We start from the raw sequence: 57,671 nt of genomic DNA, 5'->3' as shown, positions 1-57,671 counted from the left end.
TTGGTCCAGCATGTGGCGGAAGAATGCCGCGAACTGCTCGCTGCTCGTATCCTGCGCCTCCTCATAGTTGGTGACCGGATGGTCGCAGAAATGAGTGGAGAACGAGCCGCGTATGCGGTTGATCGTCAGCGGGATGCCGTACTTGTCAGCGCCCGCTTGGATGCCGTCCGTCAAGCGGATCGCCAGCTCTTCCATGCGCTCATAGGCGCCTTCGGCCTGCAGCACCTCGAGGCAAGCGATGCCCGCCGCGATCGAGGCCGGGTTGCCTGCCATCGTACCTGCCTGATAGGCAGGGCCGAGCGGCGCAACCTGCTCCATGACCTCCTTGCGGCCGCCGTAAGCGCCGATCGGCAGTCCGCCGCCGATGATCTTGCCGAGCGCGGTCAAGTCCGGCTCGATAGCGGCATGGTCCTTGAAGGCGCGGTACGTCTGGCTGGAGCCGTAATGGAAGCGGAAGGCGCTGATAACCTCGTCATAGATGACGAGGGCGCCATGCTCGCGTGCCAGACGGCACAGCCCTTCAAGGTAGCCTTCATGCGGCATAACCATGCCGAAGTTGCCGACGATCGGCTCCACCATCACAGCGGCGACATCGTCGCCCCAGCGCACGAGCGCTTCCTTCAGGCTGTCGAGGTCATTGAACGGAACCGTGATGACCTCGTGCGCGATGCTGGTCGGAATGCCGGCGCTGTCCGGAATGCCGAGCGTGGACGGGCCGGAGCCTGCGGCCACGAGCACCAGGTCCGAGTGGCCGTGATAACAGCCGGCGAACTTAATGATCTTGTTGCGCTTCGTATAGGCGCGAGCTACGCGAATCGTCGTCATGACCGCTTCCGTGCCGGAATTGACGAAGCGAACCTTATCCAGGGAAGGGATCGCTTCCTTGAGCATACGAGCAAGCTTGATCTCAAGCTCAGTCGGCGTTCCGTACAGCGTGCCTGTCTCGGCAGCATGGGTGATTGCTTTTGTAATATGAGGATGCGCATGTCCCGTAATGATTGGACCATATGCAGCTAAGTAGTCGATATATGTATTGCCGTCCACATCCCAGAAATGCGCTCCTTGCGCGCGCTCCATAAATACTGGCGCTCCGCCGCCCACAGCCTTAAAAGAACGGGAGGGGCTGTTCACGCCTCCTACGATGTGTTCCAGCGCTTCTTCATAGAGCTGAGCGGAACGTGTCCGTGGTTGCATAGTCATTGGTATTCCATCTCCTTCATGTTGTTTACAATGTGATCGGATCACGGTGTCGGAGCAGAGTCTGCCATGCTGGCAGGCGCTTGCTTCGCTTCCAGCGCATCGCGAATATAGGCTTGCATCGCATCCAGATCGCTTACCTTCAGAACATCAGCGTTATGAACCCGAGTTTCCTGCAGCAGATTGGAAGGCGGGAGCTGCAAGTTCTCCCCCATGCTGACACCTAAACCTAATGCGCCAAGCTTAATCATATCATCAACTGTGAGGTTCGTGTCCACATATGGAGATATTTGATTAATTAAATACGGCAGCTGAATAATGGACCATGTCGATTTCATCTCTTGCGCGACAGCGGTCAGCAGCTCTCGCTGCCGCTTCGTCCGACTGAAGTCTGACAGCGCGTCATACCGAAAACGAACATACTGAAGCGCGCTTTCACCGTTTAACTTTTGAAGGCCTTTCTTCAGATTAATATCATACTCCTTGCCGTCCGCCTTCGAGGTGTAATGCATATCCTTCTCGACTTCAAATTCAATGCCGCCGAGCGCGTCGATCAGCTTGATAAAGCCTTGAAAGTCGGTGTAAATATAATATTGAATGTCGAGTCCCGTCCAATTGCTAAGAGTTTGCATCGCAAGCTTGTGTCCACCATAAGAATACGCCGCATTGGCGCGATCATTACCGTACTCCGGAATCGTTAGATAGGTATCTCGAAGAATCGACATCAGCGTCGCTTTCTTCGTCTTCGGATCGATGGAGGCGATCATCATCGTATCGGTCCTCGGTGATTCATTCGACTTCAGTCCACGTACATCGGCACCCAGCAGCAAGATGTTGACGCGCTCCGTACCATCCCATTTTGGCGGCTCGGGGGGTTCAGGTACAGCAGGTGCAGTCGCAGAAACATTTTCACGTTCATACTCTTTGGTGATCACGGGTGTTTTATCGCCTTTGTTCAAGCTGTTCAGACTGTCATACAGCCACCAAGTATAGGCGCCTGCTCCACCTACGACGAGAAGTGTGAGAGTTAGCACGATTACCTTCCATTTTTTCCTCATCCACATGAACCATTTCATTTATGATTTCCGTCCTTTCGGCAGTCGGAGAGCAGAGGGGAGTGGTCTTGGTGTGTTTCGTTCCGACTCACTTGTGCCTGAGTATGCTTAAGCATGTCCGTGCAATATCCAAGTTGTCTCACTATATTATAAAATTTACAGTTTGTTGAAGCAATTCATGACTACAAACTTACGAATGAAGCAGATGTGACAAAATAAGTTATGGTCTGTTGTTGATAAACGGGGGTCACTTAGTTAAAAAATGTGATACTATCTTATTTGTTCCCATTATGAGCTATCCTACAAAAGGATCAGCGCATCAATGGAACTTGACTGATAGGAAGAGGGGAAGTAACAAGATCATGAATGCAATAGAAGTAGATAAGCTGCGCAAGACGTTTCGCGTACAGCGCAATCGCGAAGGTCTGAGCGGCGCGCTGAAGGATCTGTTCAAGCGTGAATATAACGAAGTAACGGCAGTTAAGGATATCTCGTTCACGATTCCAGAAGGCGAGATATGCGGCTATATCGGTGAAAATGGCGCAGGCAAATCGACGACGATCAAGATGCTGACGGGCATACTCGTTCCGACTGCAGGCAAGCTGCAGGTTCAAGGATATGTGCCGTTCCAAGAGCGCGAGGCGTTCGTGAAGCATATCGGAGTCGTATTCGGACAACGCAGCCAATTGTGGTGGGATATCGGTGTGATTGAATCATTTCGACTGCTGCGCAAAGTATATCGTGTTCCGGAAAATGACTTCAAGCGCAGACTGGATGAGCTGGTTGAGCGCTTGCAGCTGCAGGAGCTGTTGAATCGACCCGTGAGGAAGCTGAGCTTGGGTCAGCGGATGCGCTGCGAGCTCGTGGCATCTCTGCTGCATCAGCCGAAGGTGCTGTTTCTCGACGAACCGACGATTGGGCTCGATATTGTCGTGAAGACGGAGATTCGGGAATTTCTCCATCATCTGAATCGGGAGCACGGAACGACGATTCTGCTGACTACGCACGATCTGCAGGATATTGAAGCGCTCTGCTCACGAGTTATTATGCTGGATGACGGCAACATCATTTATGACGGCGGACTAGATCATCTGAAGTCGACCTGGGGCAAGGGGCGCGAGATTCGCTTCCAGTTCGCGGAGCAGGTCCAGATCGCGAGGCTGAAGGCGATGACCGCAGGACTGCCTGTCCAGTGGGAGCAAGCCTCAGCGCTAGAGGCCAGCGCGTTCGTAACCAATGGCGGCAACGTATCCGACATCATTGGGCTAGTCGTAGGTCAAACCGCGATTCGTGACCTTAGTCTGCATGAGACGAATACGGACGAGATCGTGCGGGAGATCTACAAGACGGGATCAGCGGATGCCAAGGCAGTACCGCTCGTGAATACGGCCGAGAAAGAAGAGGCGCTTGTTCGATGAGCGCTTATATGGAATTGATCCGCATTCGCTTCCTGATGATGCTGGCTTATCGCATCAATTATTATTCAGGCATCTTAATCTATACCCTGAATATCGGCGTCTACTACTTCACGTGGCAGGCGATATACGGCGGGCAAGGGGAGATTGCAGGATTCACTGCTGATCAGATGACCACCTACATCGCGGTATCGTGGATGGCGCGCGCCTTTTATTTTAACAACTTGGATCGTGAGATTGCGAATGAGATTCGCGACGGCAGTGTTGCGATTCAGTTTATTCGGCCTTATAACTATTTGATCGTTAAGCTGATGCAGGGCTTCGGCGAAGGTGCGTTCCGGTTGATCCTATTCATGACACCGGGGCTTATTATCGCCTGCCTTCTGTTTCCAGTGCAGCTGCCGACGGATCCGAAGCTGTGGCTCATATTTGCATGGATGCTGTTTATGAGCTTTCTCATTAACACGCAGATCAACATTATTACGGGATTGAGCGCCTTTTTCATGGAGAACAACGAGGGCATGATGCGGATGAAGCGGGTGATCGTGGATCTATTTTCCGGAGTCATCATTCCGATCTCCTTCTTCCCAGGCTGGCTCATTACGTTGAATGAATGGCTGCCGTTTCAAGCGATCACCTACCTGCCGAGCTCCGTATTTACTGGACGTGTAGCAGATAGTGATATTCCGGGTGTTCTAGCTGTGCAGCTTGTATGGTTCGCGATCCTTATTATCCCGATTCTGCTGCTGTGGCGTGCTGCGCGTCAGCGGCTGTTCGTACAAGGAGGGTGAGAAGGATGTATTATGCGGGCTTAGTGACTGAATATTTGAAAAATTACGCGAAGACGAGACTGACCTACCGTGCTGATTTCTGGGTGGAGGTATTGTCGGATCTGTTATTTCAAGTGACGAATCTGATCTTCATCTTCGTGGTATTTATGCATACACCAACCTTGGCGGGTTGGACTCTTGATGAAATGGTGTTCGTATACGGCTTCTTCATGATTCCATACGGGATCTTCAGCTGCTTCTTCAATCTGTGGAATTTCAGCGAGCGCTACATCGTGAAGGGGGAGATGGACCGCATCCTCACCCGACCGGCGCATAACTTATTTCAGATTCTATTAGAAAATGTAGACCCGCCCTCCCTCATCGGTTCATTTGTAGGGGGGCTCCTGATGGTCATTAGCGGTATGCAAATGGGGATTGATTTCGGTGCATTAGAGCTGCTGATGCTGTTCGTATTTGTGGTGGGAGCAGTCATGATTTATTTTGGCATATACACGGCCTTGACTTCGATCTCCTTCTACTCGGATGCACCGACAGGCATCCTGCCGTTGGTGTGGAACATTCAGAGCTACGGTCGTTATCCGTTGACGATCTACAATCGCTTTATTCAAGTGCTCTTAACGTGGATCTTGCCGTTTGCTTTTGTCGGCATTATTCCGGCGGCGTACTTTATCGAGGATAAGGGGATGCGGGATATGGCGCTGCTGACCCCAGTTGTAGGAACTGTTTTCTTTACGATCGGCTTGACGCTGTGGAATATCGGAGTGAAGAAGTATCGGGGAGCGGGATCGTAGTTCCAGCAGCTAGAACGGACGTACACCGGGTGGAAATAGGGTATAATCAGTAAATACGCAACATTGTTGAAGGAGGACAAGGGGATGACAGAATCATTGCATATTGGACAAGCCGTTCCGAACTTCACGCTTCCTGGCTCTAACGGGCAGGATGTAAGCCTAAACAATTACCGCGGCAAGAAGGTGGTCATCTACTTCTATCCGAAGGACATGACACCGAGCTGCACGCAGGAGTCCTGCAATTTTCGCGATTATCATGGCGATTTCGAGAAGCATAATGCAGTTGTGATCGGGATAAGTCCCGATCCGTTGAAGAGACATGCCAAGTTCATAGAGAAGCATCAATTGCCGTTCCTATTGCTGGCTGATGAGGAGCATCAAGTGGCTGACTTGTTTGGCGTATGGCAATTGAAGAAGAATTTCGGCAAAGAGTATTACGGCATCGTGCGCTCCACCTTCTTGATCGATGAGGAAGGCAAGCTGGTTCAAGAGTGGCGAGCTGTAAAGGTGAAGGGTCATACAGAAGCAGTGCTCCAAGCAGTCAAAAGCTGAATCAATCAGCTGGCAGGCTGGATGAGGGTCAAGCCTTCCAGATGTAAGATAGCAGGTTGCGACTTTTGCAGCCTGCTATTTTTGTATATTGGGGAATACTACGCTTGCTGACACCATCGAATCTTAAAAATAATTTAACAATCGTATTATTGACCGAGTGGTCTATTCGTGTTTTACTAATTATAGACCACTCGGTCAATAATGTGTTTGGGAGCAAGATCAGATGAAAAGAGAAGAGAAAAATCTGCAAAGCAGACTAAAAATAGTGGAAGGCGCATTAGCGGAATTCGGCGAGAAAAGCTATGTCGAAGCATCTCTAAATAACATCTGTTCCACAAACGGAATATCCAAAGGGATTATTTATCATTACTTCAAGGATAAAGACGAGTTATACCTTGTTTGCGTTCAGAAGTGCTTTGATGCACTGACGGCGGATCTGTCTAATTTAGAACTTCCAGAAGGCAATGACATCGAAACAACAATGCAATGCTACTTTGATGCGAGATTGAGCTTTTTCGGCCAGCATCCTTTGCTGTTTAACATATTTCGCGATGCCGTTGCTGTACCGCCGCTGCATCTTAGAGAAGCCATCGGTGAAATTAAGAGTAGATTCGATGCGTTTAATATTGAGATCCTGACTAAGCTGCTTGAACAAGCTAAGCTGAGAAAAAACATCAACATAGAGGAAGCGGTATCGAACTTCTGCCACTTCCAGGATTATTTTAATTTCCAATATCACAAGGTGTATAAGAACTGTTTGCGTGACGAGCCCCTTCCGAAGCACCATGAAGAAAGCTGTAAGAGGTTTTTAGACATTTTACTTTATGGAATGGTTGAGAGAGAAACCGAAGATGAAGCTTAATCAGCATGATTGACGAATGAAAGGGAGAGATTAAAGAAATATGGAGAGAATTGAAGAGAAGGAATTGGTTAAATTTTTCTTGCCGGACAATTCGGAGGAAATCTTTGATTATGTCGTACAGTTCAATGAACTGATGTTGAAATACAACTCAGCAATCCGAGAGGTAAAAACCAAGCTTGAAATACTAAACGATGAACTTTCTATAAATAATCAAACAAGTCCGATTGAATCGATCCATGCCCGCACGAAAAAACCGATTAGCATAGCTCAAAAGCTTAAAAGAATGCATAAGGACGCTACTCTTGATGCTATAGTAGATAACCTTAACGATGTTGCGGGTATCCGAGTCATCTGTCCATTTGTGGACGATATTTATAAGGTGGCCGAAATGCTGGTGAAGCAGGACGACATCCAGGTGATTGAGATTAAGGATTACATCAAAGACCCAAAACCGAACGGGTATCGGAGCTATCATATGATTGTGGAGGTGCCTGTATTCTTCTCTGATTACAAACAGATGATGCGGGTTGAGCTGCAAATCCGTACGGTAGCGATGGATTTCTGGGCAAGTCTTGAGCATCGGTTGAAATATAAGAAAGATATTGCGGATGCGGGGCAAATTGCCGCTGAGTTAAGTGAATGTGCGGAGGTTATTGCACGCACGGATCAGAAGATGTTAGAAATCCGGCAAAGAATTGACCAAGACTAACAGAAATCAGGTGAATGAATATCAATGGATAAGGAATCATTGAATTTTCCGAAGCATAAATTTATAAGTCTGCTTACTTTTGTGGTATACGTCTTGTTGTGCGGTGCCGTTATCGGTGCGGTCACGACGATCTTCTTACAGTTTATGCACCATGCCATCCATTTCTTGTGGACCACGGTGCCGAATGCAATTCCATCTTCCCTGTCCATTGGCGGAATGACGTTAAGTCTATATCCAATTGTGATATGCGTGATCGGCGGTGTTCTGATTGGCTTGTGGCAGAAGAAATATGGCGACTATCCAAGAACACTCGAAGAAATCATAGGGACCTATAAAAAAGAAAAACACTTGCGTTACGATAATCTGCTGATCGTCTGCGTGGCGGCACTTCTTCCTCTTATTTTTGGCGGAAGCATCGGTCCTGAAGCGGGACTTGCCGGCATTATTGCTGCACTTTTAAGCTGGATCAGGGATAGATATAAATCAGGCATGACCATGGTATTGGAAGACCGCTCTCAACAGAAGCGTACAACGCTGAGAGCATTGATGCAAAGACCGGTTCAAGCCTACATCGGAACAGAGATCGAGGTAAACAGTCAAAGCTATACCATATCGAAGCAGTATCGATGGATCATCTATATCATTGCAACTATCGGCGCTATTGCATCGTTCCGAGTGGTTGGAAATCTGCTTGCAAAGGAAGGTATACAGTTAGCTTCGTTTACAAGCATCGAATTCAGTATGAATGAATTGCTTGCCTTTATCCCTCTAGTTTTGGCCGGAATATTATGCGGAGCATTGTTCTTAGTATGCCAATGGATTTCAAAAGTGGTTTTTGCGCCGCTGGAGAATAAAAAAGTACTGCGCGCGGTCATTGCGGGATTTATTCTCGGAGCTGTCGGCATGTTCTTGCCTGATACAATGTTTGCCGGCGAGGCGCAAATGTTTGAACTGTCTAATGACTGGAAGTCATGGGCGATACCGATGCTGCTCTTAACAGGCTTCATTAAAATATTCATGATTAATATCTGCATCTCGGGCGGCTGGCGCGGGGGGAACTTCTTCCCGATCCTGTTTAGCGCAACCGCGATCGGGTTTGCGCTTTCTACCTTTTTACCAGTAGACGTTACCTTCGTTGTTCTTACATTTATGGCAGCCTTTACGGCAACAGCGCTTGGACAGCCGCTGATCGTCGCCATCTTATGTTTGCTGTTCGCGCCGCTTAATGCCATTATAGCCATTGTGGTCTCAGCATTTATCGGTGGGAAGTTCCACACGGTATTGAAAAAGGGAGCCGTATAAGCATGAGCAAGATTACTTATCGTAACATCGCCGAACGTGATTACGAAGAAGTAAAGAGCATGATCAATCAAAGCTTTAGTTTATATAAAGTGATACCTAATCCAAATGTGTTGAAAAAAGTGCTCGCATTCTACCTGCATTCTTGCCTTGCCGAGAGTACATATAGCCTTGTCGCCGAAAAGGGTGGCAAGGTTATTGGCGTTATATTAGGACAGGCCGATAATGATGGAACGCATTGGTCCAATATCCGTCATCTACTTGCTATGATGTACCAATACATGATGATGACACTGATGTCCATAAAGGATAAGACCGGAGTAAACGATTATAAAAAAGTCTTGAATGCCTACAATCAATTGATTAAGGGCAGAAAGCAGGACTATGACGGTACTATTACGCTCTTTATCGTCACAGAAGAAAGTCGTGGCTTAGGGATCGGCAAGACACTTGTGTCACTGCTTATAGATTATATGAAACAGCAAGGTGTCCAACATTTCTACCTGTTTACGGACTCAAACTGCAATTACGGTTTCTATGATCATATGGGGTTTGTACGCCAAGGAGAAACCAAGATCAGCATTGATGCAATGGATATGGCTGATACCTTGGATATATATTTGTACGGATATGAAATATAAGCAGTATGGGACTAGAAGTGTGCCGAAACCACTTGATTTTCCGTTAGCTCATCATGTGTAACTTCCTAATAAAGTTTGATAATTAAGATATTAAAAGCCCTTGATTTTTAGTAAATCGAGGGCTTTTGTAATAATGTTCGATAAGAATTTCGATATATACCCATTATTGGTGGTACTCATCACAATTAAACTAACGTGTCCCGTTAGCTTAACAGGCTGCCGAGCGGCAGCCTCCAAATTCTTAATAACTATAAAGTCATAAAATACATTTTCTATGCAAATAGGGAGTTAGCTTTGTAACGTGAAATATTTATTAAAAGGCAGGAGCAGGTGGTTCGTCTATTTTCATACGGAGTAAACTGTAAGGCTTCTGCCGCAGGTCATTTCCATAATGAAATCTTGCCTGCCGATGTAATTGGTTCACGATGAAATATAAGTATTGATCTGGACCAATAGAAAAAGTATCTGGCCATAAAATTCTCGGATCATGTGCGATGGTTTCCATCATTCCATTCGGCAATATCTTCCGAATACTATTGTTTTCATAGTCTCCAGCGTAAACGTTTCCTTTTGCATCGGTGATCATTCCATCTGAAGCACCTTTTTCTCCCCCATACTTTACGTGATACTGTAAATTCATATCCGGTATAGTCCGGTCTCTTAGGGCTTCCGTTGAAATCGAGTACAGTTGACGACTGGAGAGAGGACAAAAATACAACATCTTGCCGTCCGGGGAAATCGCTATACCATCGGATGCCAATCTAAAGGGTGAAGTAGATCCGTCTTTGTTTCGATTCATCAGGATTTTACCTTCAACTTTCGGTAAGAGAAAGAGATCGGGCGAAGTTGAATTTGCTCCGTTTAACCGTCTCCAGGCATAGCCCGTTTCTAAATCAACGACAATAATGGCTCCTGGTCCTCGGGAAGACGAATCCGTTATATAAGCATAACCTGCTTTACCAACACGAAAATCAAATCGGACATCATTCAGATAAGTGGTTGGCAGGACAACATCTTCCGTAAATGTATATACACTTCTTATGGTATTTGAATTTAAATCTACAGCGACTAACTTCGCCCCCCCTTTGATGGGTTCTGAGAAATTAGGAGCCCCCGTATCCAGTACCCAAAGTGTTCCCTTTCCATCAGCAACGACACTTTGGACACTAATGAAGGACGTTGTGATATTCGATTGGCTTACCAAATTAGCGTCTAAACTAGGATAAGGCTGCAATGTACCGCGAACGATTTCAGCCACCGTAAATTTAACATCGTCTCCCCATCTTGGAAAGCAAATAAAAATGCGCCCAGTTTCAGAAACAGTAACGCCTGTAGGCATGGCCTCGTGAAATAAAAAAACCGCCTCAAACTTACCGAAATACTTTTCACTCGGTAACATCACTTGTATAAAATCCTCCTCAACAGGTTCGAACTGCTATCACCTATTTATATGACTGTACGTGGTTCAATTGCCTGGATAATAAAATATTTTTACGGAACCCCGCAAGTTCGTGTCAATGAAGGACAACGAGTAAACGGTGTTGAGTTTTTGCCTAAGTATCACCGCCCACGAAAGTATGAATAAAAAGAAGTACACTATACATAGGAGCCTCCTTCCTTGTACAAGCTAAGGCCATGGACATCGAACGAAATTTATTGCTGCTAGTCTGGTTTGTGTGTATAACCACCATCTATTTTCTTGTTCCAAGAGCAAAAGCTCATGAATTTGTGTTGTGCTTTCTTGCGTGTCAGGCTGTGGTATGGACGGTAGAAATGCTGCTCGTACAATATACCGATCTGATTCGGTATGTTCGTTGGAACTGGTTTTGGTCGTGGGCTACGATTTTCCTCACATTCCTGATGACTCGAGCGTTCTGCGTGATCTACTTCGGAACCATGACACGAGTGGAAACGGCAAAACAAAAGAACGCAGCCAGTACGACACGTTCCTAGATGTGGGGTTATACCCCGAAGACGTCGCCCAGCTTACGCTAGCCGCGCTCCTGCTGCCGCCGCGCGTGATGCTGAAGAACGTCGGCATTTTAACGACCAACCCATAATAATAGGAAGAAGAAGAAGAAAAAGGGAGGCCCCTTAAGGGCCTCCCTTTCGCTTGTCATGATTCGCTGCGCTGGTCCGGCAAATCAAGCGTGTTCGCCGACTTGCAAAAATGTCTCATTGAAAGGGGGCAATTTCGTAGTCTGCTTATATCCACTTACAATTATGGTCTTCAACAAAGGTTATTGACGGTGACTCTCCGTGTCTATGGCAAATACGTTCCTCCGAGCGTCAACGCAGGTCATTTGCCCATGCGGAGAGTATCGGCGTAAATTCGGAAAATATCATACTCAGCGTCTACATAGACAGACGAGCATACCTCGACATTAGTGAGCTTGATTCCACTTGTATCCGAAAAAGAAGGAGAATCTCTGCCACTACCAAAGCTACCGTTTTATTGTTGGTCCGGCAGACGTAATGCGTTTGCTGAAGTTTGCGCTTGATCTAAGAATTCCTCTGCTTGGGTCATTTGCTGCCGGGCGGTCTCCAAAGCTTGTGAATTTGTTGCCGCATTAGATTCACTTATCAAGTTTATCGCCTGATTTAAAGCTGTTTGCGCCTCAGAAACCGCGTTAGATGCATGCTGCTCCAGCGTATTGCCGCTCGAGTGAAGTGTACCTTCTGCCGGTTTTCTTGCATTTTCGGTGGCTAGATCAATTTTGTTTTCATTGGGCAAGGTGAGTCCTCCTTCCTCAAGCAAAGATCAATAACTTAAACAGAAATAAGTATGCGGTTGAGATTTTGTTTATATTCTTACGACTGCATGGGAATATTCGGACCCCACATTTCCGGCAATCCATTTTAGTATAGGATCCAATGCGTAGGAAAATCTAACTTTGATGAAGGAAAAGGAGGGGATAATTACTCAATGAATACGCCAACGCTAGCACCACACGAATCGATGGAACTGCATGAAGCGTTAAACTTCAAAACGCTCTGCCTCGCTAAGTCAAAACTTATGCAAGGCTTGGTCTTTGACCAAGAGCTGAAAGCTTTAATGCAGAAGGACGTCATTCTATCCACGCAACAGATCGCCGAGCTCCAGGCCATCTACGCAAGAGCTCCATTCCAAGCGCCTGTTCCGAATAGCCCGACAACTATCACACATTAAAGGGGAGCGCCAATGAACACCGATTATTTAGACCCGATTAATTCGTTAAATATGCCGGAGATGGCAGATATGACATTTGCAATGGACTCCCTTATTCGTGCCAAGGAGGGTGTGCGAAATTTGTCCATCGCCCTGACGGAAACGGCTTCTCCCGATCTAAGAGCGCTGCTGCGCAATCATCTTATGCAAGGGATTGCACTGCACCAAGAAATCACGGAGCTTATGATTCGCAAAAAATGGTTCCATCCTTACGAGCTGAACGAACAGTACCAACTCGACCAGCTTTCAGCGAAAAATACGGTGATGATCGGGCAGATGAATTTGTTCCCGGATGATACGTCGCGTAAAGGGATGTTTGATCGGACCCCGGATGAACATATTGGAGGACATAAAGCATGAAGGCGGTAACTTATCAAGGGATTAAAAATGTCGTGGTCAAAGAGGTGCCGGATCCGAAGATTGAGAAACCAGACGATATGATCGTAAGAGTCACCAGTTCCGCCATTTGCGGTTCGGACCTTCACCTGATTCACGGGATGATCCCTAACCTTCAGGAGAACTATGTCATCGGGCATGAACCGATGGGGATCGTTGAAGAAGTAGGCCCCGGAGTGACCAAGGTAAAGAAAGGCGACCGGGTGATCATCCCTTTTAACATCGCATGCGGGGAGTGCTTTTATTGTAAGAATCAGCTGGAAAGCCAATGCGACAATTCAAACGAACACGGGGATATGGGCGCATATTTCGGCTACTCCGGAACGACCGGTGGTTACCCTGGCGGGCAAGCCGAGTATTTACGAGTTCCGTTTGCTAATTTCACCCACTTCAAGATTCCTGAAAACTGCGAGCAACCGGACGAGAAGCTAAGCTTGATCGCCGATGCCATGACGACGGCATTCTGGAGCGTAGATAACGCCGGCGTCAAGAATGGAGATACGGTCATCGTGCTCGGCTGCGGTCCGGTCGGACTTCTGGCCCAGAAATTCTGCTGGCTGAAGGGAGCAAAGCGGGTCATCGCCGTTGACTATGTGGATTACCGCTTACAGCATGCGAAGCGAACAAACAATGTGGAAATCGTAAACTTTGAACAGGATAAGAATATCGGCAACAATCTCAAGGAAATGACCAAAGGCGGTGCCGATGTCGTGATTGATGCGGTAGGAATGGACGGCAAGATGAGCGATCTCGAATTTCTAGCCAGCGGTTTGAAACTGCAAGGCGGCACCATGAGCGCATTTATCATTGCGTCTCAGGCTGTCCGCAAAGGCGGGACCATCCAAGTCACTGGGGTATACGGCGGACGCTATAACGGATTCCCGCTCGGCGACATCATGCAACGCAACGTGAATATCCGTTCCGGACAAGCCCCGGTCATTCACTACATGCCGTATATGTACGAGCTGGTAACGTCGGGCAAAGTAGACCCTGGAGATATTGTTACGCATGTCATTCCGCTTAACGAGGCCAAGCACGGCTATGAAATGTTCGATACGAAAACGGACAATTGCATCAAAGTCATCTTAAAGCCCTGAATATGGGTAAATACAGGGGAGGACAATCCGAATGAATTTTAATTACGCTTTGCATGAGATGCTGGAGGTTCATGAAATGGCTGCGTTCAAGACCGTTTGCATGACCAAATCCAAAACCATGCAAGCTCTGGTAACCGACCCGGAGCTCAGGCAAATTTTGCAGCAAGATGTGCAATTATCACAGCAGCAGCTTCAGGAGCTCGGTGGAGTGCTGTCTAAAGCGACCCTAACCTAAAGGAGATAGAAGCATGAACACCCTATTAGAACACTTGACGGGGCTTCATCAGCTGACCGACGACGTGATCGCAATGGATTTTTTGATGAACGCCAAGAGCGGAGTCAGAAACTATGCCATGGCCGTAACCGAATGTGCCACCCCCGAAATCAAGCAAATTTTGATGAAACAGCTAGACGAAGCTATAGACTCCCATGAAAAGATAACAAACTACATGATGCAGCGGGGCCTATACCATCCCTACCATATTCCGGAGCAAATTCAGCTCGATCTGAAAAATATTCAGACCGCTATGAACATCCCGTCCTGACATCGTATTTCGTCCCAACAAAACGCGCAAAACCACCATGGTTCAGGCGCGTTTTTTGAATTCAGCCGAAGACTTTAGAGAATCAAATGTTCCCCGTGTCAAGAATCCAACAATACAACAAGGGCAGACACGCTCCGCACTTTTTTTGGCTTCGTCACAAACACATTGAACAAGCGTTCCTTCGTTTGTTTTGCTTCAGATTGTCATCGCCACGCACTCTGTGGATCTCTGCTCTCACGTCTACCCTTCTCTATAGGCATTCTTATGTTGCCAATCTTTGCAGATATCGTCGTCTGATTTGTGATTTTTAAAATTACTCAATCCTCCCGGCATTCTGTAGAATTAATTGAACTATCTTGCCCGTTAGCGCAACGAGACTACCGTAATTTCTCGGTAGTCTCGTTGTATTACTTTATTGAGATCTAGTTCACAGTTAGCGTAGTGAGCTCCATTCATCTGAAAACATTTAATTAATAACGTCCAATCTTAGATTTGACCTCTTCAAGTAAAGGTGCAGCTATGGCTCTCGCTTTTTTAGCTCCTTCGAAAAGTATATGGTCAATTTTATCTGGGTCCACTATCAATTCGTTGTATTTATTACGTGGTTCCTCCAAATAAGCATTCATGATCTGAAACAGTTCCTGCTTTGCTTCTCCCCAACTAATACCATTTAGGAATTTATTTCGAAACTCTTCGATTTGACCCGGATTTGCAAATTCTTTATACAATAAGAAGATATTTGATGTGTCAGGGTCTTTGGGTTCATTTGTAGGGGTAGAGTCTGTTCTGATTTTGCTTATCGTCTTCTTTAGGTCTTCAGCTGTTTCAAAAAGAGGTATGGTATTGTTATAACTTTTACTCATTTTTCTACCGTCAAGTCCAGGAATTACAGCTGTGTTATCATCGACAATATAATTAGGTAACTTGAAGGTATCTCCATAATTTCTGTTAAATGCTTCTGCAATATCTCTGGCTATCTCAACATGTTGAATTTGGTCTTTACCTACCGGTACTTTATCAGATTGAAATAGCAAAATATCCGCTGCCATTAAAATCGGGTATGTGAATAGCCCCATATTAACACCTGTATCCATATCCACTCCCAATTGTTCGTTCTTATCGAGAATTGCTTTATAAGCATGGGCACGATTCATAAGTCCTTTGGGTGTCAGACATGATAGTATCCAGCTAAGCTCGAATATTTCCGGTACATCAGATTGCCTATAAAAAACAACCCTGTCCGGATCAAGTCCTAATGCCAGCCACGTTGCCGCAATACCATAAGAACGTTCGTTAAACTCATTCTTGTCTTGAGTGAATGTTAATCCATGATAATCAGCAATAAAATATAGTGCGGTACAATCACTATCTTTTGCGATTTGGAGTGCAGGTTTTATTGCTCCGATGTAATTTCCTACATGGACTTTACCCGTTGGTTTAATACCCGTTAATACGTTCTCATTGCTCATGATATCCCTCCTCTAGATAAATAAAAAAGGGGCTCTCATCCTTAAAAGGACGAGAAGACCCCGTGGTACCACCTTAATTAGCCCGATTTTTATCGAACTCGCTTTAACGTATCGAAACATGCAGAATGTTTGAATACGCGTCTCTTGTAACGATGAGACCTTCGCCAAAGCCTACTCAAGAAATTTTCGGTTTGGATGCTCAAAAGCCCACTTCAGCATAATCCCTACACTGATTCACACCAACCATCAGTTCTCTGGGGTATTCGTTATGCTTACTCTCTTCATCATTGCATAATTGTATTTTATTGTATTAGTACATTTTTACAATACAAATGGATTAATGTCAATTACACTATTGCCTGACATGCCGGGAGCTTCTACAGAGATTATTCCAGAATACTTTGACAAGCACCGCATTAGATAATATAAGATCCCGACACTTAGCTTGTATAGCTGGCTATTAATATTTCGAAAGGATGGTTTATATGTCAGCCTCAACGAAAAGACGTCCGAACATCTTATTTATCATGTCAGATGACCATGCTTCCCATGCTATAAGCGCCTACGGCAGTAAGGTCAATACAACTCCCCATCTGGATCGGATCGCGAATGAGGGCATTCGATTTGATCATTGCTTCTGCACGAATTCAATCTGTGCTCCCAGCCGTGCGACGATTCTTACCGGTGTCTATAACCATATCAATGGTGTGAAGACTCTCGGCGATGATCTGGATGGCAGACAGGTTACCTTTCCTAAGCTTCTGCAGGAATCCGGCTATCAGACAGCGATTGTTGGCAAGTGGCATCTTGGCCACGGAGGCATATATGATCCAACCGGCTTTGATTATTGGAATGTGCTTCCCCATCAAGGGAGTTACCTTAACCCCGAATTTATCGAAATGGGTGCAAAGAGACAATATGAAGGCTACGTGACAGACCTGATCACGGATATTTCATTGGGCTGGATAGCGAACTGCGATCCCGAGCGTCCGTTCATGCTGATGTGCCATCATAAAGCCCCGCATCGCCATTGGGTGCCGGATGATAAGCATATGCACCTGTATGAGAACGATGACATACCTGAACCGGAAACGTTTAACGATGACTATGCAACCCGTTCCCAAGCAGCAGTACAAGCTAAGATGCGCATAGATGATCTAACTGATCATGACACAAAGGGAAAACCTCCGGAACATTTAACACCTGAGCAAGTTCGCAAGTGGAAATATCAACGCTATATGAAGGACTATTTGCGCTGCATTGCATCCATTGATGACAATGTTGGCAGAATGCTTGATTATTTGGATGAGGCAAGATTGACTGAGGATACGATTGTCATTTATACGTCAGATCAGGGATTCTTCCTTGGCGACCACGGCTGGTTCGATAAACGCTTTATGTACGAAGAGTCTTTGCGAATGCCGCTGTTGATTCGTTATCCCTCTGAGATTAAGCCAGGCAGTGTGAATAAGGATATCGTGCTAAATACAGACTTTGCCCCTACTTTCCTCGATTATGCTAGATTGCCGGTTCATGAGCGAATGCAGGGCGAGAGCGTCCGTCCCTTGTTGAACGGTGTAACGCCCGAAGGCTGGAGAACCTCCATGTATTATCGATATTGGATGCATCTAGATGCGGATCATGAGGTGTATTCACATTATGGTATTCGCACACATGATTACAAGCTAATCTATTATTATGCCGAGGCGCTTGGAACGACAGATTCACGCGATGAATCACTTCCGCCAGAATGGGAGCTGTTTGATCTAAGAGAGGACCCTTATGAACTTAACAACATATATGGAAACCCGGCATATGAAGAACGTACGGCTGCGTTAAAAAAAGAGCTGGAGCAATTGATGATAGAAGTAGAAGATGAGCGCATGCATTGGGCTTGATTGAATAGCGATTTGAGGTCTCAGCTTTTTTGACAGAAGAGATAGTTGTTTATATAATTTGTTATTAGCCATCAATTGCTAGTTTGATAAGCAAGAGGAATGAAAACATTCTTTTTATGATGGGAGAGTAAGCATTGTGAGCCAAGAGAAATCGCATAAGAAACCGAACATTCTGCTTATTACAGTTGATCAGATGCGCTATGACTGCTTGAGTGTTGCAGGTCATCCGATTGTTGAAACACCCAATCTGGATGAGCTGGCTCTACGCGGTGTTCGCTTCGATCAGGCTTATTCAGCCACACCAAGCTGTGTGCCTGCTCGAGCTGCATTGCTGACAGGACAAAGTCAGCGTAAAACAGGACGTGTTGGTTATCAGGATCGGGTGCCGTGGAACTATGAAACGACGCTTCCAGGAGAGTTGGCTAAAGCAGGCTATCATACGCAATGCGTCGGCAAGATGCATACCTATCCTGTGCGTAACTTGCTTGGTTTTCATAACGTGGTGCTTCATGACGGATACCTTCATCACAACCGCAACAAACACAGTATTTCTGTGCAGGAGCATTATGATGAGGTTGACGATTATGTACAGTGGCTGCGCGAGCGTGTGCCGGATGCGGATATGCTGGATCTTGGTCTCGATTGCAATGCGTCTACCGTTGCTCGTCCTTGGCATCTTCCAGAGAAGCTGCATCCGACGAACTGGACCGTTACCCAATCGATTGATTTCTTGCGTAGACGCGACCCAAGCAAGCCTTTCTTTCTGATGATGTCCTTTGTGCGACCGCATCCGCCGTTTGATCCGCCGCAGGCTTATTTGGATCTATACGAGGACGCTGATATACCAGACCCTGTTGTAGGCGATTGGGCAAAGACCGACTATACAGGAAATGAAGGACTGGTATCAACAACCGCGGAAGGCATCGTACCGAAGCGCCGTCTGAAGAAGGCAATGGCTGCTTATTATGCGCTGATCACCCATATCGATCACCAGATTGGAAGGTTCTTGCAGGTTCTGAGCGAGTACGGCGAACGCGAGAACACGATTATTCTATTTGCATCCGATCATGGTGAATTGCTGGGCGACCATCATCTGTTCCGCAAGGTACTTCCTTACAACGGCAGCGCTCGAGTGCCGTTTATCGTCAATGATCCAGGAAATCACCTTGGACTGGACAATGGAACTGTGCGAAGTGAAGTGGTAGAGATGCGCGACATCATGCCGTCTTTGCTGGATGCGGCAGGCGTGGCCATCCCAGATACAGTTGATGGCGATAGTATATGGAAGCTTGCGCGGAAGAGCAAGCCGAACACAGATACACCAAGCAGCCCTGAATGGCGTGCTTATCTGCACGGTGAGCATTCGTATGGAAACGCTTCAAATCACTGGATTACGAATGGCAAGGAAAAGTACATCTGGTTCTCACAAACCGGAGAGGAGCAGTATTTCGATCTGATCCTTGACCCGAATGAGCTTCATAATGCCGTCAATGATGAAGATAAGCAGGAGCGTATTGGCTATTGGCGCTCTATTCTGATCCATGAATTAGATGGGCGTGAGGAAGGCTATTCGGACGGTGAGCGACTAATAGTAGGTTGCAAGCCGGTTTCGGTATTGTCGCATGTTTACTCTAATTAAGCTAGTAGCACAGCATATGAGCTATTAGTGAGTGCTCAGCTGGACACCATGGGCAGTATCGGTGTAACGCTGAAGCATTTCACAGGTTCAGTCAGATCAGAAAGCGATTGCAAGGGAGCGCCTGTTCATATGGGGCTAAGAGAGCTGCAAGGGGCAGACTTGCTGTTCAGAGATGTGAATCCTACGTCAGGCAAGTTGTTATGAAACGCCGACAATGAGCGTGTGATTGAACCTGGGGGTTGGTCATCATAGTAGGAAATAGTTCGGAACAGGTGCAGTATACATCTCTATATGTAGGAGTTGAGCATGAGTATGATTCGGATTAATCGATGGATAGAAGAGCTAGCTGCTCAGTGCTGGCTGGAATGCAGAAGTTATGATGATTGGAACCTCTCGCGCGGTACGTATATACTACCAGGTGAGTACACTGTTGATGTTGAAGGACTGGTAGGCAGTCCAAATGATATTATCATCGATACCTACGGCACAACGTATTGGCTGCGGAAGCAGTTGAACATTCCAACCGAGTGGAACGGTTCGCAGGTCGGTCTTATTGTGCGTGGCGGAGGTGAAGGCTTGCTTCGAATTGACGGTGTCTCCTATCATGGCGTCGACCGCAATCACTGGTTTGTTCCTTTGCCTGTAGATAAGGTAGGTTATACGCCGAATGTTGAGATCGAGCTGTATGATCCAATACCGGAACCGATCGACCCATTGAACAATCAGCAGGTAAGGAATCCTTCCGTTCGCAGCTTGGAAATTCAACTAGTCCATGTGAATGCGGCTGTGCAAAGTCTGCTGTATACCGTAACCGTGGTTCGAGATACCGCTAGGCTGCTGCCACAGCAGGAGTTAAAGCGGCAGCGCTTGTTAGATATACTGCGCTCAGCTATGGATGCCATGCGAGCAGAGCAAGATCGCGGTGCGGTGGACCCTAATTGGGTTCATGAGCTGGATCTCAAGCTTCGCGAGCAGGTGCGCGCTGATGTCAATCTTCGTCCAGGTGCGGGATACATGCACCTTGTTGGACAATCACATATTGATATAGCGTGGCTATGGCCTGTACGTGAGACAGTACGCAAGAGCAGTCGAACCTTCTCAACGGTAAATACGCTGATGGAGCAATATCCTGAGTACCGCTACAGCCAGAGTCAGCCGCAGCTCTATGCGTTCGTGAAAGAGCATGATCCCGAGCTCTTCGAGAAGATCAAACAACGCGTAGCAGAAGGACGCTGGGAATTGGTCGGCGGCATGTGGTTAGAGCCGGATCTGAATATTCCGAGCGGGGAGTCGCTGGCGCGCCAACTTCTGTATGGTCAGCTCTTCTACCAGCGTGAATTCGGCAAGCGGTCCCATATCGAATGGCTGCCGGACACATTTGGATATTGCGCTTCGTTGCCGCAGATGTTGAAGCTAGCAGGTATGAATGCTTTTATGACGACCAAGCTAGGCTGGAACGATACCAATCAGTTCCCATACGATCTGTTCCAATGGGTAGGGATCGATGGTACAGCGATGCTGTCGTATCAGAATCATGGCGTCAACGAAAACACAACGCCGAAGGACATCTCGGAGCATTGGCAATCCTTTAAGGAGAAGTCGAAACACCCTGAACAAATGCTGTTGTATGGTCATGGCGATGGAGGCGGCGGCGTTACGCGAGAAATGATTGAATATGCGCAGCGTGCAGAGCTTATGACAGACCTGCCTAACTGTCAGTTCAGTACAGCGGAGCAATTCTTTGAAGGCATTCTGGCTTCAGAAGTTGAGCTGCCGAAATGGCATGGCGACTTGTATCTGGAACTGCATCGCGGCACCTATACGACACATGCGCGCAATAAGCGCAGCAATCGCATGGCAGAGGTGCTCTATCGCGAAGCGGAAATCTGGAACTATGCGGCGCCGTTGCTTGCGAACCGCTCGTCTTCGATCAAGGATCAACTTGTTCAAGGCTGGAAGCTTATCCTGTTGAATCAGTTCCATGATATTATTCCAGGAACTTCAATTACCGAGACATATGAGACGTCAGCGAAAGAGTATAATCAGGTATTCGATATCGGCAATCAAGTGCTGGCAGCAGGTATGGGCCAGCTAGCGGAACATATTGCTGCTCAAGGCGAGGGTGAGCCGTACATCGTGTTCAACAGTCTCAGCTGGAGTCGAAGCGGCATCATTCGCATAGAAGGCGGGGAAGAGCTGCGCCATGTAGCAGTTTATGATGATCAAGGTAACCGACTGGAGAGCGATTGGTCGGAATGCGATTCAAACGGAGAAGACAGAGTTGCGTTGGATGTTTGGGTTAGCGATATCCCTTCCTTCGGGTACAGAACGATTTGGCTGCGACAAGCCTCAATTCCAGCTGTATCAGCTGAATTAGCTGCGTCAGAACGACTTGTCGAATGGGAAACGGAGAATTATAAGCTTCGATTCAATTCGAATGGCGCGATAACAAGTTGGTTCGACAAGAATGCGGGACGAGAGCTGATTAAAGCGGGTGGAGCAGCGAATGAGCTGCAGCTATTCCATGACCGCCCAACCTATTGGGATGCGTGGGATATTGATTCCCGGTATGAGCAGCAAGCGGTTGACGGTTTAGAATTAGTAGACAGCAAGGTCGTGCTTCGCGGTAAGACAATGGATGTGCTTCGATTCAGCTGGAAGCTTGGCGAGTCCGCAGCATCCACGATTCAGCAGGATATGATCTTCTACCATCAACAGAAGCGGGTCGATTTCAAGACAAAGGTCGATTGGCAAGAGACTCATAAGCTGCTCAAGGTTGCCTTCCCAATCGATGTTGCAACGGTGAAAGCGACTTATGAGATTCCATTTGGAGCCTTGGAGCGTCCTACTCATCGCAACACGAGCTGGGAGCAAGCTCAATATGAAGTATGCGGACATCGCTGGGTGGATGTGTCGGAAAGCGGTTATGGCGTAAGCTTGCTGAATGACTGCAAGTACGGATACGATGTGCAGGACAGTACGATTCGACTCTCGCTGCTGCGTGCGCCGAGATGGCCTGACAACACTGCGGATCTAGGCGAGCATCAATTTACGTATTCGTTGTATCCGCACGAGCAGGATTGGCGTCAAGCCCACACCGTCCGTGAAGCGATGGAGTTGAATCATCCGCTGCAATCCGTCAAACACCAAGTTGGTAAAGGCTCGCTGCCTAGTGAACATTCCTTGCTGCCATACGAGAGCAAGCATGTCATCTTGGATTCGATCAAGGATGCGGAAGATGGAACAGGGCTTGTCATTCGCCTATACGAATCGAGCGGCGGACGCGATCAAGCGTGCTTGAGCATGCCGGATGGCATCGATAAAGTATATCTGGCCAATCTGTTGGAGGATACCATTGAGGAAATCGAGACAGTGGAAGGTCAAGTCAAGCTAGCATTTAAGCCGTATGAGATCAAGACGTTGAAGCTTATGTACAAAGCATGAGAAGCTTAAAATCAGTAAATAGACTTTGATATAGCAAAAGGCTGCTAGGAAGGCCGTGCAATAAGATGCACTTGCCGACCTGAGCAGCCTTTATCATTTATTAGAGAAGATGGAGTTAGATAATTATCGTGTCTTACTTCGCAACCTGTTGACCTGCGATGCGGCCGAAAGTGATAACGTCAGCAATCGCGTTACCGCCGAGGCGGTTAGAACCGTGGATAACACCTGTTACTTCGCCGGCTGCATACAGACCTTCAATAGCTTTGCCTTCTGTATCCAGGACGCGTGTTTCTTTATCGATAACCAATCCGCCCATTGTATGGTGAACAGATGGCACTGCCTTCATAATATAGTAAGGACCTTTTTCCAAGGAAGCTAGACCGCCGCGATGTTTGAAATCAAGATCCTTGCCTGTTTTAGCGTACTCATTTACCTTATCAACTGTAGCTTGAAGCTTAGCTGGATCGATGTTGAAGTGCTTCGCTGCATCTTCAATTGTATCCGCTTTGTAGAGCAAACCGTCTTTCACAAGCTGCTCGTACTCGTCTGGATGAGCGGCAATTGTCTTGCTGATCTCTTCAAGATCTTGGTTCCACAATTGGTATGCATATCCGCCTTCTTGCGCCAAGATCGCCTTAGAGATGACGTCACGGCGTTCAAGCTCTTCTACGAAGCGATTACCGCCCTGGTTAATTAGAATGGCACCGTCGAAGCGAGAATCTGCTACGAGGGAGATTACGCCAGTCTTAGGATTACATACAGGGTATGTTTGGATGCTTTCCATATTCGTGATGTCTGCGTTAATCGCTTGTGCCATGATAATACCGTCACCAGTGGTTCCTGGAGTGTCTGTGGACATATAGCTTTCATCATAGACAGGGTTATACTGCTTGCGCATATCAATGTTGGAGCCGAAGCCGCCGGACGCAATGACTACGCCTTTGCTAGCGTTAAATGTAATCTTCTGACCGGAGCCGCTCGTTGCTTCTACGCCTGTTACTCTGCCGTTAGCATCTGTAAGCAGCTTCTCAGCTTTCATTTCCGTCTTCACTGGAATTTGCAGCTCGTCAGTCTTTGCCTTGAGCTTCTTGATTGGTTCAGCGCCAGTGTGGCCAACTGGAATAAGCGCGCGCTTGCGAGAGTGACCGCCGAATTGGAACAATTGATCCGGGAGGAATTCGACTTTAATCTCATCACGCAGCCATTCAGCGGAGCCTGTGGCCTGTTCAGCTAGAATTCGAACCATTTCAGGGTTACCGAGATTGTCGCCGCCCTTCATCGTATCTTCGTAGAAGAGTTCAACGGAATCATCTGTGATGCCGACAGCTTGCTGTACCCAGTTGCCAGGAGCGTTCATCTCGCCGCCGGAGATCAATGTGTTACCGCCTACTGTAGGCATTTTCTCCAGGATAACTACGTTAGCGCCCGCTTTCTTCGCTTCGATCGCAGCACTGAAGCCAGCGCCGCCAGCACCGATAACGACAACGTCAAAGTTCTGTACCGCTTCTTCTGTTTGAGCGGTGCTGCCAGCTGCGGAACCAGCCGCAAGCGTTAAGCCTGATTTCGCAATCGCATCCGCGATCGCAGCCAAGTAACCTTTACTTGTTTCCGTTGAACCGCTGATCGCGTCAACTTCCGCGCTGTTCGCGCTCATAACGCTGTCTTTCAATTTGGTATAAACCGGTTCAGACAATACTTCATTCTCTTTTTGTTCCAATACTTCGATGTTCGTAATCTTATCGTCCTGGAACGTAACTTCAACTTTGATGTCTCCATGCTTACCATTGCCGACGCCTGTTACTTTGATAGCGCCGTCAGTACCAGCTGCAGTGTCTTCCTTAGAACCGCAGGCTGTCATAGAGAATACAAGACAGAGAGCCAAGATCAGTGATAATACTTTCGTAGTTCGTGTACGCATAGTTCCTCCTTGAAATGTATGAAATGTTTGAAATGATATTGCTCCACCAATACATTCAGCTCTTTGCCAGCTCCTTGCAGCGTAAGCAGCGCAGTAAAAGGGCGTTATAAGACGATGCAATAAACTGTGCAATAAACTGTGCAATAAAGCTGTGTAATAGAGCTGTAGCAGAGCGATTAAGTGAAATCATTCACTTACCAGCGTGAGAATAACACGATTAGGCATACAGACCAGAATCTCATCAAGCTTGCTGATCGGGTGGTTGAGCTCGCATAAGTGATCGGGGCAATCGGCCTCCAGCATTTTGACAGCGCCATTCTTGATCTGAATCGTATTGATGCCTCGTTCAGTGGCTACGCTGTATGTCTGGGTATAAAGCTCGTCTGGAATCGGAATTCGCTTGTGCAGTTCATCTGCTATATAGATTTCAAGCACCTTGCTTCCCGAATCAGAATCAGAATTAGCGGCCGATACCGAGTAGAAGCCAAATAGACCGACAGCGAACACCGCGATAATGCCGATGACAATAACATCCCACTTTTTGATTACTCAACACCACCTTTTTATGAAGCCTGTAATCGTTGTACCTGCAGATGAGCGACTCATCGAGACTGCGGCCTTCTATTTGAATAGCAATGTCTCCTTTTATAGCCACTTTGCAGCAGATACGATAAAACTACGTGAAAAAAAGTACAATATAAATTATAGTAGGGATAGACCCAAATGTATTTGCACAAACCGTCCTTTTTTTATCTATTTCGGGCTAGTGACTCACTTCATTTGAGAGCTGACAAATAACGTGCTGTAATTAGGGGATGAGTTCCATACAACGAAAGATCACACTATATGCAGGCAGTTGTTTTCTTTTCTTATTTTTAGCGCTGCTGGGCGCGATATATCTGGAGATGGAGAGAAACGTAGTTCCGCTTAACCGGAGCTTGACACAGCAGATTGTGAACGCTCGCAGCGATCAAATCTCCTACTGGTTCGAGCAGCGAATCAGGGAGATCGAGCTTATGGCTGCATTGGGAGCGGAGCATAGTTGGAATCGCGGCGAGATGCTTGCTGAGGTAGAGAGGCTCGAGCATATGCGTCCGGACGAATACGAATCTATTCGTGTCGTGGATTGCGACGGCTGGTCCTGGTCCTCCAGAGACAAGCCCTTCAACATTCTTAACCGTGAATATTACAAACGGCTGCAAGTGTCGGATTCAGAGTACGTCGTGAGCAACGTAATTCAATCGCGAGAGCCTAATCAAGCGGAGATCGTGGTCATCCTGTATCGGGTGCAGCCGTGTGTTGATGAAGAAGTCGCGTATATTGCGGCAGCTGTACCGATCAGCAAGATGAGGGAGATCGCAGACGATATTAACGTATATGATGGGACTGGAAAATTGCTTGTCGGTCAGCAGCCGTCTGGAGATGGTGAGATACAGAGCGATAAGAGTTCAGAAGGCATGGCTACGTTTACGGCAGAAATTGCTCAAGTGCCGGACTGGAAGCTCATGTTCCAAGTGCCGGAATCCCAGCTGTCGCTAGGGATGAAGCGGACCCAGCGTTCAACCATAATAGTAGGCACTGTTGTGGGGCTATTCTTCCTTATGCTGCTGCTATTGCTGGCTAAGTCCATCGTCAAGCCGATTCGATCGCTGCAGCAATTAATGAGCAAGGTGGAGGCGGGAGATTGGGGCATTCGTGCTGATGAAGCGAGCAAGGACGAGATCGGCGATCTGGGCAGAAGCTTTAATCAGATGATGGTGAAGCTGTACCTTTATGAGCAAGAGAAGAAGGAGATGGAGCTTCGTCTGATTCAAGAGCAGATCAAGCCGCATTTTCTGTACAATACATTAGATACGATTCAATGGCAGGCAGAAGCGCATGGTGCGGATGATGTGGTTGAGATTGTGGAGGCGTTAAGCACCTATTTCCGGCTAGGCTTGGGCAATGAAAGTCAATATGTCACGCTGGAGCAGGAGTTTCACCATGTCGAGAGCTACATGCATATCCAATGCGTTCGTTATTCGGACATATTATCATATGAGCTGATGTATGATGAGCATCTTGGAAAGCATCGTGTCGTTCATTTCCTGTTGCAGCCGCTCGTCGAGAACGCGATCTATCATGGTATCAAGCCATTAATAGATCGTATGAGCAAGATATGGATCCGCGCTTATGAAGAGAATCAGGAGATGTACATCGTAGTGGAAAATGACGGCGCGGATATTCCGGAAGCGCGTATGAAGGTCATAGAGAAAGCTTTACTTAGCAGTACCTGGAAAGACGGCACGATCGGCTTCGGGTTGTACAGCGTGAACCATCGATTGAAGCTGGCGTATGGCGAGCCGTACGGATTAACGGTGAAGAGCGGAAACGGATTGACAAGTATGACGCTGAAATTACCAGTGGAGGTAGATGAAGAGGATGTGGCAAGTCATAATTGTGGACGATGAGAGCACGATCCGGCAAGGGTTGAAGCAATACATAGCGGACAGCCAGCTGCCTTATGCGATAGCTGGTGAGGCGCGCAATGCGGCTGAAGCGCTAGCGCTGATCGAGCAGGCGCCGCCGCATGTGCTGTTCTTGGACATCAATATGCCTGATATGAACGGCCTGGATCTGCTGCGGCTCGTGAAGAGCCGGCATGAGCAGATCGTCACCGTATTGATTAGCGGCTATGATTATTTTGATTACGTGCGGCAGGCGCTGCAGCTGAAGGCTTACGATTACCTGCTTAAGCCGGTGCCGAAGAGCGATCTGAAGCGTCTGCTCATGAAGCTGGATCAGCTGCTGCGCGAGGAGCACGGAGATCCTGAGGTATCCGATGAGACGCCGCAATCCACGGATGCCGCTCATCGGAAAGGCGATGGTTCCGTCATGCTGAGCAAGGTAACGGATTACATCGATGACCATTATTACGATCCAGATATGACGGTATCCCGTGTCGCTGACTTATTCCACATGAACCAGACGTATCTGAGCAAACGAATGAAGCAGGAGCTAGGTTCATCGTTCCTCGAGTACCTGACGGAGCTTCGCATCTCGAAGGCGAAGGAGATACTCGATCACTCGCTGCATAACATCAAGATCGGCGACCTCGCGGTCAAGGTGGGCTACACGAACCAGTATTACTTCAGCCGATTGTTCAAGAATCGGGTGGGCATCTGCCCGATCGAATACAAGAACCGGGAGCCCGGCTCCGCGATATAAATGCTAGGAATGCCCTGCTGCTAAGTCATGTTCGACTTGCAGCAGGGCATTTACGTTGCGTGAGCAAGTGCTACGTGCATGCGATATGGAGAAAGACTAGGGTAACTAGGGGCAGAATGAGTAGCTGGGGTTATAGAGAAGTAACTAGAGGCGGTATGAGTAGCTGGGATCAGACGGAAGTGGCTAGGGAGGGTATGAGTAGCTGGGGTTATAGAGAAGTAACTAGAGGCAGTATGAGTAACTAGGGTTAGCAAGTGGTAGCTAGATGCAGTAAAGGGACTGGCATTAGTAGGTGGTGACAAGAGGGAGGAAGTTACTTGGAAAAGCGCCCCTGCTAGATGAAACGGACACAGGAGACGCTATTTTGGGAAATTGGAGCATATTTTGAGTTTGGCGGACACAGAGGCCGTTATTTGCTGTATTTCTATCGAAAACAGGCTGATTTGTCACAAATAAAGGAACCACGGTCCGCATGTATAGCAAAAAAGCGGTTTATGCTGCAAATAAGGGCTCGTGTGTCCGTTGCCGATCATGACGCTGCCGCGGGTATCCTGAGATGTCCGAGCCTTCGACTTCGAAACGGCATGAATTTACATTCGAGCAGGAATATGGACGTAAATTGCCGAATAAGATGCTGTATCCCTAATAGACCATGATTCGATAAATATTCGGATATGTTCCATGAGATTCATTTCGAAATATAGTAATAGTGTCATGTTTTGAATGGCCTGTCCATATACTCTATTAGCTTGAGCTTTAATAGCTTGTATGCTGAATAGGGTTCATAGGCATGCGGTCAGTCAAGCGGCAGGCTGCAAGTGTCGTTCATGATACAAATGTACGGATGGTATAGAGGAGGGCGTCGATGATGAAGGATCGGAAGAAGCGGTTGGAGATACGGTTGTTGGCTGTCATTGGTATGCTTGCGCTGTGTATGGGAACTGGGGCGCTATTCGGAACGATAGCGGAGTGGGACCAGGTTGCTTATGCGTCCTCGCAGCAGATGTGGAATCAGGTCAATACGGTGACGGCATCACCTTACGCGGTCAGAACCGCTGCAACATCAGTCGGTAAGCCGAACGGGCAAGCTGTGCAGTTGGCGAGTGCAAATTCTGATCAGGTGAAGGCAATCTCTGCTGATGTAGGCGAGGTTGAGGTACTTGCGGCAGCGGCGAAGCCTAAGACGAAAACGGTATATCTCACCTTCGATGACGGTCCGAGTGAGCATACAGGCGACGTATTGGATATTTTGAAAAAGGAACAGGTCAAGGGAACCTTCTTCGTGCTTGGCACGCAGGTAAAGCAGCATAACAAGCTGATGAAGCGAATTGCAGATGAGGGACACGCTATAGGCAATCATTCCTATGATCATAACTATAAGAAGCTGTACAGTGACTTTCGTGAATTCTGGAGTCAGATTCGGAAAACGGGTCAAGTCATCAAGGATGCTGTAGGCTACGAGCCTGCACTCGTTCGCGCTCCTGGCGGTACGTATTTGAATTTTAATAAGCAATATTTCACCTTAATGGAGCAGGCAGGCTACAAGGTGTTCGACTGGAACGTAGACACTGGAGACTCGAAGCGAGTAGGAGTTCCTGCGAAGGAAATCGTGCAAACGGTCAAGTCTTCTTCCCTAACCGATAGTATTATAGTGCTCATGCACGATGGGGCAGGTCATGGAGAGACAGTGAAGGCGCTGCCCGAAATTATTAGTTATTACAAGTCAAAGGGGTATGTCTTTGAGGCGATAACTTCGGATACGAAGCCGATGCATTTTCAGCTTGCAGATCGTGAACGCTGGCAGCGGTCAGATGTATCGAAGGCGTGGATTGAGGCTAATATCGTAACCGTCGATGCAGGAGGTAAAACGAAGGAGACTGTCGCTAAGCCGGATCCGATGAGATTCCTGGTTACGACTGATATCGGGGAGTTGGCATTTGAGCCAGGTCAGCATTTAACTTATGAAAATACAACTTATGTGCCTATTCGCAGCTTCGTGGAGCAGTTGGGCGGTACTGTGGAGTACGATGAGGCCAATGCTAGATTTACACTGTCTATCAATGATACGAAGTGGGCAATCGACAGCAAGAGTGGTCAGCTGGATCAGCTGCTTGATGACGGAACGACTATGAAGCTGCAATGGAAGGCTGCAATGAAGGATAATATGTTCTGGGTTCCGCTGCGGCTCGTGCTGGAGGATTCGGGACTTCAGCTGCTGCAATATCAACTTATTCCGATCCCGGAGAAGCCGGCTGAGAAAGCTGCTTCCTAATTTAATAGGTTTATAATCTACTCTATTGGGCGACACTGATTCATAGGGCGACCCGAGAGCAATTCATGCGATGCAGATCTGTACGCGGAAATTGCCCTCGGGTCTTTTTTTGTTTATTCGAACTGTTGGATTGGGAGGATTAAAAAATATGGATCTAAGAGATAAGGAGCTTAGCGGTCAGCCGAACAAGGAGGCGTGGACCTCCGCCTTCGTCAAGTACGGCTGGCAACATATGATAGACCGCTTGAATCAAGTCGTTGTGGGCAAGCCCGAAACGATACGTCTTGCTTGCTTAACGATGCTGGCGGGCGGGCACTTGCTGCTGGAAGATGTGCCGGGCGTCGGCAAGACGCTGCTGGCGCGCACGATGGCGCGGCTCGTTGACTCCTCATTCCGCCGAGTGCAGATGACGCCGGATACGATGCCGGCGGATATTACCGGCAGTATGATGTTCGAGCCGGCGTCCGGCCAGCTGCGCTACAGCGAAGGGCCGCTGCAAGCGCACGTCGTGCTTGCCGACGAGCTGAACCGCGCGCCAGCGCGCACGCAGTCGGCGCTGCTCGAAGCGATGGAGGAGCGCGCCGTCACGGTGGACGGCGTCACCCGCCCGCTGCCGCAGCCGTTTATGCTGATCGCCACGCAGAACCCATTGGCGTTCGAGGGCACTTATCGGCTGCCGGAAGCGGAACTTGATCGCTTCATGATGCGCCTGTCGCTCGGCTATCCTGCTGTGCAGGATGAAGCCGATATGCTGCTCCGCGAGCAAGCGCGGAGCGACTACAGCGCCAGCGCGAGAAGCGTGCAGCCGGTGCTCACGACCGCCGAGTGGGCGCTGCTCATCCGGCGGACGCGCGCGGTGCATATGGACGCCGTGCTGTGCCGCTACATCGCGGATATGGCACAGGCGTCACGCCAGCATGCGGACGTCATGCTGGGCGTCAGCCCGCGCGGCGCGATCGCCTGGATGCAGTGCGCGCAGGCGCAGGCACTCTTCAACGGGCGGGTCTATGTGACGCCCGACGATGTGAAGGCCGTCGCCGTGCCGGTGCTGGCGCATCGGCTGGTACTTGCGCCAAGCGCGCGCACGGACGCTGAAGCGGTCGTTCGCAGCATCCTGCAGATGGTGCAGGTGCCGAACTTCAAGTCGCGCGCGCTCGACGGCGCTCAGCACGAGCATGCTGGCGAGCAGCCAGACTCGCTGAATGCGCAGTCCGGGCAGCCTCACGGCACCGCAGCCGACGCGCCTGCAGCAGATCGTCGAGGGGCGAAGCGCTCGACGGATGGAACAGCGTGGTTCAGAGGGCTGTTCCGATGACAAGCCGGATCCGAACACCCCTAGCAAACATATTGCTTCGTGTGCTTCTAACGGCTGCGGTATCAGCCGCGCTCATCATATACGGCACAGCGAACAGGCTTGCAGTAGAAACATTTCTCGGTGTTAGTTTAGCCGTGTATACCGGATATGGCGTCTGGGTCATGTTGTACTCGCTGCGAGGCTGCCAATACAGGCTTAGACTGCAGTCACCCTCTCATGAGCCCTTTCATACGAGCTTGCGATGTGAGCACAGCTTGTCTTGTCCTTATGGTTTGCCGCGATTATTTATTCGGGTGACTACGTTGTGGGAGCAGGTCGATGACAGCCATAAAACATATAAAACCGTTAAAGTGATCCACTCACGTTCGCGCAAGCGAGCTTCGATGGACTGGACAGAAGCAGCGATAGATTGGCCTGCGGGTGTATACCGTCATGCGGGAACCACATGCGAGACAGGCGACATCTGGGGCTGGTTCACGAATCGTGTGACATTCGCGCCGCTAGAAGCGGAGCTTGTCCTGCTGCCAGAAGCCAAGGGATGGTCAGCAGTTAGTCCGTACTCGATTCCACGAGGCCTGGCAGGCGATGGAGTGAACCCGTCTCCGAGTTCTGGCGAAGAAGGTTATTTGGGATCGGAATTGAGAGCTTATCGAATCGGAGATCAGGCTAGGAGCATCCATTGGCGGCAGTATATGAAGAGTCGAACACTTGCTGTACGGCTGCGCCAACCAGAGGAGCACGATGCAATTACGTTGATGATCGATGATGAGCTGAACGATATTCCTGCTGGAGCAATCGCCGCAAACCATTTGCGTGAGGAAATGATGCTGCTCGCGGGTGAATGGCTATGGGCTGCATGGAAGCAGCAGCGGCAGGTGCAGGTGCTGTGGCTTCGTGATGGATGGCGGCTGACAGATCCGGCGGATATCGCGCGCGAATTAGTGCTTCGTCTCAACCCGCGTTATTCTACATCAAGTTCGATGAGGCAAGCTGCAAGTAAATATACACCCGCCGCGGCTTATTCTGCAGTCAAGGTAGCTGTGTTGATCAGCAGTGCGGAGCATACAGGTACGCTGGAACGAATGCAGCGGCATCGCGATGCTGCAGGGTGCCAGCTGCAAGCATGGCTTACGGTTCGCTATCATCCTGAGGCTGCAGCGGATTCAGGGGACATCAAGAATAGAACTAGCTCTACAGTAAAGTCATGGAATACATATGTCGCAACATAAGGAGGGAGATGCGTCATGGCAATGGAAAGATATGAACGATTCGTAAGTGCCAATAGAGATGAGAAACGGGCGGCACCGACTAAAGATAATGATAAGGAAGCTTTCACTGCTGCTGCTCTGAGCAAGGGGGAGCGTATCATTCGCTTATGGAAGCAAGCAGGATATACGGTAATCTTATTTCTCATGCTGCTGGAATGGCTTGTTCCGCTGCGCAATAGCAATTTAGGAAACGCAGTAGATCTCGATCAGATTAGTCCGCTGGTGCTGTCCATTGCATGTTCTTTAATCATTGGATTATGGATTCGTCGCCCTGCAGCTTCCTACCTTATGCGCGTCTTCGCTATTGTGATGATCACAGCATGGGCATTCGGAGTGTCGCAATCTGGCTCGACTGCAGGCTGGTCGGGTGCGGTAAACACGATTCTATTAGGTATCATCCGGATAGCAGATGCTATTGGGCAAGATATAGGGATGGTCTATTCCGCAATAACAGGCGGTGAATGGTTAGTGCCGTCTGGTGAAATGAGAACGCTGCTGCTGTTAACCGGTATGTCTTTGGTGGCAGCTCTGGTACAATCGCTTGTCCTGCAGCATCATTCGATCCTGTGGTTCAGCGGGGCGACGCTGTTGTATCTGGTCGTCCTGCAAGGAGCCGTCAATGTGAACACAACAGGAGGCATCATTCGTACGGTTGCTTGGACAGCCTCCTTGCTCTCTTGGCTGCACCTTGAGCAATTGACAGCCGAGGATCGAACTTACAAGCAGCGCGCATGGCCGCTGCGCTGGTGGTTCACGACGATGGCGGTCAGCTTCGCGATCGTTACTGGATTTGTATTATGGCAGCAAGTCTATGATTGGGAGCGGCCTCATGCTTGGGAACGAACAGAGGCGTGGATTAGGGAAACCGCCGCTGCCGCAAACTTGACCAACAGCTCCGCTGCTCATGCATTAGGCAACCAGGCGGTTACGGGCTACAGCAGCGATGATTCGAAGCTGGGAGCACCGGTGAAGCAGGATCATCGCGTCTTGTTTCGTGCGGTTACACCGGAACCAACGTATTGGAAAGTAGAGACGAAGAGTACATACACTGGGCAAGGGTGGGAGGCTTCAGTCCTAGCACCTGAGCTAGTTGATGGATCGGGCAGACTTACAACAGAGATTGAAGCGCATCAGGAGAAAGTGTGGTCGAAGCCATTTACCCAGACTGTGACGCTTGCGGCGCCGTTATCTCCCGACCTGCCGCTCGTATTCGGAGGTCGTCCGGAGCGTTTGACGGAGTGGAGATCAGGCGATGCATCTCAAGTAGAATTGGCTGCTGCAGGAGAAGGAGCGGACACCAGTGCAAATATTCCTTCAATTACGTACGATCCGGCCCTGGAACGATTCAGTTATAAGCAAGCGGGCAGTTCTACTTCATCCAAGATTGGCGTCGTAGTCACCTATAGCTATCAGACTAAGGTGGTGGACAAGCCTCAGCTCTTGAAGGATGCACCGTTTCCAGCTCCCAGTAATGAGCAGCAGACTCAATTCTTAGCCAAGTACACGGAGCTTCCATCTCAGCTTCCAGACCGTGTACTTAAGCTCGCTGATGATATTACGGCTGGCGCTGAGTCGCAGCGGGAGAAAGTGGAGCGTATCCAAACTTATCTGATGTCCCATTATGCCTACACACTGGATCAGTCTACGGCTCCACCTAGGGGACAAGACTTTGTTGATCACTTTTTGTTTGATCAGCGTCAAGGGTACTGCAATCATTTTTCGACGGCTATGGCAGTGCTGCTGCGAGCAGAGGGGATACCGACGCGTTGGGTTAAAGGATTCACACCAGGAATTGCCGAAGCTGAAGGGCAGTATACGATTCGTGCATCGGACGCTCATTCATGGGTGGAGGTGTTCTACCCAGAAGCGGGCTGGGTTCCATATGAAGCGACTCCAACAGCCCCTTTAACGGCTGCTGTGAATCTGGATGCTTCTATTCTAGCGGGAGCGGATGTGAGAGCATCTGCTGTTCTCGCGAGTGATCCAGCGGGTGCGTTTCTTCCTGTTCCATTGAAGGTTCGAATGGACAAGACTGCTGAACCGAATGATGTATGGGGGCAATTAAACGCATGGACTTCAAAGGGTGTGGAACAGCTAGAAGCGGGCAAGGACTGGCTGAATGGAGTTGTTAGTCAAATGGGCGACAGCCTGCGCAAGGAACGCGAGTTTGTGACGGATGCAGCCAGCTGGAGCGAATGGTTCGGCGAACGCATCATTCCATCTGCAGCTCGAATTCAGGAGCAGGCTAAGCTGTGGTGGAACAGCGCGCCTGTTACAGCCACCAGCATATTGCTCACATTCCTGCTCTTGACCACGCTGCTGCTGCGAAGAATGCTGCGCTTCGTACGCCGCGTATGGCCGCGCATGGAGCTTGCGTATCTGATTCGCCTGCAGCAGCGACGTTATCGCGCGGATCGATTACCGCGCATGGGACGCTTAGCCTGGCTGCTGCTCGAGCGCCGCTTCGGGCAGATGCCTGCGAACATGACGCTCGAGGAATATGCGAGCGATGTAGGTGCGCGTCACCTGCCGGAAGAGGAGGCGGAGCGGTTGCGGCAGTTCGCGGCAGACAGCGGCGCGTTGCTGTTCGCCAAGCATAATGGCGAGCGGGCGCAGCGCCAGCGCTTCATCGCCGCGTGCGGCGATATGCTGCGCATCAGCCAATTGCCGCCGCAGCAGAAGGCTTCGTCCGCCGCTTCGCAGCGCAGACGGGGCCGCGCGCGGCAGATCGAAGGCTAGCTAGCCTTCCGCCTTCCGCGGAATATCGCGGCACTTTTTCACAGCTCCTATATAGCTCGGACCTACATGAATAGCCTCCAATCGCTGGAGGCTATTTGAGTTGCTCGGTCTTCATTTACAATATACTAGGTCCCATCGCTCTAATCTCTTCCTCTAGCTTATAATCCGTTTCTCATAGTACAATTTGATAGCAGCATGCTGGTCGTCTTCACGGTACTAGGCTGACAGCAGTCAGGATCTGCGCCGTATTATTAATAGAGTTACTAAGCTCCTGCAGCAAGCAGGTTATGAATTGGAGTGTATACGAGATGGATAGAGAGAAGTGTAAAATTGTATTTTTTGATATAGATGGTACCTTGTTGAGTAGCAATCAGCAGATTCCAGAGTCTACAATCAGGGCAGTACGGAGTTTGCAGGAAATGGGTATAGAGACGGTCATATCTACCGGTCGAACACCGGCTAACTTTGGTCATATTCGCGAACAGCTGGGCATTCATTCTTATATTAGCTTGAACGGCAACTATGTTGTGCGCGAAGGAGAAGTTCTGTCTCAGGTAAAAGTGAAGCAGCGATCGATGGAACAGTTAAATGAGATTGCAACTGCATGTGGTCATGCTATCGGCTGGATTGGAACGGATCAGATTGGGATGCATGCAGCACATCCTATGATTGCTCCGATCCTTAACACTTACGGCATGGAGGTTCCTCCGGTAAATCCACAGTTTCATCTTCAAAATGACGTGTATCAAGGCATGCTGTTCTGTACGGAAGAAGAGATCCAGCCGTATGTCGAGGGTGTTCCGGAGATGAAGTATGTTCGCTTTGACCGCCATGTGGTAGACGTATTGCCAAGAGAATCGAACAAGGCGGTAGGGATAAGCAACTATTTGAGTGCGATTGGTGTTCCGGCTGAATCCTGTGTTGCATTTGGCGACGGCTTGAATGATATTGAGATGCTGCAGTGCGTCGGACTTGGAATTGCAATGGGACAGGCTAAGGATGAGGTAAAACGGGCAGCAAAGCACGTAACGCGGAGTGTGGATGATGATGGCATTGAGGCCGCGCTGTTAGATCTAGGATTTATATCTGCATAAAATAAATGCAAGCAAGGCCCTTCCGTTCGCTGTATGCGATTCTGGGGGGCTTATTTTATTTCCGAACATGTACTCCTGTATTCAACGAGCCTCATTCCTTTACTGCATAGTCTAGGATTGTGTGGGAAACCTTAACAGCAGGTTTGGTGTTAGCACCACATGCTGATGTAGTTGGGGGTTGTTTCCATTATGTTCAAATCTCTATTTGGTGTATTGCAGAAGGTCGGACGGGCGATTATGCTTCCGATTGCGATATTGCCAGCGGCAGGTTTGCTTTTAGGTATCGGCAATGCGATGCAGAATCCGGATATGGTTGCTCTTCTGCCGTTCTTGGGTAACGACATCGTTACTACTATTGCGAAGGTCATGGAATCTGCGGGCGGGATTGTGTTCGACAATCTGTCTCTGCTGTTTGCAGTTGGTGTCGCAATAGGTCTGGCGGGAGGAGATGGGGTTGCCGGTTTGGCGGCGATCGTCGGATACTTCGTCATGAACGTCACGATGAAGACACTCCTGGATGTGACACCGGAAAAAGTCAAGGAAGATATGAGCTATGCCATTCTGCAGGGGGTTCCAACGCTTCAAACAGGTGTGTTCGGCGGTATCATTATTGGTGTTACGGCTGCGGTGCTGTATAAACGCTTTTTTACGATCGAGATGCCTTCTTATCTTGGCTTCTTCGCTGGCAAACGCTTCGTCCCGATCATTACGGCTGTAACTTCCCTCTTGATCGGTGTTGCGCTTATCTTCGTCTGGCCGCCGATTCAGAATGGCTTAAACACGCTGTCCGAATCCATGATTAACACGAATTTGACGGTGAGCGCACTCATATTTGGTATATGCGAACGGGCGCTCATTCCATTTGGATTGCACCACATCTTTTATGCGCCTTTCTGGTATGAGTTCGGTGAATATATCACGAAGTCTGGAGAATTGGTGCGAGGCGACCAGAAGATCTTTTTCGCTCAGCTTAAAGATGGTGTAGAGCTGACGGCAGGTACATTTATGACAGGAAAATATCCGTTCATGATGTTCGGTCTCCCAGCGGCGGCTCTGGCTATCTATCACGAAGCGAGAGTCGAGAATCGTACGCTGGTCAGTGGTTTGATGTTGTCCGGAGCGCTGACATCGTTCCTAACAGGTATTACGGAACCGATCGAATTCGCTTTCTTGTTCGTAGCGCCAGCTTTGTTCGCTATACACGTGCTGTTCGCGGGCACGTCCTTTATGATTATGCACCTTCTGGGCGTCAAGATCGGTATGACCTTCTCGGGTGGTCTGATTGACTATGTTTTATTTGGAGTAATACAGAATCGGACTCCTTATTGGCTTGTTATTCCGGTAGGGCTTGGATACGCGGTTGTCTATTACTTTGTATTCCGTTTTGCGATTCGCAAGTTCGATCTGAAGACACCGGGTCGAGAAGATGTGTCCAAATCTCAGGGAGATACGGTCGTTCAAGCTGCGTCTGCTGAAGAGCTTCCACGCGGGATATTGAATGCTCTCGGCGGAAAAGGGAATATCGGTTCATTGGATGCATGCATCACACGACTTCGAGTGCAGGTCAACGATCCCGGCAACGTGGATAAGGAGAAGCTGAAGGATCTCGGCGCATCAGGAGTATTGGAGGTCGGCAACAGTGTGCAGGCCATCTTCGGTACGCGATCGGAGACGATTAAGCACCAGATTCATGAGCTCATCCAACGTGAAGATATGGAATTGAAGGTGGAAGACGAGGATAAGGAGAAGTCCTGAGTTCATGAGTATCGATAGAGAATGTTAAGCTGTTAAGCAAATGGATATACGTGAGAGGCGGGCTCGGTTTCAGGAGGAAGGCGGGCCTGCTCTATAACATGTTCAGGTAAATAACGGAAGAAGTGTGTTCATTCTTAGCTGTGTGAATCACTTGGGGTGTTTGCGGCAGGTGCTGCCGAATGTGGACAAGCTGTGGCACTGTACAAAAGTTGACTGTTCATCCATGCTGTTTCATTGACGGCAGACCGTCAATTGATTAATATATCATAATGTATAACTTTTAAGGTATTCATGCACTTTTGTCCTTGAGTTGAGGACATATTCACGTTAGTAAGACTTCGATTCGAAGTTTTTCTTTTATATTTATAAACATTCCTAAGGAGGCACGTCGCTAATGAGTAAGCATCACGAGATGATTGTCGTTCTCGATTTTGGTGGACAATACAATCAATTGATTGCACGCCGTATTCGCGATTTGGGTGTATACAGCGAGTTGATCGCATATAACACGCCTGTAGAAAAGATTAAGGAAATGAATCCGAAAGGGATCGTATTCTCTGGCGGACCTTCCAGCGTATACGAGGAGGGCGCTCCTCATGTGGATCCGGCCATATACGACCTTGGCCTGCCGATCTTCGGTATTTGCTACGGTATGCAGTTAATGTCTCACCAAATGGAAGGCAAAGTACAACGTGCGGGCAAGCGCGAGTACGGAAAGTCTGACGTTGTATTTAAAGAGAACTGCAGTCTGATCAAAGGTCTGGAAGCGAGTCAAACGGTATGGATGAGCCACGGCGACTTGGTAGTTGAGCTGCCGACAGGATTCCAGATTGATGCGAGCACAGAGCATGCTCCTATTGCTGCGATCAGCCATCCTGAGAAGCAATTCTACGCAGTTCAATTCCATCCAGAAGTGCGCCATTCTGTAAAAGGTAATGAGATGATCAGCAACTTCCTGTTCGACGTCTGTAAATGTCAGGGCGACTGGACAATGGAATCCTTCATCGAGGATAAAATCGCTGAGATCCGCGCTACAGTAGGCGACCGCAAAGTGCTGTGCGCTTTGAGCGGCGGCGTAGATTCTTCTGTAGTCGCAATGCTTATTCATAAAGCGATCGGCGATCAATTGACATGTATGTTTATCGACCACGGTCTGCTCCGCAAGGATGAAGCAGAGGGCGTTATGGAGACGTTCGTTGGCAAGTTCGATATGCATGTCGTGAAGATCGATGCTCGTGAACGCTTCCTTGGTAAGCTTGCTGGCGTCTCTGACCCAGAGAAGAAGCGCAAGATTATCGGCAACGAGTTCATCTACTGCTTCGATGAGGAATCCGCGAAGCTGGGCGACTTCGACTTCCTAGCGCAAGGCACGCTGTACACGGATATCGTAGAGAGCGGAACTGCGACAGCGCAAACGATCAAGTCGCACCACAACGTAGGCGGATTGCCTGAAGATATGAAGTTCAGCTTGATTGAGCCGCTGAACACATTGTTCAAGGACGAAGTGCGTAAAGTCGGCGAAGAGCTCGGCTTGCCGCGTGCGATCGTATGGCGTCAACCGTTCCCTGGTCCAGGTCTCGCGATTCGCGTTCTGGGCGAAGTGACAGAGGACAAGCTCGTGATCGTGCGTGAATCCGATGCGATCCTTCGTGACGAGATTGCGAAAGCTGGCCTCGACAATGAGATCTGGCAGTACTTCACAGCGCTGCCTGATATGAAGAGCGTCGGCGTTATGGGTGACGCGCGCACGTATTCCTACACTGTAGGTATTCGCGCGGTTACTTCGATCGACGGCATGACAGCGGACTGGGCGCGCATTCCTTGGGATATCCTTGAGAAGATCTCCGTGCGCATCGTCAACGAAGTTGAGAATGTAAACCGCGTCGTTTACGATATCACTTCCAAGCCGCCGGCAACGATCGAGTGGGAATAATTTATGAAACGGAGCGAACCCTTGAAAATAAAGGACTTTTGACCTTGTTTTCATTGTGGCAACGTTTTGGAAACAACTGATTGAAAATCCATATAAAAAGAGCTAACCGATTTTAAGTAATCGGTTAGCTCTTTTTACGTGAATAGGTTTGACAAATTAGATGTGTGTGTTAAAGGCAGAAGATTATAGTATGCCAAAAATTTAAAAGAACTTTATCACAGAAATATCCGCCTAGATGTGAGATATTACAAACGGGATTCAGCATTTGTTGAAGCTGCTCACCTAAAAAATGTGAATTTGGATAAATTGATGGCTTTGATAGATGAAAATGAAAAAGAGCTTTTTGAGAAATACTCTGAAGCTCAGTCTGGAATCGAAGGCACTTCTCGCTACTCCAATTTTACATATGGTTTCAAGTTAGGTGCATTGCTTATGATTGAAATCTTTATGGGAATTGATAATTCGAAACTAATGATATTTTCTAAAATTGCGATAAGGAGGTGCTTTTGTGGAGCAAAAATTGCAGATGTCGGAATCATATTTATTAGGCGCAATACTTGCTATTTGCGGTGGATTCATAGAAGCATATACTTATATCGTGCATGGTCATGCTTTTGCTTATGCACAAACAGGTAACATGATATTTTTTGCGATGAATATGATTGAACATAATTATAATAAGGCTTCAGGCTATTTGTTTCCTGTTATAGTGTTTGCTGTGGGAATAGGCGTAGCAGTGTTTATGAAATTAAAATTTTCAAACAGCAAAATTTTACATTGGAGACAATTAGTCATTTTTATAGAAATATTAATTGTGTTCATGATATCCAATATACCAGCCGATCACATGAACGCATTTGTTGCTGCGTCCCTGTCATTTATTACTGCACTACAACTTCAAACTTTTAAAAAAATAGGTGGCAATACTTTAGCAACAACATTTTGTACAGGAAACCTTAGAACAGCAACAGAGCAATTGTTTTTATTTTTTGCAAAAAAGGAATGCAGACTATTAAATTTGAGTTTAGCGCTTTATGGAATAATTGGATTTTTTATAGTAGGTGCTACGCTTGGAGTCGTGTTTACTGATATGTTCAGTTATAAATCGGCATATATTCCGCTATTTCTATATATCACGGTATTTTGCCTGATGTTTATGAATGGTAAGGTTAAAGAGTAACAATGAGGGGAGACAAATTGAAATTGCTTCAAACAAGACTAAGTTTCATTATTTAGGTGGCAAACAAATTCTAAATCATTGGTTCTATGTAATTGAACAATATACTGATGTTTAATTTAGCCCGTGACCTCTAAATGAGCGAGTGGGAATAGAAGGCTAGTATAGAGGGCTTTCCCTTGAGTAGATTGTTCTACTTGAGGGGCGAGCCCTTTTTTTGCGCGTGAACAGTGTGACTCGGACTAGTGGAAATAGGTGCGGCTTCAAATAGCGGTAGTGGACCCACGGGCCGCTATTTGCCCGAAAGTAGGGCATTTTGCCGGCCAAGCGGACCGAGGATCCGCTATTTGTGACAAATCGACCTGAAATGGCTCGTTTTGCTGCAAATAGCGTCTCCTGTGTCCGCAAACCCACCGGATCGCCCCGTAATCGCAGAAATAGCGTCCCTACGGTCCGCATCGAGCGCAAACGTGACTATCACGAGCTCGATCCCGTGTATCACATTTGCACTAACAGCGGTAGCGGACACACAGGCCGTTATTTGCCCGAAAGTCCAGCATTTAACCGTGTGTCGAGCAGGAGGAACAAGAAAAGAAAATTGATATTCCACAAAGTATAGCTGATAAGTTGAGTTCTAACGTATGGGCAGCAGAAAAGCAGGGCCACCTGTTCAATGATAATCTGAATACGATATTATGAGGACTGTTCTTTTAGGGACAGCCTCTTTTGTGTTGCAGAGTGAAACAGAATGTAGCCCTCATGGTATTTTTTTGCTACAAACATATCAACTTTTCTACAAAAAAACCGATATATATAGTGTAGGATCCTACTGCTTTACTAAAAAGGAGGGGATTATGTATGACAACTCAAAAACGTGTTAAAAGAGCGAAATGGTTATGTAGTCTGTTAGTCAGTGTAAGCGTATTCACTTTCTCCAGTATGTCATTTGCTGAGGCGTACGTACCAAATGATATTGATACTGGGATCGCAGGTCTGAATTACAATCGTCATGAAGTTTTGGCCGTCAATGGCGATCAAATCAGTAGTTTTGTGCCCAAAGAAGGCACCTTATCCAATGGTAAGTTTATTGTGGTGGAACGGGATAAAAAATCACTCACAACCTCACCTGTAGATATTTCCATTATTGATTCGATCACGAATCGCACGTATCCTGGTGCAATCCAGCTTGCAAATGAAGATTTTGCGAATAATCAGCCTAGTCTGGTGATGGCTGCGAGAAAACCAATTGATATTAGCATTGATCTACCAGGGTTGAAGAGTGAAAATACAATTACGGTTCAAAATCCAAATTTCAGCACGGTTTCTGGTGCCGTTGATCAGTTGGTGTCGACTTGGACTGACAAATATTCGGACACGCACACTCTGCCTGCAAGATTACAGTATGCAGAATCGATGGTTTATAGCAAAAATCAAATTGCTAGTGCTCTGAATGTGAATGCTCAAGTGCTTAACAATACACTTGGAATTGACTTTAACGCAGTAGCCAGCGGCGAGAAAAAAGTGATGGTCGCTGCTTATAAGCAAATCTTTTATACCGTGAGTGCAGCGCTTCCTAATAATCCATCGGATCTTTTTGATGACAGTGTGACGTTTGCTGAATTAACCCGTAAAGGGGTAAGTAATGAGGCTCCGCCACTTATGGTATCCAACGTAGCTTACGGCAGAACCATTTACGTGAAATTGGAGACAACTTCGAAGAGTAATGATGTCCAAGCTGCTTTTAAAGCATTGCTCAAAGATGCCAACGTTCAATCTAGCGGACAATACAAAGATATTTATGATGAAAGTTCGTTTACGGCTGTTGTATTAGGCGGCGATGCGCAGGCACATAATCAGGTCGTTACGAAAGACTTTAGTGTTATTCAAAATGTAATTAAGGACAATGCACAGTTTAGCAGCAAGAATCCAGCTTATCCTATTTCATACACCAGTGTCTTCTTGAAAGATAATTCTATTGCTGCTGTACACAACAATACGGAATATGTAGAGACCAAAACGACTGAATATACGAAGGGTAAAATAACGCTTGATCATTATGGAGCGTACGTAGCTCAGTTTGACGTATCTTGGGATGAATTTACGTATGATGCTAATGGGCAAGAAATCATTACGCACAAAACGTGGGAAGGAAATGGCCGAGATAAAACAGCACATTTCTCGACAGAAATTCCACTTCCGCCGAACTCTAAGAACATCAATATTTACGCCAAAGAATGTACAGGTCTTGCGTGGGATTGGTGGAGAACCGTGATTCATGAAATGAATGTTCCATTATCCAGCAATATCAGAGTTTCGATTGGTGGAACGACGTTATACCCAACAGGTTCGATTAGTTACTGATCATTGATGAGAGGGGCCGTCTCAAAGTCATAAGTTGCAGTAACTAAAGAAAATGAACTCTTTTCATCCCTAAGGAAATTCCAAAAGAGCAGCCTTTAAAGGTTGCTCTTTTTTACGTTTATTTATCTATTTTGCTTCAATATCCTGCCAATTGGTGACTTCAAAATTACTTGAAACCTTAAAAAGTCTTTTAAAACGGTAGAACTAGCTAGATGATACCTTTCAAGCATTAGTTGAATTTAACGATAAACTGAGTGTTGCACCTGTAGAACAAGCAAGTCATTTGCATTCAACTTATTCGAAGATTCATGTGGTTGCCATGACTATGAAAAAGGTAAGGGAAGCCAGGCGGTTGTAGCGGATTTGAATGTTGATCCTAATACAGCGAAAACACTGCCATATTAGTTTTATCGTATACGAAGACTTCGGAGAATCCGATGACGAGCAAACTACGAAGAAGAAAAACGAGTAGCTGCAAGAGGAGCTTAAGGTGTAGAAGTAGAGTCTCTATTAGATCACCCTACGGTCCGCTACTAGTGCAAACGTGACCATCACGAGCTTGATCCCATGTATCACATTAACACTAGTAGCGGTAGCGGACCCACAGGCCGTTATTTGCCCGAAAGTCGGACATTTTGCTGACCGAGCGGACCGTGGTTCCGCTATTTGTGAACAATTGGCCTGAAATGGCTCGTTTTGCTTCCAATAGCGTCTCCTGTGTCCGCAAACCCACAGGATTGCCCCCTTTTCGCAGAAATAGCGTCCCTACGGTCCACTTGAACCCCAAATGTGCTGATCTAAGGCGCATGAAGATGGGTGAACCAACAGTTCCGTAAATAGCATACAGCATATGTATAAAGAGGCTGCACTGATGGGGGCCACCATCAGACCAGCCTCTTTATGCTGAAGGACGTGCCACTCAAAATAATATCCAAAAATTTACTAAAAAGTAATTGACAAATTATACCGTCCGATAATATTATATGAGTAAATAAAGTTGACAGTGTAAATTTTACAAGGATGTGTAACTAAATGAAACAGGTACAGTTCATGACTCTTGAGCATTATGATCAACTCAAATCACTTAGTGATCCATTACGCTGCCGCATTGTCAGCTTGCTTATAGCGAAATCCTATACGGGGCAACAGCTTTCGCAGGAATTGGATATACCGCGAGCTAAGATTCATTACCATCTGAATGAGCTAGAGAGAAATGGTCTCATCGCAGTCGTGAAGAACGAAGTGAAGAATGGGATTATCCAAAAGTTTTACCGATCGGTAGCAAGAGGATTTGTACCCGCGCCGCACCTGATGCCGAATGCGGATGAATTCGGAGGATACTTACGAGAGTCGACCATTCATGCGCTCGAACGAGCGCGTATGAGAGCGATCATGGCTCCAGAGCGGGCCTTCGCCATCAAATCAGCGGATAGATCGACTTGGCCGCGGCTAACCGTACAGATTCAGGTGAAGATGACGGAGGAGAAGATTGCGGAATGGCACGAGAAGTATCGGGCACTAATAGAGGAATTGCTGGAAATGGAAATGTTGACTCCGGAATCAGAGGGCAACTGGTACTACTTGATCTCATCCGGCTTTGAGATTGATGAGCCTTGGTTCGATGATACGGACACAGACGCAGAACCAACAATTAACGCATCGGGATCTCGCAACGATAGCGTGGAGGAGAATACTCTGCCAGCAACAGAGGTGGAAACAGCGAGGGAATAATAGGACCATAATGGAAGGGGTACGATTCAAGTGGATTGGTACGCACTGGAAACATTAGCTATGATGGATCAAAAGGTAATTAGCCGTGAGGCGAAGGAGCATTGGAAGTATGCTTCCCTCCGCTCATTGAAACGAGTGGATACGAGTAAGAATGAAATAGAAGGGCTGCAAGGCAAAGCGGTGCATGTGCTTCAAGAAATGCTGGATTCCGATAACGCAGAGCTTCGTCTTAAGGCAGCCGATATTGTAATGCGCCACTCGTTGAAAACTAAAGGGAAGATGAGGTTATCAAGCTAATATGCCGAACATTATGTAACGATCCCGCCGCTGACATGAGCCGGGATCTTTTTGTTTAATGTGACTATTGTTATAGAAAAGACCGAATGTTAAATAACCGTAAATGACGAACATTCGAAAAAGTTAATTAAATTAATATTCGTGAATAGGGTTGACAAAGGGTGTTCCTGACCCTAAAATGATGATGTACAACAAAAACGAATTCTTCTTGTATAATCTCGGGAATCGGCCTGAGAGTCTCTACGAGGTCACCGTAAATGACCTGGCTACGAGAGGATGGACGGACATCTAGTTATCGTCAGGATGTCAGCATTAGGATGCGCCCTATCTATAGGGAATAGCGCCGTTTGATCGTTCATCGTCTGCAGTAGCCCGGGAGCAAGAGCCCCAGGGCTATTTTTGTTGTTATGGGATACATCATATAAGAGAATCACATGGGGAGGATGTAACAATCATGGATCGCTTCTTCAAAATCAAGGAGCAAGGGTCAACGATCAGAACGGAAATTATGGCAGGTATTACGACGTTCATGACGATGGCTTACATCTTGGCAGTGAACCCAGATACGTTAACTGCATTCGGCAAGACAGGAATGGAATGGTATCCGGTATTTTTGGCTACTGCGATCGCAGCAGGTATTTTTACAATTGCTATGGGTCTCTTCGTTAACTTCCCTGTAGCTCTTGCGCCTGGTATGGGCTTGAACGCTTACTTTGCTTCCGTCGTGATCTCGACAGCGGCAACGGATCAACCGATTACTTGGCAAATGGCTTTAACAGCGGTATTCATTTCAGGTCTAATCTTCTTATTATTAACGATAACGAATGTACGTCAGAAACTTATAGACGCTGTTCCAGACAGCTTGAAACATGCTATTACAGTAGGTATCGGTTTGTTCATCGCGATCGTTGGTTTGAAGAACAGCGGATTGCTTTCAGTTTCAGTTCAAACCCTTAATGATGTTCCAGCAGATACATTTACTTCGCTTCTCGGCTTTGAGTCTGTTTTCGGTATGGGAAGCTTCACGGATAAGACAGTATTGCTTACAATTATCGGATTGGCGCTTATCTCCATCTTGATGGTGTTGAGAGTGCCTGGTGCTATCCTGTTTGGTATCTTGGGAACTTCCGTCATCGGTATCTTCATGGGCGTTGTCACGTTCGATAGCTTGAGCGATGTTTCAAAGACGCCTTGGATTCCAGACTTGTCACAATTGAATTTCTTTGAATTCGACTTTGCCGGCATCATGGATGTGGGTATCGTCTCCATCATCTTGACGTTTACTTTCGTTGAATTGTTCGATACATTCGGTACTTTGATCGGTACGGCTAACCGTGCCGGCTTCATGAAGGATCCGGAAAAAGGTAAGCAAAAAGTAGGTAAGGCTATGCTCGTTGACTCCATCGCTGTCAGCGGCGGAGCAATGTTGGGTACTTCTACAACAACGGCATTCGTAGAGAGTACAGCAGGTATTGCTGAAGGCGGTCGTACAGGTCTGACGGCTGTAACAACAGGCGTATGTTTCTTGCTCTCTCTGTTCTTGGCTCCACTTGTAGCGCTTATCCCTACAGCTGCAACATCAGCGGCGTTGATCGTTGTTGGCGTGTTGATGATGCAGTCCGTATCTGAAATCGACTTTAAAGATCTGGTAGTAGGTATTCCAGCATTCTTGACAGTTGCTTTCATGCCTTTCACTTACAGCATTGCAAACGGTATTTCTTTCGGTATCTTGGCTTATGTTGTGCTTGCATTTGTTGCAAACACTTTTGGCAAGGGTGAACAAAAATATAAAATTCACTGGTTGATGTGGATCTTGTTTGTACTCGTACTCGCTCGTTATTTCATGATGGGCGGCGGACATTAATTGAAATGAATTGAAATAAGTTGAAGCGTTGTGGCTGAACTAGCAGCCGCAGCGCTTTTTTTGTCCATTTTTTGAATGTAAGGAAATGGATATATAATTAGTTTGTTATTTGACGAAATATATCGAAATAATTGTAAAATACGAACTATAAACAATATATAAATAAAAATGTTCGTAATTAGGGTTGTGTGATTTTTCGTACTATGCTATAGTGATCACTGTTGGAACGCACAACGACTTTATATTTAGCACAGCAACTAGGGGGACATCATTTCTTATGAAAAAGTTAGCATCGGTAATGGCAGCAGTGCTTGCTCTGGGAACTATACTTACAGCTTGCTCAAGCGGCGGCGAAAGCAAGGGCGATAAACCGACTGAATTAGTCGTCTCGACATGGGGATTTGCAGAAGATGCTATGAAGAAGAATGTGTACGAACCATTTGAGAAAGCACATAACGTGAAGATTGTTACGGAGATCGGCAACAACTCGGATCGTCTTAATAAGATTCGTCAAGGCAGCTCGAAGGTTGATGTAATCTACTTGTCCGACTACTACTCACTCCAAGGTATCGAAGAGGGTTTGTTCGAGAAGATTGACCGCGGCAACATTCCTAACGTGGATCAACTGTACGATATCGCGAAAGCGCCGCTGGGTGAAGATTGGGGTCCAGCATTCACTGTCGCTCAATTGGGTCTAGTTGTAGACGAGAGCAAAGTGAAGACACCTGTTGAATCATGGAATGATATGTGGAATCCGGAATTCCAGAACAAGATTGCACTGCCTAACATCACGATCACGAGCGGACCGATGCTGATGGACATCGCTGCTAAGCATGAGGGCAGCACAGATATGAACGCTGATGCCGCATTCAAGGCGCTGAAGGATATTAATCCAGGCGTTGTGAAGTACTATACGAAGACTGCGGATGTAGCAAACATGTTTGCGCAGGGCGAGATCGAAATTGCTCCACTGCAGGATACGTTCCTGGGCAGCATTAAAGAAGCAGTTCCAACTGCGAAATTCATTACTCCTAAAGAAGGCGCTTATGCGCTTATGAATACAGTGAACGTGGTTAAGGGTTCGGAGAACAAAGAGCTGGCAGAGGAATTCATCAACTGGATTCTCAGCGAAGAAGTTCAAAAGGCTAACGCGCTTGATCGCGTTGACTCTCCAGCCAACAAGAACGTAGAGCTGACACCTGAACAAGCGGAAGGCTTGACGTACGGCGCAGATACAATTGAAAATCTGAAAACGATGGACTTGAGCTTCGTGAACAAGCAAATGAGCGGCTGGATCGATCGTTGGAACCGCGAATTGGAGTAGAACTTCTTACAGCATTATAGATACGATGAATGATTGTCGGGAGGGCGGCGCTATGCGACCCTCCCTTTCATTCGGCATTAAGTTCGATACATCGAACAGCGCAATCTGAAACCTATGGCTGCTAGGCAGTTATAGGAAATGAATATCAGGAGGGAATACGCCAGATGGTACACACATCGAGAGTCCCTGTGCTGATGGATGTAGACACAGGAGTGGATGACGCTCTTGCCATTATGATGGCAGTTAAGCATGAGAGGTTTAACCTTGTCGGCATTACGACAGTGAATGGCAATGTGTCGCTCGAACAAGCGACGCTGAATACGCGCAAAGTGCTTCATGCACTGAATACGGAATACGCTCGCACAATCCCGGTTGTGATGGGAGCCGATCGCCCGCTGCTGCGCCCGCACTTCTTCGAGCATCACGTGCACGGCCGTGATGGTCTCGGAGGCGCGCTTCGCGACCTGGAGCTTCCGCCGATGGAGCCGAGAGATCGGCATGCGGCTGCATTTATCGTGGAGCAAGCGAAGCTGCACGCAGGAGAGCTGGAGTTGATCATGACAGCGCCGCTCACGAATCTGGCGCTGGCTTATCGGCTGTGTCCGGAGCTGCCGCGGCTGGTCAAGCGTGTCGTCGTTATGGGTGGGGCGCTCCTCACTTATGGCAACGTGACACCGACAGCAGAGTATAACATCTACGTTGATCCCGAAGCGGCGCGCGTCGTGCTGCAGGCTGGATTCGATCTGACTTTGGTCGGTCTGGATGTGACGCGCAAAGCGCTGCTCTACGAAGCACATCTGCAAGAGCTCGATTCGACGGAGCTTGGACCAGTGGTGCGTCAGTGTATGAAGGACTATATGACCCGCTATGAAGAACGAAACGGAGTTGCAGCTTGCGCGCTGCATGATCCGCTTGCGGTAGGAGTTGCGATAGATCCTACGCTAGTAGAAACGAAGCTGCTGCACGTTGACGTGGAGACATCGAGTTCACTGTGCGATGGGCAGACGGTGTGCGATATCCAGAATCGACTGGGACACACACCAAACGTCAAGGTATGCCTAGACGTAGATCACGAACGATTCCTGAAGCTGTTCGTGGGACTAATTCGCCAATAGTTAATACAGACATTCTGACAACAGGAGAAGGTCAAAGATGAAGAAAGTGTATTTATGGCTGCTGATGCTGCCGGGACTGCTGTTCCTGACTTTATTTATGATTATTCCGATCTTGATGACGATCGGCTCCTCTTTCTATCAAGATGGTCAATTCACGTTTAGCGGTTATGCTAAATTGCTAAGCGACCCTTATATTCTGAAGATACTAGGCACGACACTCCAAGTCAGCTTAGTGACGACAGTTGCTTGTATTTTGCTCGGCTTCCCGACCGCTTATTATATTTCTCGTAAAAAAGCGCGTGTGAAAGGGATTCTGCTAATGCTCGCGCTGTTCCCGATGCTGACTAGCTCGATCGTGCGTTCCTTCAGCTGGATGGTCATCCTTGGCAAGAACGGGATCGTTAACAACGCCCTGACAGGCATTGGACTTATTGAAGAACCGCTCAAGATCTTGTACACGCCAACAGCGATGATCATCGGTTTGATTCACTTGTTCCTGCCGCTCATGATTATTTCATTAGTAGGGGTAATGGAAAATATCGACGGAGACCTGCTCCGCGCTTCTGAAAGCTTAGGTGCTTCACGTTTCAAAGGCTTTATGAAGATTATCGTTCCATTATGCGTACCTGGTCTCATCGTCGGCAGTATTCTTGTATTCGTCGGCAGCTTGACTGCTTATACAACACCGCAGTTGTTGGGTGGTAAGGAGAAAGTGATGTCTACGTTCCTGTACCAGAACGCAATGACGTTGAACGACTGGACGATGGCGTCCATCATAGCGACGGTGTTGATCGTCGTGACCTTTATCATCATTGGGCTTATGAATAAGCTGGCTCGCAAATTGAATCCGAAGGGGTAACGAACATGAAGGAAAAGAATCGCGGACTTGGCCTCTTTGCAGGGCTCGTGTTTCTCTTTTTGCTCGGGCCGCTCGTCATCATTATGACGACGTCGTTCGGGGATAGCGCTATATTACAATTTCCGCCGGAAGGGTTCTCTCTTCGCTGGTATAAGAACATATTTGAAGTAGAAATGTTTATGAAGACCTTTAAGGTTACGATGGTTGTCGCGCTCCTAGGGAATCTAATAGCGCTCTTGATCGGTGTTCCGGCTGCTTATGCGTTAAGCCGCGGGGACTTCAAGGGGAAGGGGATGCTCAACAACATCTTCATCTCGCCATTGCTTATTCCAGGTATCGTACTTGGCTTCACGATGTTGAAGTACTTAGTTGTTCAGTTCAATCTTCCGATCTACACGAGCTTGTTAGTCGGACACGTGGTGCTGATGCTGCCGTACATCATTCGAGTCATCGGCTCCAGCTTATCCAACTTCGACTATGCGATTGAGGAAGCGTCCATGAGCTTGGGTGCGTCGCGTTTGAAGACGTTCTTCACTGTCGTGCTGCCTAACATTCGCTCGGGCTTGATCGCGGGTGTGCTGCTTGCCTTCCTGGAATCGTTCAACAACGTGGATATCTCGGTCTTTATGACAGGGCCAGGGGTCAGCACTTTGCCGATTCAGATGTTGACGTATGTAGAGAACTATTTTGATCCAACGATTGCAGCCATCTCGGTGCTCCTCATGTTGATGACGGGCGGATTGATGATACTGATTGAACGCTTGATGGGTCTGTCTTACTTTACGAAAAACTAACAGCGGACATACGGAGGGACTGTGACTGTGGAATTATTATCGCTGCAAAATGTATCTGTTGCCTATGACAAGAACGTCATTCTAGAGAACTTCAACATAAATATTAAAAAGGGCGAGCTCATCTCGCTTCTCGGCCCAAGTGGCTGCGGCAAGACAACGACACTGCGTCTGATCGCGGGCTTCTTGGAAGCAAAGGACGGCAAGTTCATGTTCGACGGCCAGGACTACACTCGTGTGCCGGTGAACAAGCGCAACTTCGGCTTCGTGTTCCAGAGCTACGCGCTCTTCCCGCACATGACCGTATTCGATAATGTCGCTTACGGCTTGCGCCTGCGTAAAGTGGCTAAGGCTGACATCGAGAAGCGCGTCATGGACATGCTCGCTGTCGTCAGCTTGCAGGGCTTCGAGAAGCGCTTCCCAGGCGAGCTGTCAGGCGGACAGCGTCAGCGTGTGGCGATTGCGCGCGCGCTCGTGATCGAACCGGATCTGCTTCTGTTCGACGAGCCGCTTAGTAACTTGGATGCGAATCTGCGTGTAAATATGCGCGTTGAAATTCGCCGTATCCAGCAGCAGCTGGGCATCACGACGGTATATGTATCGCATGACCAAGAGGAATGCTTCTCGATCTCGGACAAGGTCGCGATTATGAACAAGGGTGAGATCGAGCAATTGGATGCGCCTGCGAACATTTATAAATATCCGAAGACAGAGTTCGTTGCTCGCTTTATCGGGTTCAACAACTTCGTTGATATAGAGAGCAAGCAGGCGGATGTATCTTTGGTCGCGGTACAGAGCGTAAAGGGCTATAAGTTCCAAGTGGATCACCGTTCCGGACATCCGATCACAGACGATATGAAAGCTGCGATTCGCCCAGACGATCTGATTGTTGTCGAGGACAGCGAGCTGACAGATGGAGTCGGCGGTTTGACCGCTGCTGAGATCGCAGCTGGCTTGAACATCATTCCTGGACAAGTTCGTATCAGCACGTACCTTGGCCGCAGCTACCAATATGTCGTGCAGACGGAGCTCGGCGACTTTACAGTCAACCGCGAGATGGAGCAGCCATTTGCGAACGGAGCCGCGGTTAAGCTGGTGCTGGCCAAAGAGAAGATCGTACTCGTTCAAACATCAAAATAACAAAGAATAAAGAACAAGGAACAGGGGCTGGGGATTCGTCTTCATGCCCCTGTCATTCTAGACTATAGACAGCAAGGAGTATGCTCTCATGAAGATTGATCTGCTCATTACAGACGTTCACGTCTATAACGTATATATGAAGCAATTTATTCACGGCAATGTTGCGGTGCTGGACGGCCGCTTCCTCTACGTCGGACAGCGCGGGGAGGAGACGTTCGAGGCTGCTGAAGTGCTGCGGGGTGCAGGGCGTCATATGATTCCAGGCTTGGTCGATATCCATCTGCATATCGAGAGCTCGATGATTACACCGAAGACATTCTCACATGGTATCTTGAAAAATGGAGTGACAACGGTCGTATCCGAGCCTCACGAGATGGCCAATGTGTTCGGCCTAGAGGGAGTTCAAGCGATGATCGCAGCGAGTGAAGGCTGTCCTGCGGACATTCTCTACGCCATTCCGAGCTCGGTGCCGGCGACGAAGCTGGAAACGACGGGCGGAGAAATCGGCATCGCCGAGATGGACGAGCTCATGAAGATGGACCGCGTCATCTGCCTCGGCGAGATTATGGACTCGGTCGATGTGCTGCGCAATCCGGACGGGAAGACGGGGAAGATCCTGCAGCACTTCCGTAAGACGTATCCAAATGTCGTGATTGAAGGTCATACGCCGAAGAGTCTGGTGGATCTAGACCTGGCGCGCTTCATGTTCGCGGGCGTTGATTCCGACCATACGGAGCAGGAAGTGGAGAGCATGCTGGATCGGATGCGGAGCGGCTGCTTCGTGGAGATCCAGGAGAAGGCGATGCGTCCTGAGATTATGAAGGTGCTGATTGAGCAGGATGTGTCCGAGTTGTTCTGCTTCGTGACAGATGATGTGATGGCTGACACATTTGTGGCGGACGGTCACTTGAACCATCTCGTGCGCAAAGCGATCAAGATGGGCATGTCGCCAGAGCGCGCGATCTATGCCGCGACGTACACGTCGGCTCGCCGCATGCAACTGGATGATCGCGGGTCGATCGCGCCTAACCGCATCGCGGACTTTGTATTACTGACGGATGTGGAGCAGTTCACGATTGATGCTGTATATAAGCGCGGCAAGCTGGTATACGATGCGGCGGAAGCAGCCATAGATACGCATGGCGGGCAGCAGTTCCCGTCGCATTTCTATGAGAGCGTGCAGCTTGCGACGTTTTCGCCGGCGAACTTCCGCGTGCAGCGAGAAGTGGAAGGCTTGCCGGACGGCGAGTACAGCTGCCGTGTGATGGAGGTCGTCAATGGCACGACCAATACGAAGGAGCTGCACCGCCCGGTCGCGGTACGTGACGGCGAGCTGCAATGGCAGGGAAGCGGCAATGGCCTGATCGCGACATTCGAGCGCCACGGCAAGAACGGCAATCGCGCCTATGGCTTGATTACCGGCAACACGATCAAACGCGGCGCCATCGCGACGACTTACTCACACGATAACCACAATCTGCTCGTCGTCGGGCACTCGCCAGAGGATATGGCGCTCGCAAGCAATACCGTCATCGGCACGCAGGGCGGCTTCTGCGTCGTAGCCGACGGCCAAGTGCTGAAGCATGTGCCGCTGCCGGTAGGCGGCATCCTGTCCGAAGTGCCATTTGAAGCCTTCGGCCAGGATGTGAAGGAGCTTCGTGCGGCCATGGAGTCGATCGGGTATGAGCACTACAACCCGATCATGTCGATCAGCACGCACTCGCTGCCGGTCAGTCCGTCGCTAAAGTTGACGGACCTCGGCCTGATCGATGTACGCGCGGGCGAAGTCGTACCGCTCATCGTGGAATAATAATAGAAAAAGAGCAGCAGAACGCGGGAGTGAATGCCCGTTGTCTGCTGCTTTTTTTGATACATAGAATGCAACCTATCTCATATGTTCAAGCATCTATATAATAGAAAAAAATGGGGGTGAAGGGATGGGGGAGGAAGAGGAGTGGGTGGCAAGGCTCCGGCGCGGTGAGCCAGAAGGGCTTCGTCCGTTGATGGATGCCTATGGCGATGATGTGCTGCGAACAGCCGCGCTGCTTCTCCGAGATCGCCATCAAGCTGAAGATATCAGCCAGGAAGTGTTCCTGACCGTATATCGCAAGATCAATCAGTTGAAGGATCCTACTCGGTTGAAGTCATGGGTCATGCTCATTACCATTAATCGCTGTCGAGCATGGATGCGGAGGAGCTCCTGGAGGCGGCTATTTTATAGAGAACAAGTGGAGAATGGTGAGCGCGAAGAAATGACAGGGGAAGAAGCGGCTGTGATGCGAATGGATATGAGTAGTTATTTGCAGGAGCTCCCTTACAAATATCGTGAGGTCATCGTGCTTCATTATTACCGGGATTGGTCCATAGCGAATATCGCAGAGGCGCTTGGTGAAGCGGAAGGTACGGTCAAGAGCAAGCTATCGCGAGCGCGTAAACAGCTCGAAGCTATATTGGAAGAGAGAGGGTGGAATGTGTGAACAAGGATTCGGACTGGAGCAGGGTGTTGAAGGAAGAGGTTGGCGGGTTGGCATTTTCCGAAGATCATAAAGATCGGGTTATTGACAGGGCTAAGTTGTCGTTCTGGAATCGTGAGGTTCGCATTCCGATCCCGATTGCGGTTGCTGCGGCTGGGCTGTCTATCTTGATCGTGGTATTGCCTATACTCTTTAAGCTTCAAGAAGGGACAGGGAACAGGTCTACGACGGTTAGAGAGTATCGTGAAGAAAGCTATATGGAGATTGATGGGATGCTGATCCTCAAACAGCTGTTAGTGAAGGGGGAGCAGCCATGATTCGGATGAAGGTGAAGCACCTGGTGTGGACGATCGTGTTAATGGCAGGGCTAATTATCGCCGGCGTTGTGGGGGCTTCTCGGTTGGATGATCAGACTGCATTTGGAGATATTAGCACCTATTCTGTTGCGGATGCGCAGAGAGAAGCATTGAAATTGAACAATATGAATACTCCCATGGAGGATAATCTCATATATGTGGGGAGAGATCATTCTTCTTATTCTTCGAGTGATGGTCCGATTATGAGTGTGGGTGATATCGTGTCGAGGCTGGAACAGTTGATTGAAGCATTTCCGAATGCAGAGTTTATTGAGATGAGCAAGTATAGATTGGCTGAGTTATATGCTCGTCAGCATCGTTGGGATAAAGCGATATCGCTGTATGAAGAGCTGTTGCAGCAGAATGATGATGAGTGGAGGAAAGGAGAGCTAGAACTGCTTCGTTCGCGTGAACCGCAACCGGGAAAGACTCCTATGCTGTCAGGGAAAGTGATGGTGGGTGATCGACCTCTGAGTGGCGCGGAAGTGTATTTGAGAGAGACAGATGCTACCTCTTGGAATTCTCCGCCTCGCCCTGAGCATCATCATATGGTCCTAACTGATGAGAATGGCGAATTCCGTTTCTATGATATCCCTGAGAGCAAGTATGATATTGGAGTTGGGGCACCGGTTAAGGAGTTGAAGTCGTACACTTACTCAGGTACGTCTCCGCATGGGCTTATGGTCAAGGCAGGCCAACCTGTTAAGGGTGTTGTGGTTCAGTTCAATTCTAATATGAAGCTGTATGCGCCGAAAGGTGTAACGAGTGTTGCGGGTGACTCGATAAGAATGCAGTGGGAACCGTACCCTGGAACTGCCTATTATAAGCTTCAATGGATTGAAGTAGGTTCGGAGAAGCGGTCAAATGGGTCCTTTACTTTACCTGATCAATATGAAGAATCTGAAATCGTGTTGGATATTGCTGCGCTCCGCGAGTATGTGCATGAGGGATGGGGCTATGCGTCTTATAGCGGAGATCGCGAGAAAGAATGGATCAGTTCCACATATATTCTAGGTTACGCGTATCCTGGATCGAAGTATCTATGGTCGGTAGAGGCGTATGATCAGAATGATAACAAGATCAGCAGTTCCCGACCGTTGACGATTGTGGAGGAAAAGGATCTGCCTATGCTCGTATTCGACGATTCCAGAGGTAAAGGGCTGCACGAAGGGGATCGTTACGTCCTGCGCGGTGAATACGAACGGGCGAAGGAGGTGTATGAGGAGGATCTGGATAATCCTCATGCGCTGAGGGTGCTGGGGAATATGTATCTATTCGGGACGAAGAGCCGCGGGGAGCGAGAGCCTCGCAAGGCGCTGACGTATTTGGAACGTATTCAGAATCCTTCACTGGCTGATCTTAGACTGATGAAAATAGCATATCAGAGGCTGGAAATGGAGACGGAAGCGGAACGAGTGAAGAAGCAGATTGAAGCGATGGAAGATTGATGGATAGAGACCCGCGGCTTAGTGGCTGTGGGTCTTGTTGGTTCTAGGCGGAAATGTTGTATAGAGTGCAACATTTCCGCTTAGAGTACGCGTTAAATCACAAGTTGTTGTACGGAGCTCTTAGGCCCCCTAATTAAACTGGAGTCTTCCTATACAGTGTTTTAAACTGTAGATAAGGGAGATGATTCGGTATGGGAAAGAGACTGAAAGAGGAAGAGCGAATTC

At 48.1% G+C, this 57,671-nt stretch carries 48 protein-coding genes, 1 pseudogene, 1 riboswitch and 1 other annotated feature (1 of these 51 running past the window's edge); of the genes and pseudogenes, 42 read left to right on the top strand and 7 right to left on the bottom strand.

The window, feature by feature from the left end:
* Positions 1-1,200: the 5' portion of a glutamate-1-semialdehyde 2,1-aminomutase gene (locus tag ACXX53_RS19990; protein ID WP_458570453.1), read on the bottom strand. It extends 126 nt beyond the left edge of the window; 1,200 of the gene's 1,326 nt are visible here — the first part of the coding sequence; it begins with the start codon at positions 1,198-1,200; its stop codon lies off the left edge, out of view.
* 41 nt (positions 1,201-1,241) lie between these two features.
* Complete coding sequence (locus tag ACXX53_RS19985) at positions 1,242-2,255, bottom strand: LCP family protein (protein WP_458570452.1); 1,014 nt, start codon at positions 2,253-2,255, stop codon at positions 1,242-1,244.
* A 359-nt stretch (positions 2,256-2,614) separates the two neighbouring features.
* Here ACXX53_RS19985 and ACXX53_RS19980 point away from each other — a divergent pair, with 359 nt between their 5' ends.
* The 8 genes from ACXX53_RS19980 (at position 2,615) to ACXX53_RS19945 (ending at position 9,312) form a co-directional block, all read left to right on the top strand.
* On the top strand, positions 2,615-3,670 hold the full coding sequence (locus ACXX53_RS19980) for an ABC transporter ATP-binding protein (protein WP_458570451.1): 1,056 nt from the start codon (positions 2,615-2,617) through the stop codon (positions 3,668-3,670).
* Positions 3,667-4,458 (top strand): ABC transporter permease, encoded by a 792-nt coding sequence (locus ACXX53_RS19975; protein WP_458570450.1) that lies wholly within the window; start codon positions 3,667-3,669, stop codon positions 4,456-4,458. The genes ACXX53_RS19980 and ACXX53_RS19975 overlap by 4 nt, the downstream gene beginning before the upstream one ends.
* A 5-nt stretch (positions 4,459-4,463) precedes the next feature.
* The gene (locus tag ACXX53_RS19970) at positions 4,464-5,249 is read left to right on the top strand and encodes an ABC transporter permease (RefSeq protein ID WP_458570449.1); all 786 of its coding nucleotides are present in this window, start codon (positions 4,464-4,466) and stop codon (positions 5,247-5,249) included.
* A gap of 84 nt (positions 5,250-5,333) precedes the next feature.
* A complete protein-coding gene (gene bcp / locus ACXX53_RS19965) occupies positions 5,334-5,801 on the top strand; it encodes a thioredoxin-dependent thiol peroxidase (protein WP_458570448.1) in 468 nt (155 codons plus the stop codon).
* Between the two features lie 223 nt (positions 5,802-6,024).
* On the top strand, positions 6,025-6,663 hold the full coding sequence (locus ACXX53_RS19960; protein ID WP_458570447.1) for a TetR/AcrR family transcriptional regulator: 639 nt from the start codon (positions 6,025-6,027) through the stop codon (positions 6,661-6,663).
* Between the two features lie 40 nt (positions 6,664-6,703).
* A complete protein-coding gene (locus ACXX53_RS19955) occupies positions 6,704-7,372 on the top strand; it encodes a GTP pyrophosphokinase (RefSeq protein ID WP_458570446.1) in 669 nt (222 codons plus the stop codon).
* 24 nt (positions 7,373-7,396) lie between these two features.
* Positions 7,397-8,674, top strand: coding sequence for a chloride channel protein (locus ACXX53_RS19950; RefSeq protein ID WP_458570445.1), 1,278 nt, complete (start codon positions 7,397-7,399; stop codon positions 8,672-8,674).
* 2 nt (positions 8,675-8,676) lie between these two features.
* Complete coding sequence (locus tag ACXX53_RS19945) at positions 8,677-9,312, top strand: GNAT family N-acetyltransferase (protein WP_458570444.1); 636 nt, start codon at positions 8,677-8,679, stop codon at positions 9,310-9,312.
* A gap of 313 nt (positions 9,313-9,625) precedes the next feature.
* Here ACXX53_RS19945 and ACXX53_RS19940 read toward each other — a convergent pair whose 3' ends face one another.
* Positions 9,626-10,711 (bottom strand): L-dopachrome tautomerase-related protein, encoded by a 1,086-nt coding sequence (locus tag ACXX53_RS19940; RefSeq protein ID WP_458570443.1) that lies wholly within the window; start codon positions 10,709-10,711, stop codon positions 9,626-9,628.
* Between the two features lie 415 nt (positions 10,712-11,126).
* On the opposite strand from ACXX53_RS19940, the gene ACXX53_RS19935 reads away from it, so the two are divergent.
* Complete coding sequence (locus tag ACXX53_RS19935; protein WP_458570442.1) at positions 11,127-11,372, top strand: hypothetical protein; 246 nt, start codon at positions 11,127-11,129, stop codon at positions 11,370-11,372.
* A 392-nt stretch (positions 11,373-11,764) separates the two neighbouring features.
* On the opposite strand, the gene ACXX53_RS19930 is transcribed toward ACXX53_RS19935, so the two are convergent.
* Positions 11,765-12,046 (bottom strand): hypothetical protein, encoded by a 282-nt coding sequence (locus ACXX53_RS19930; RefSeq protein ID WP_458570441.1) that lies wholly within the window; start codon positions 12,044-12,046, stop codon positions 11,765-11,767.
* Positions 12,047-12,238: 192 nt separating this feature from the next.
* On the opposite strand from ACXX53_RS19930, the gene ACXX53_RS19925 reads away from it, so the two are divergent.
* Genes ACXX53_RS19925 through ACXX53_RS19905 form a run of 5 tightly spaced genes read left to right on the top strand, consistent with a single transcriptional unit; the run spans position 12,239 to position 14,558 of the window.
* A complete protein-coding gene (locus ACXX53_RS19925; RefSeq protein WP_458570440.1) occupies positions 12,239-12,481 on the top strand; it encodes a spore gernimation protein GerQ in 243 nt (80 codons plus the stop codon).
* A 12-nt stretch (positions 12,482-12,493) separates the two neighbouring features.
* Positions 12,494-12,880, top strand: a complete 387-nt coding sequence (locus ACXX53_RS19920) for a spore coat protein (RefSeq protein WP_458570439.1) — start codon at positions 12,494-12,496, stop codon at positions 12,878-12,880.
* Positions 12,877-14,013, top strand: a complete 1,137-nt coding sequence (locus ACXX53_RS19915; RefSeq protein ID WP_458570438.1) for a zinc-dependent alcohol dehydrogenase — start codon at positions 12,877-12,879, stop codon at positions 14,011-14,013. The genes ACXX53_RS19920 and ACXX53_RS19915 overlap by 4 nt, the downstream gene beginning before the upstream one ends.
* A 31-nt stretch (positions 14,014-14,044) precedes the next feature.
* Positions 14,045-14,248 (top strand): hypothetical protein, encoded by a 204-nt coding sequence (locus ACXX53_RS19910; RefSeq protein WP_458570437.1) that lies wholly within the window; start codon positions 14,045-14,047, stop codon positions 14,246-14,248.
* A gap of 13 nt (positions 14,249-14,261) precedes the next feature.
* Complete coding sequence (locus ACXX53_RS19905; RefSeq protein ID WP_458570436.1) at positions 14,262-14,558, top strand: spore coat protein; 297 nt, start codon at positions 14,262-14,264, stop codon at positions 14,556-14,558.
* A gap of 470 nt (positions 14,559-15,028) precedes the next feature.
* Here ACXX53_RS19905 and ACXX53_RS19900 read toward each other — a convergent pair whose 3' ends face one another.
* Entirely contained in the window at positions 15,029-16,027 is a 999-nt protein-coding gene (locus ACXX53_RS19900) for a tryptophan--tRNA ligase (RefSeq protein WP_458570435.1), read from the bottom strand.
* Positions 16,028-16,069: 42 nt separating this feature from the next.
* Positions 16,070-16,324: a binding site (T-box leader), on the bottom strand.
* A 188-nt stretch (positions 16,325-16,512) separates the two neighbouring features.
* Here ACXX53_RS19900 and ACXX53_RS19895 point away from each other — a divergent pair.
* From ACXX53_RS19895 to ACXX53_RS19880, 4 genes are all read left to right on the top strand, one after another.
* Entirely contained in the window at positions 16,513-17,925 is a 1,413-nt protein-coding gene (locus ACXX53_RS19895) for a sulfatase family protein (RefSeq protein WP_458570434.1), read from the top strand.
* A 136-nt stretch (positions 17,926-18,061) separates the two neighbouring features.
* Positions 18,062-19,564 carry an arylsulfatase gene (locus ACXX53_RS19890; protein WP_458570433.1) on the top strand — a complete coding sequence of 501 codons (1,503 nt, stop codon included), beginning with the start codon at positions 18,062-18,064 and terminating at the stop codon, positions 19,562-19,564.
* Between the two features lie 27 nt (positions 19,565-19,591).
* A complete protein-coding gene (locus tag ACXX53_RS19885) occupies positions 19,592-19,768 on the top strand; it encodes a hypothetical protein (protein ID WP_458570432.1) in 177 nt (58 codons plus the stop codon).
* A gap of 108 nt (positions 19,769-19,876) precedes the next feature.
* Positions 19,877-23,008: an alpha-mannosidase gene (locus tag ACXX53_RS19880; RefSeq protein ID WP_458570474.1), complete on the top strand. Its 3,132-nt coding sequence runs from the start codon at positions 19,877-19,879 to the stop codon at positions 23,006-23,008.
* A gap of 133 nt (positions 23,009-23,141) precedes the next feature.
* Here ACXX53_RS19880 and ACXX53_RS19875 read toward each other — a convergent pair whose 3' ends face one another.
* Both ACXX53_RS19875 and ACXX53_RS19870 read right to left on the bottom strand, forming a co-directional pair.
* Positions 23,142-24,866, bottom strand: a complete 1,725-nt coding sequence (locus ACXX53_RS19875; protein WP_458570473.1) for a flavocytochrome c — start codon at positions 24,864-24,866, stop codon at positions 23,142-23,144.
* A gap of 246 nt (positions 24,867-25,112) precedes the next feature.
* Positions 25,113-25,433, bottom strand: coding sequence for a NusG domain II-containing protein (locus ACXX53_RS19870; protein WP_458570431.1), 321 nt, complete (start codon positions 25,431-25,433; stop codon positions 25,113-25,115).
* Positions 25,434-25,741: 308 nt separating this feature from the next.
* Between ACXX53_RS19870 and ACXX53_RS19865 the strand changes: the two genes are divergently transcribed.
* The 24 genes and pseudogenes from ACXX53_RS19865 to ACXX53_RS19750 all read left to right on the top strand — a co-directional run bounded on the left by ACXX53_RS19865 (position 25,742) and on the right by ACXX53_RS19750 (position 57,446).
* Positions 25,742-27,376, top strand: coding sequence for a histidine kinase (locus tag ACXX53_RS19865; RefSeq protein ID WP_458570430.1), 1,635 nt, complete (start codon positions 25,742-25,744; stop codon positions 27,374-27,376).
* Complete coding sequence (locus ACXX53_RS19860) at positions 27,348-28,133, top strand: response regulator transcription factor (RefSeq protein WP_458570429.1); 786 nt, start codon at positions 27,348-27,350, stop codon at positions 28,131-28,133. The genes ACXX53_RS19865 and ACXX53_RS19860 overlap by 29 nt, the downstream gene beginning before the upstream one ends.
* Positions 28,134-28,998: 865 nt before the next feature.
* The gene (locus tag ACXX53_RS19855) at positions 28,999-30,405 is read left to right on the top strand and encodes a polysaccharide deacetylase family protein (protein ID WP_458570428.1); all 1,407 of its coding nucleotides are present in this window, start codon (positions 28,999-29,001) and stop codon (positions 30,403-30,405) included.
* 148 nt (positions 30,406-30,553) lie between these two features.
* Positions 30,554-31,720 carry an AAA family ATPase gene (locus ACXX53_RS19850; protein ID WP_458570427.1) on the top strand — a complete coding sequence of 389 codons (1,167 nt, stop codon included), beginning with the start codon at positions 30,554-30,556 and terminating at the stop codon, positions 31,718-31,720.
* The gene (locus ACXX53_RS19845) at positions 31,717-32,949 is read left to right on the top strand and encodes a hypothetical protein (RefSeq protein ID WP_458570426.1); all 1,233 of its coding nucleotides are present in this window, start codon (positions 31,717-31,719) and stop codon (positions 32,947-32,949) included. Before ACXX53_RS19850 ends, ACXX53_RS19845 begins: the two co-directional genes overlap by 4 nt.
* Before the next feature lie 15 nt (positions 32,950-32,964).
* On the top strand, positions 32,965-35,727 hold the full coding sequence (locus tag ACXX53_RS19840) for a transglutaminase family protein (protein ID WP_458570425.1): 2,763 nt from the start codon (positions 32,965-32,967) through the stop codon (positions 35,725-35,727).
* Positions 35,728-36,035: 308 nt separating this feature from the next.
* Positions 36,036-36,821: a Cof-type HAD-IIB family hydrolase gene (locus ACXX53_RS19835; RefSeq protein ID WP_458570424.1), complete on the top strand. Its 786-nt coding sequence runs from the start codon at positions 36,036-36,038 to the stop codon at positions 36,819-36,821.
* 189 nt (positions 36,822-37,010) lie between these two features.
* A complete protein-coding gene (gene ptsG / locus ACXX53_RS19830; RefSeq protein WP_458570423.1) occupies positions 37,011-38,576 on the top strand; it encodes a glucose-specific PTS transporter subunit IIBC in 1,566 nt (521 codons plus the stop codon).
* 394 nt (positions 38,577-38,970) lie between these two features.
* Positions 38,971-40,509, top strand: a complete 1,539-nt coding sequence (gene guaA / locus ACXX53_RS19825) for a glutamine-hydrolyzing GMP synthase (protein ID WP_458570422.1) — start codon at positions 38,971-38,973, stop codon at positions 40,507-40,509.
* A 213-nt stretch (positions 40,510-40,722) separates the two neighbouring features.
* A pseudogene (locus ACXX53_RS19820) lies at positions 40,723-40,941 on the top strand (DUF6809 family protein); the annotation flags it as partial.
* Positions 40,942-41,017: 76 nt separating this feature from the next.
* Positions 41,018-41,689, top strand: a complete 672-nt coding sequence (locus ACXX53_RS19815) for a YoaK family protein (RefSeq protein ID WP_458570421.1) — start codon at positions 41,018-41,020, stop codon at positions 41,687-41,689.
* An 855-nt stretch (positions 41,690-42,544) separates the two neighbouring features.
* Positions 42,545-44,047: a thiol-activated cytolysin family protein gene (locus ACXX53_RS19810; protein ID WP_458570420.1), complete on the top strand. Its 1,503-nt coding sequence runs from the start codon at positions 42,545-42,547 to the stop codon at positions 44,045-44,047.
* Positions 44,048-45,079: 1,032 nt separating this feature from the next.
* Positions 45,080-45,778, top strand: coding sequence for an ArsR/SmtB family transcription factor (locus ACXX53_RS19805; RefSeq protein WP_458570419.1), 699 nt, complete (start codon positions 45,080-45,082; stop codon positions 45,776-45,778).
* Positions 45,779-45,808: 30 nt separating this feature from the next.
* The gene (locus tag ACXX53_RS19800) at positions 45,809-46,075 is read left to right on the top strand and encodes a hypothetical protein (RefSeq protein ID WP_458570418.1); all 267 of its coding nucleotides are present in this window, start codon (positions 45,809-45,811) and stop codon (positions 46,073-46,075) included.
* Between the two features lie 188 nt (positions 46,076-46,263).
* A riboswitch (purine riboswitch) is annotated at positions 46,264-46,364 on the top strand.
* A 165-nt stretch (positions 46,365-46,529) separates the two neighbouring features.
* Positions 46,530-47,939 (top strand): NCS2 family permease, encoded by a 1,410-nt coding sequence (locus ACXX53_RS19795; protein WP_458570417.1) that lies wholly within the window; start codon positions 46,530-46,532, stop codon positions 47,937-47,939.
* Positions 47,940-48,216: 277 nt separating this feature from the next.
* A complete protein-coding gene (locus tag ACXX53_RS19790) occupies positions 48,217-49,263 on the top strand; it encodes an ABC transporter substrate-binding protein (protein ID WP_458570416.1) in 1,047 nt (348 codons plus the stop codon).
* Between the two features lie 164 nt (positions 49,264-49,427).
* Positions 49,428-50,378: a nucleoside hydrolase gene (locus tag ACXX53_RS19785; RefSeq protein ID WP_458570415.1), complete on the top strand. Its 951-nt coding sequence runs from the start codon at positions 49,428-49,430 to the stop codon at positions 50,376-50,378.
* Between the two features lie 37 nt (positions 50,379-50,415).
* On the top strand, positions 50,416-51,237 hold the full coding sequence (locus ACXX53_RS19780; RefSeq protein WP_458570414.1) for an ABC transporter permease: 822 nt from the start codon (positions 50,416-50,418) through the stop codon (positions 51,235-51,237).
* Positions 51,238-51,242: 5 nt separating this feature from the next.
* Entirely contained in the window at positions 51,243-52,031 is a 789-nt protein-coding gene (locus tag ACXX53_RS19775; RefSeq protein ID WP_458570413.1) for an ABC transporter permease, read from the top strand.
* A gap of 27 nt (positions 52,032-52,058) precedes the next feature.
* Positions 52,059-53,168 carry an ABC transporter ATP-binding protein gene (locus ACXX53_RS19770; protein WP_458570412.1) on the top strand — a complete coding sequence of 370 codons (1,110 nt, stop codon included), beginning with the start codon at positions 52,059-52,061 and terminating at the stop codon, positions 53,166-53,168.
* An 88-nt stretch (positions 53,169-53,256) separates the two neighbouring features.
* Complete coding sequence (locus tag ACXX53_RS19765) at positions 53,257-54,978, top strand: adenine deaminase (protein ID WP_458570411.1); 1,722 nt, start codon at positions 53,257-53,259, stop codon at positions 54,976-54,978.
* 127 nt (positions 54,979-55,105) lie between these two features.
* Positions 55,106-55,645, top strand: a complete 540-nt coding sequence (locus ACXX53_RS19760; protein WP_458570410.1) for an RNA polymerase sigma factor — start codon at positions 55,106-55,108, stop codon at positions 55,643-55,645.
* Positions 55,642-55,959: a hypothetical protein gene (locus ACXX53_RS19755; protein ID WP_458570409.1), complete on the top strand. Its 318-nt coding sequence runs from the start codon at positions 55,642-55,644 to the stop codon at positions 55,957-55,959. Before ACXX53_RS19760 ends, ACXX53_RS19755 begins: the two co-directional genes overlap by 4 nt.
* The gene (locus ACXX53_RS19750) at positions 55,956-57,446 is read left to right on the top strand and encodes a hypothetical protein (protein WP_458570408.1); all 1,491 of its coding nucleotides are present in this window, start codon (positions 55,956-55,958) and stop codon (positions 57,444-57,446) included. Before ACXX53_RS19755 ends, ACXX53_RS19750 begins: the two co-directional genes overlap by 4 nt.
* The last annotated feature ends 225 nt before the right edge of the window (positions 57,447-57,671 follow it).

This window comes from Paenibacillus marinisediminis, assembly GCF_054343325.1.
The sequence above is the reverse complement of the archived record's forward strand: the minus strand, read 5'-3'. Positions and strand labels throughout refer to the sequence as shown.

Excerpts from the sequence above, each read along its gene's own strand:
- ACXX53_RS19985 (WP_458570452.1), bottom strand. The coding sequence starts at position 2,255 with ATGAGGAAAAAATGGAAGGTAATCGTGCTAACTCTCACACTTCTCGTC.
- ACXX53_RS19980 (WP_458570451.1), top strand. The coding sequence starts at position 2,615 with ATGAATGCAATAGAAGTAGATAAGCTGCGCAAGACGTTTCGCGTACAG.
- ACXX53_RS19975 (WP_458570450.1), top strand. The coding sequence starts at position 3,667 with ATGAGCGCTTATATGGAATTGATCCGCATTCGCTTCCTGATGATGCTG.
- ACXX53_RS19970 (WP_458570449.1), top strand. The coding sequence starts at position 4,464 with ATGTATTATGCGGGCTTAGTGACTGAATATTTGAAAAATTACGCGAAG.
- bcp (WP_458570448.1), top strand. The coding sequence starts at position 5,334 with ATGACAGAATCATTGCATATTGGACAAGCCGTTCCGAACTTCACGCTT.
- ACXX53_RS19960 (WP_458570447.1), top strand. The coding sequence starts at position 6,025 with ATGAAAAGAGAAGAGAAAAATCTGCAAAGCAGACTAAAAATAGTGGAA.
- ACXX53_RS19955 (WP_458570446.1), top strand. The coding sequence starts at position 6,704 with ATGGAGAGAATTGAAGAGAAGGAATTGGTTAAATTTTTCTTGCCGGAC.
- ACXX53_RS19950 (WP_458570445.1), top strand. The coding sequence starts at position 7,397 with ATGGATAAGGAATCATTGAATTTTCCGAAGCATAAATTTATAAGTCTG.
- ACXX53_RS19945 (WP_458570444.1), top strand. The coding sequence starts at position 8,677 with ATGAGCAAGATTACTTATCGTAACATCGCCGAACGTGATTACGAAGAA.
- ACXX53_RS19940 (WP_458570443.1), bottom strand. The coding sequence starts at position 10,711 with ATGTTACCGAGTGAAAAGTATTTCGGTAAGTTTGAGGCGGTTTTTTTA.
- ACXX53_RS19925 (WP_458570440.1), top strand. The coding sequence starts at position 12,239 with ATGAATACGCCAACGCTAGCACCACACGAATCGATGGAACTGCATGAA.
- ACXX53_RS19920 (WP_458570439.1), top strand. The coding sequence starts at position 12,494 with ATGAACACCGATTATTTAGACCCGATTAATTCGTTAAATATGCCGGAG.
- ACXX53_RS19915 (WP_458570438.1), top strand. The coding sequence starts at position 12,877 with ATGAAGGCGGTAACTTATCAAGGGATTAAAAATGTCGTGGTCAAAGAG.
- ACXX53_RS19910 (WP_458570437.1), top strand. The coding sequence starts at position 14,045 with ATGAATTTTAATTACGCTTTGCATGAGATGCTGGAGGTTCATGAAATG.
- ACXX53_RS19905 (WP_458570436.1), top strand. The coding sequence starts at position 14,262 with ATGAACACCCTATTAGAACACTTGACGGGGCTTCATCAGCTGACCGAC.
- ACXX53_RS19900 (WP_458570435.1), bottom strand. The coding sequence starts at position 16,027 with ATGAGCAATGAGAACGTATTAACGGGTATTAAACCAACGGGTAAAGTC.
- ACXX53_RS19895 (WP_458570434.1), top strand. The coding sequence starts at position 16,513 with ATGTCAGCCTCAACGAAAAGACGTCCGAACATCTTATTTATCATGTCA.
- ACXX53_RS19880 (WP_458570474.1), top strand. The coding sequence starts at position 19,877 with ATGATTCGGATTAATCGATGGATAGAAGAGCTAGCTGCTCAGTGCTGG.
- ACXX53_RS19875 (WP_458570473.1), bottom strand. The coding sequence starts at position 24,866 with ATGACAGCCTGCGGTTCTAAGGAAGACACTGCAGCTGGTACTGACGGC.
- ACXX53_RS19865 (WP_458570430.1), top strand. The coding sequence starts at position 25,742 with ATGAGTTCCATACAACGAAAGATCACACTATATGCAGGCAGTTGTTTT.
- ACXX53_RS19860 (WP_458570429.1), top strand. The coding sequence starts at position 27,348 with ATGTGGCAAGTCATAATTGTGGACGATGAGAGCACGATCCGGCAAGGG.
- ACXX53_RS19855 (WP_458570428.1), top strand. The coding sequence starts at position 28,999 with ATGATGAAGGATCGGAAGAAGCGGTTGGAGATACGGTTGTTGGCTGTC.
- ACXX53_RS19850 (WP_458570427.1), top strand. The coding sequence starts at position 30,554 with ATGGATCTAAGAGATAAGGAGCTTAGCGGTCAGCCGAACAAGGAGGCG.
- ACXX53_RS19845 (WP_458570426.1), top strand. The coding sequence starts at position 31,717 with ATGACAAGCCGGATCCGAACACCCCTAGCAAACATATTGCTTCGTGTG.
- ACXX53_RS19840 (WP_458570425.1), top strand. The coding sequence starts at position 32,965 with ATGGCAATGGAAAGATATGAACGATTCGTAAGTGCCAATAGAGATGAG.
- ACXX53_RS19835 (WP_458570424.1), top strand. The coding sequence starts at position 36,036 with ATGGATAGAGAGAAGTGTAAAATTGTATTTTTTGATATAGATGGTACC.
- ptsG (WP_458570423.1), top strand. The coding sequence starts at position 37,011 with ATGTTCAAATCTCTATTTGGTGTATTGCAGAAGGTCGGACGGGCGATT.
- guaA (WP_458570422.1), top strand. The coding sequence starts at position 38,971 with ATGAGTAAGCATCACGAGATGATTGTCGTTCTCGATTTTGGTGGACAA.
- ACXX53_RS19810 (WP_458570420.1), top strand. The coding sequence starts at position 42,545 with ATGACAACTCAAAAACGTGTTAAAAGAGCGAAATGGTTATGTAGTCTG.
- ACXX53_RS19805 (WP_458570419.1), top strand. The coding sequence starts at position 45,080 with ATGAAACAGGTACAGTTCATGACTCTTGAGCATTATGATCAACTCAAA.
- ACXX53_RS19795 (WP_458570417.1), top strand. The coding sequence starts at position 46,530 with ATGGATCGCTTCTTCAAAATCAAGGAGCAAGGGTCAACGATCAGAACG.
- ACXX53_RS19790 (WP_458570416.1), top strand. The coding sequence starts at position 48,217 with ATGAAAAAGTTAGCATCGGTAATGGCAGCAGTGCTTGCTCTGGGAACT.
- ACXX53_RS19785 (WP_458570415.1), top strand. The coding sequence starts at position 49,428 with ATGGTACACACATCGAGAGTCCCTGTGCTGATGGATGTAGACACAGGA.
- ACXX53_RS19780 (WP_458570414.1), top strand. The coding sequence starts at position 50,416 with ATGAAGAAAGTGTATTTATGGCTGCTGATGCTGCCGGGACTGCTGTTC.
- ACXX53_RS19775 (WP_458570413.1), top strand. The coding sequence starts at position 51,243 with ATGAAGGAAAAGAATCGCGGACTTGGCCTCTTTGCAGGGCTCGTGTTT.
- ACXX53_RS19765 (WP_458570411.1), top strand. The coding sequence starts at position 53,257 with ATGAAGATTGATCTGCTCATTACAGACGTTCACGTCTATAACGTATAT.
- ACXX53_RS19760 (WP_458570410.1), top strand. The coding sequence starts at position 55,106 with ATGGGGGAGGAAGAGGAGTGGGTGGCAAGGCTCCGGCGCGGTGAGCCA.
- ACXX53_RS19750 (WP_458570408.1), top strand. The coding sequence starts at position 55,956 with ATGATTCGGATGAAGGTGAAGCACCTGGTGTGGACGATCGTGTTAATG.